The 56,716-nt window shown below is 73.7% G+C and carries 48 protein-coding genes and 5 pseudogenes (1 of these 53 cut by a window edge); 26 read left to right on the forward strand and 27 right to left on the reverse strand.

Annotated features, from left to right (window positions below; genetic code table 11):
- Positions 1–51: 51 nt before the first annotated feature.
- The 5 genes and pseudogenes from argB to L6E17_RS22050 form a co-directional block, all read right to left on the reverse strand.
- A complete protein-coding gene (gene argB, locus L6E17_RS22030; protein ID WP_308315920.1) occupies positions 52–861 on the reverse strand; it encodes an acetylglutamate kinase in 810 nt (269 codons plus the stop codon).
- Between the two features lie 131 nt (positions 862–992).
- Positions 993–1,658, reverse strand: coding sequence for a hypothetical protein (locus tag L6E17_RS22035; protein ID WP_236242492.1), 666 nt, complete (start codon positions 1,656–1,658; stop codon positions 993–995).
- Positions 1,659–1,759: 101 nt separating this feature from the next.
- Positions 1,760–2,146 (reverse strand): annotated as a pseudogene (locus L6E17_RS30685) (isochorismatase family protein); the annotation flags it as partial.
- A gap of 157 nt (positions 2,147–2,303) precedes the next feature.
- A complete protein-coding gene (locus L6E17_RS22045) occupies positions 2,304–3,020 on the reverse strand; it encodes a DUF2470 domain-containing protein (RefSeq protein WP_236242493.1) in 717 nt (238 codons plus the stop codon).
- Between the two features lie 593 nt (positions 3,021–3,613).
- The gene (locus L6E17_RS22050; protein ID WP_236242494.1) at positions 3,614–4,318 is read right to left on the reverse strand and encodes a DUF2470 domain-containing protein; all 705 of its coding nucleotides are present in this window, start codon (positions 4,316–4,318) and stop codon (positions 3,614–3,616) included.
- 78 nt (positions 4,319–4,396) lie between these two features.
- Here L6E17_RS22050 and L6E17_RS22055 point away from each other — a divergent pair, with 78 nt between their 5' ends.
- A complete protein-coding gene (locus tag L6E17_RS22055) occupies positions 4,397–4,588 on the forward strand; it encodes a hypothetical protein (RefSeq protein WP_236242495.1) in 192 nt (63 codons plus the stop codon).
- A 259-nt stretch (positions 4,589–4,847) separates the two neighbouring features.
- Here L6E17_RS22055 and L6E17_RS22060 read toward each other — a convergent pair whose 3' ends face one another.
- On the reverse strand, positions 4,848–5,432 hold the full coding sequence (locus L6E17_RS22060) for a GNAT family N-acetyltransferase (RefSeq protein WP_236242496.1): 585 nt from the start codon (positions 5,430–5,432) through the stop codon (positions 4,848–4,850).
- A 395-nt stretch (positions 5,433–5,827) separates the two neighbouring features.
- Here L6E17_RS22060 and L6E17_RS22065 point away from each other — a divergent pair, with 395 nt between their 5' ends.
- Complete coding sequence (locus L6E17_RS22065) at positions 5,828–7,336, forward strand: DUF4246 domain-containing protein (RefSeq protein ID WP_236242497.1); 1,509 nt, start codon at positions 5,828–5,830, stop codon at positions 7,334–7,336.
- A 575-nt stretch (positions 7,337–7,911) separates the two neighbouring features.
- Here L6E17_RS22065 and L6E17_RS22070 read toward each other — a convergent pair.
- The 7 genes from L6E17_RS22070 to L6E17_RS22100 all read right to left on the reverse strand — a co-directional run bounded on the left by L6E17_RS22070 (position 7,912) and on the right by L6E17_RS22100 (position 11,558).
- Entirely contained in the window at positions 7,912–8,667 is a 756-nt protein-coding gene (locus tag L6E17_RS22070) for a hypothetical protein (RefSeq protein ID WP_236242498.1), read from the reverse strand.
- Between the two features lie 319 nt (positions 8,668–8,986).
- On the reverse strand, positions 8,987–9,541 hold the full coding sequence (gene amaP / locus L6E17_RS22075) for an alkaline shock response membrane anchor protein AmaP (RefSeq protein WP_236242499.1): 555 nt from the start codon (positions 9,539–9,541) through the stop codon (positions 8,987–8,989).
- Positions 9,538–10,074 (reverse strand): DUF6286 domain-containing protein, encoded by a 537-nt coding sequence (locus L6E17_RS22080; protein WP_236242500.1) that lies wholly within the window; start codon positions 10,072–10,074, stop codon positions 9,538–9,540. Before L6E17_RS22080 ends, amaP begins: the two co-directional genes overlap by 4 nt.
- Positions 10,071–10,484 carry an Asp23/Gls24 family envelope stress response protein gene (locus L6E17_RS22085; RefSeq protein ID WP_236242501.1) on the reverse strand — a complete coding sequence of 138 codons (414 nt, stop codon included), beginning with the start codon at positions 10,482–10,484 and terminating at the stop codon, positions 10,071–10,073. The genes L6E17_RS22080 and L6E17_RS22085 overlap by 4 nt, the downstream gene beginning before the upstream one ends.
- Positions 10,481–10,690, reverse strand: a complete 210-nt coding sequence (locus L6E17_RS22090) for a hypothetical protein (protein ID WP_236242502.1) — start codon at positions 10,688–10,690, stop codon at positions 10,481–10,483. Before L6E17_RS22090 ends, L6E17_RS22085 begins: the two co-directional genes overlap by 4 nt.
- Before the next feature lie 47 nt (positions 10,691–10,737).
- Positions 10,738–11,085, reverse strand: coding sequence for a hypothetical protein (locus L6E17_RS22095; protein ID WP_236242503.1), 348 nt, complete (start codon positions 11,083–11,085; stop codon positions 10,738–10,740).
- Positions 11,082–11,558: an Asp23/Gls24 family envelope stress response protein gene (locus tag L6E17_RS22100; RefSeq protein ID WP_236242504.1), complete on the reverse strand. Its 477-nt coding sequence runs from the start codon at positions 11,556–11,558 to the stop codon at positions 11,082–11,084. The genes L6E17_RS22095 and L6E17_RS22100 overlap by 4 nt, the downstream gene beginning before the upstream one ends.
- Positions 11,559–12,004: 446 nt before the next feature.
- On the opposite strand from L6E17_RS22100, the gene L6E17_RS22105 reads away from it, so the two are divergent.
- The 3 genes from L6E17_RS22105 (at position 12,005) to L6E17_RS22115 (ending at position 15,553) form a co-directional block, all read left to right on the forward strand.
- Positions 12,005–13,210: a PLP-dependent aminotransferase family protein gene (locus tag L6E17_RS22105; RefSeq protein ID WP_236242505.1), complete on the forward strand. Its 1,206-nt coding sequence runs from the start codon at positions 12,005–12,007 to the stop codon at positions 13,208–13,210.
- Between the two features lie 241 nt (positions 13,211–13,451).
- Entirely contained in the window at positions 13,452–15,149 is a 1,698-nt protein-coding gene (gene ctaD, locus L6E17_RS22110; RefSeq protein ID WP_236242506.1) for a cytochrome c oxidase subunit I, read from the forward strand.
- Positions 15,146–15,553 carry a cytochrome c oxidase subunit 4 gene (locus L6E17_RS22115; RefSeq protein WP_236242507.1) on the forward strand — a complete coding sequence of 136 codons (408 nt, stop codon included), beginning with the start codon at positions 15,146–15,148 and terminating at the stop codon, positions 15,551–15,553. The genes ctaD and L6E17_RS22115 overlap by 4 nt, the downstream gene beginning before the upstream one ends.
- A gap of 164 nt (positions 15,554–15,717) precedes the next feature.
- Here the strand turns inward: L6E17_RS22115 and L6E17_RS22120 are convergent, their stop codons facing one another.
- The gene (locus L6E17_RS22120; RefSeq protein WP_236242508.1) at positions 15,718–17,388 is read right to left on the reverse strand and encodes a ubiquinol-cytochrome c reductase cytochrome b subunit; all 1,671 of its coding nucleotides are present in this window, start codon (positions 17,386–17,388) and stop codon (positions 15,718–15,720) included.
- Between the two features lie 77 nt (positions 17,389–17,465).
- Here L6E17_RS22120 and L6E17_RS31580 point away from each other — a divergent pair.
- Positions 17,466–17,873 (forward strand): annotated as a pseudogene (locus L6E17_RS31580) (hemerythrin domain-containing protein); the annotation flags it as partial.
- Between the two features lie 239 nt (positions 17,874–18,112).
- Here L6E17_RS31580 and L6E17_RS22125 read toward each other — a convergent pair.
- The 3 genes from L6E17_RS22125 to L6E17_RS22135 form a co-directional block, all read right to left on the reverse strand.
- Complete coding sequence (locus L6E17_RS22125) at positions 18,113–19,147, reverse strand: 2-dehydropantoate 2-reductase (protein WP_236242509.1); 1,035 nt, start codon at positions 19,145–19,147, stop codon at positions 18,113–18,115.
- A gap of 173 nt (positions 19,148–19,320) precedes the next feature.
- A complete protein-coding gene (gene hpnR, locus L6E17_RS22130; RefSeq protein ID WP_236242510.1) occupies positions 19,321–20,862 on the reverse strand; it encodes a hopanoid C-3 methylase HpnR in 1,542 nt (513 codons plus the stop codon).
- A 171-nt stretch (positions 20,863–21,033) separates the two neighbouring features.
- A complete protein-coding gene (locus tag L6E17_RS22135) occupies positions 21,034–21,354 on the reverse strand; it encodes a CU044_2847 family protein (protein ID WP_236242511.1) in 321 nt (106 codons plus the stop codon).
- A 701-nt stretch (positions 21,355–22,055) separates the two neighbouring features.
- Here L6E17_RS22135 and L6E17_RS31140 point away from each other — a divergent pair.
- A complete protein-coding gene (locus tag L6E17_RS31140; protein ID WP_236242512.1) occupies positions 22,056–22,766 on the forward strand; it encodes a CAP domain-containing protein in 711 nt (236 codons plus the stop codon).
- 20 nt (positions 22,767–22,786) lie between these two features.
- On the opposite strand, the gene L6E17_RS22145 is transcribed toward L6E17_RS31140, so the two are convergent.
- The 3 genes from L6E17_RS22145 to L6E17_RS22155 form a co-directional block, all read right to left on the reverse strand.
- A complete protein-coding gene (locus L6E17_RS22145) occupies positions 22,787–23,182 on the reverse strand; it encodes a CAP domain-containing protein (RefSeq protein WP_236242513.1) in 396 nt (131 codons plus the stop codon).
- Complete coding sequence (locus L6E17_RS22150; protein ID WP_236242514.1) at positions 23,101–24,615, reverse strand: RNA polymerase sigma factor; 1,515 nt, start codon at positions 24,613–24,615, stop codon at positions 23,101–23,103. The genes L6E17_RS22145 and L6E17_RS22150 overlap by 82 nt, the downstream gene beginning before the upstream one ends.
- A gap of 451 nt (positions 24,616–25,066) precedes the next feature.
- Positions 25,067–25,834 (reverse strand): peptidoglycan recognition protein, encoded by a 768-nt coding sequence (locus L6E17_RS22155; protein ID WP_236242515.1) that lies wholly within the window; start codon positions 25,832–25,834, stop codon positions 25,067–25,069.
- A gap of 183 nt (positions 25,835–26,017) precedes the next feature.
- On the opposite strand from L6E17_RS22155, the gene L6E17_RS22160 reads away from it, so the two are divergent.
- The 7 genes and pseudogenes from L6E17_RS22160 (at position 26,018) to L6E17_RS22190 (ending at position 30,930) form a co-directional block, all read left to right on the forward strand.
- Entirely contained in the window at positions 26,018–26,506 is a 489-nt protein-coding gene (locus tag L6E17_RS22160) for a hypothetical protein (RefSeq protein WP_236242516.1), read from the forward strand.
- A gap of 129 nt (positions 26,507–26,635) precedes the next feature.
- Positions 26,636–27,216 (forward strand): annotated as a pseudogene (locus tag L6E17_RS22165) (DoxX family protein).
- 303 nt (positions 27,217–27,519) lie between these two features.
- Positions 27,520–28,215: an NADPH-dependent FMN reductase gene (locus tag L6E17_RS22170; protein WP_236242517.1), complete on the forward strand. Its 696-nt coding sequence runs from the start codon at positions 27,520–27,522 to the stop codon at positions 28,213–28,215.
- Positions 28,216–28,382: 167 nt separating this feature from the next.
- Positions 28,383–28,829, forward strand: coding sequence for a DUF6228 family protein (locus tag L6E17_RS22175; protein WP_236242518.1), 447 nt, complete (start codon positions 28,383–28,385; stop codon positions 28,827–28,829).
- 565 nt (positions 28,830–29,394) lie between these two features.
- Positions 29,395–29,910: a winged helix-turn-helix domain-containing protein gene (locus tag L6E17_RS22180; RefSeq protein ID WP_268985527.1), complete on the forward strand. Its 516-nt coding sequence runs from the start codon at positions 29,395–29,397 to the stop codon at positions 29,908–29,910.
- On the forward strand, positions 29,907–30,272 hold the full coding sequence (locus L6E17_RS22185) for a transposase (RefSeq protein ID WP_236242519.1): 366 nt from the start codon (positions 29,907–29,909) through the stop codon (positions 30,270–30,272). Before L6E17_RS22180 ends, L6E17_RS22185 begins: the two co-directional genes overlap by 4 nt.
- 112 nt (positions 30,273–30,384) lie before the next feature.
- Entirely contained in the window at positions 30,385–30,930 is a 546-nt protein-coding gene (locus L6E17_RS22190; RefSeq protein WP_236241953.1) for a hypothetical protein, read from the forward strand.
- On the opposite strand, the gene L6E17_RS22195 is transcribed toward L6E17_RS22190, so the two are convergent.
- Complete coding sequence (locus tag L6E17_RS22195; RefSeq protein WP_236241954.1) at positions 30,887–31,678, reverse strand: IS5 family transposase; 792 nt, start codon at positions 31,676–31,678, stop codon at positions 30,887–30,889. The genes L6E17_RS22190 and L6E17_RS22195 overlap by 44 nt on opposite strands.
- 302 nt (positions 31,679–31,980) lie before the next feature.
- Here L6E17_RS22195 and L6E17_RS22200 point away from each other — a divergent pair, with 302 nt between their 5' ends.
- Positions 31,981–32,577: a hypothetical protein gene (locus L6E17_RS22200; protein WP_236242520.1), complete on the forward strand. Its 597-nt coding sequence runs from the start codon at positions 31,981–31,983 to the stop codon at positions 32,575–32,577.
- A gap of 17 nt (positions 32,578–32,594) precedes the next feature.
- Here the strand turns inward: L6E17_RS22200 and L6E17_RS22205 are convergent.
- From L6E17_RS22205 to L6E17_RS22215, 3 genes and pseudogenes are all read right to left on the reverse strand, one after another.
- Positions 32,595–33,209, reverse strand: a pseudogene (locus tag L6E17_RS22205) (transposase); the annotation flags it as partial.
- An 849-nt stretch (positions 33,210–34,058) separates the two neighbouring features.
- Positions 34,059–35,143, reverse strand: a pseudogene (locus L6E17_RS22210) (IS110 family transposase).
- Between the two features lie 425 nt (positions 35,144–35,568).
- Positions 35,569–36,390 (reverse strand): S1 RNA-binding domain-containing protein, encoded by an 822-nt coding sequence (locus tag L6E17_RS22215; protein WP_236242521.1) that lies wholly within the window; start codon positions 36,388–36,390, stop codon positions 35,569–35,571.
- A gap of 575 nt (positions 36,391–36,965) precedes the next feature.
- Here L6E17_RS22215 and mdlC point away from each other — a divergent pair.
- From mdlC to L6E17_RS22245, 6 genes are all read left to right on the forward strand, one after another.
- Positions 36,966–38,609, forward strand: a complete 1,644-nt coding sequence (mdlC, locus tag L6E17_RS22220) for a benzoylformate decarboxylase (RefSeq protein ID WP_236242522.1) — start codon at positions 36,966–36,968, stop codon at positions 38,607–38,609.
- A 29-nt stretch (positions 38,610–38,638) separates the two neighbouring features.
- On the forward strand, positions 38,639–40,048 hold the full coding sequence (locus L6E17_RS22225; RefSeq protein ID WP_236242523.1) for an FAD-binding oxidoreductase: 1,410 nt from the start codon (positions 38,639–38,641) through the stop codon (positions 40,046–40,048).
- 370 nt (positions 40,049–40,418) lie between these two features.
- The gene (locus L6E17_RS22230; protein ID WP_236242524.1) at positions 40,419–41,450 is read left to right on the forward strand and encodes a cytochrome P450; all 1,032 of its coding nucleotides are present in this window, start codon (positions 40,419–40,421) and stop codon (positions 41,448–41,450) included.
- Positions 41,451–41,590: 140 nt separating this feature from the next.
- The gene (locus L6E17_RS22235) at positions 41,591–42,967 is read left to right on the forward strand and encodes a hypothetical protein (protein ID WP_236242525.1); all 1,377 of its coding nucleotides are present in this window, start codon (positions 41,591–41,593) and stop codon (positions 42,965–42,967) included.
- 12 nt (positions 42,968–42,979) lie between these two features.
- Positions 42,980–44,923: a peroxidase family protein gene (locus L6E17_RS22240; RefSeq protein WP_236242526.1), complete on the forward strand. Its 1,944-nt coding sequence runs from the start codon at positions 42,980–42,982 to the stop codon at positions 44,921–44,923.
- Entirely contained in the window at positions 44,920–45,165 is a 246-nt protein-coding gene (locus L6E17_RS22245) for a hypothetical protein (protein ID WP_236242527.1), read from the forward strand. The genes L6E17_RS22240 and L6E17_RS22245 overlap by 4 nt, the downstream gene beginning before the upstream one ends.
- A 240-nt stretch (positions 45,166–45,405) precedes the next feature.
- Here L6E17_RS22245 and L6E17_RS22250 read toward each other — a convergent pair whose 3' ends face one another.
- Positions 45,406–46,668 carry a cytochrome P450 gene (locus L6E17_RS22250; RefSeq protein ID WP_236242528.1) on the reverse strand — a complete coding sequence of 421 codons (1,263 nt, stop codon included), beginning with the start codon at positions 46,666–46,668 and terminating at the stop codon, positions 45,406–45,408.
- 335 nt (positions 46,669–47,003) lie between these two features.
- Positions 47,004–47,477: a hypothetical protein gene (locus L6E17_RS22255; RefSeq protein ID WP_236242529.1), complete on the reverse strand. Its 474-nt coding sequence runs from the start codon at positions 47,475–47,477 to the stop codon at positions 47,004–47,006.
- 332 nt (positions 47,478–47,809) lie between these two features.
- Here L6E17_RS22255 and gdhA point away from each other — a divergent pair, with 332 nt between their 5' ends.
- A complete protein-coding gene (gene gdhA, locus L6E17_RS22260; RefSeq protein ID WP_236242729.1) occupies positions 47,810–49,156 on the forward strand; it encodes an NADP-specific glutamate dehydrogenase in 1,347 nt (448 codons plus the stop codon).
- Between the two features lie 175 nt (positions 49,157–49,331).
- Here the strand turns inward: gdhA and L6E17_RS22265 are convergent, their stop codons facing one another.
- Complete coding sequence (locus tag L6E17_RS22265; protein ID WP_236242530.1) at positions 49,332–50,507, reverse strand: serine hydrolase; 1,176 nt, start codon at positions 50,505–50,507, stop codon at positions 49,332–49,334.
- A gap of 916 nt (positions 50,508–51,423) precedes the next feature.
- On the opposite strand from L6E17_RS22265, the gene L6E17_RS22270 reads away from it, so the two are divergent.
- The 4 genes from L6E17_RS22270 to L6E17_RS22285 all read left to right on the forward strand — a co-directional run.
- Positions 51,424–51,957 carry a hypothetical protein gene (locus tag L6E17_RS22270; protein ID WP_236242531.1) on the forward strand — a complete coding sequence of 178 codons (534 nt, stop codon included), beginning with the start codon at positions 51,424–51,426 and terminating at the stop codon, positions 51,955–51,957.
- 683 nt (positions 51,958–52,640) lie between these two features.
- On the forward strand, positions 52,641–52,907 hold the full coding sequence (locus tag L6E17_RS22275; RefSeq protein ID WP_236242532.1) for a hypothetical protein: 267 nt from the start codon (positions 52,641–52,643) through the stop codon (positions 52,905–52,907).
- Complete coding sequence (locus tag L6E17_RS22280; protein ID WP_236242533.1) at positions 52,904–56,446, forward strand: NB-ARC domain-containing protein; 3,543 nt, start codon at positions 52,904–52,906, stop codon at positions 56,444–56,446. The genes L6E17_RS22275 and L6E17_RS22280 overlap by 4 nt, the downstream gene beginning before the upstream one ends.
- A gap of 206 nt (positions 56,447–56,652) precedes the next feature.
- Positions 56,653–56,716, forward strand: the 5' portion of a protein-coding gene (locus L6E17_RS22285; RefSeq protein WP_236242730.1) for a hypothetical protein. The gene runs 320 nt beyond the window's last position; only the first 64 of its 384 coding nucleotides appear in the window; it begins with the start codon at positions 56,653–56,655; the stop codon falls past the right edge of the window.

Below are 56,716 nucleotides of genomic sequence, written 5' to 3' on the forward strand. Positions count from 1 at the left end.
GTGCTTCCCACCCGGTGAGGCCCTGCCGGGTCGCGCTTCCCGCCGGCGGCCTCAGGGCCGGGGCACCCGCGTCGGCTCGTCCGGGACGATCGTGGTTCCCGGGCTCCTCGGGGACAGCCCGTGCAGCACCGCGTGCGGCACCCGCCCGTCCAGTACCTGGGCCCGGTCCACGCCCGCCAGGACGGCCCGCAGGCAGCCCTCCATCTTCGGCGCCATGCCGCTCGCGAGCCCCGGCAGCAGCCCGCTCAGCTCGGTGGCCGTCAACCGCCCGACGACCTCGGTGCTGCGCGGCCAGTCCGCGTACAGCCCCTCGACGTCGGTGAGCACCAGCAGCCGGGCCGCGCCGAGCGACGCCGCCAGGGCCGACGCCGCGAGGTCGGCGTTGACGTTGTACACCTGCCCGTCCCTTCCGCGAGCGATGGGGGAGACGACCGGGATCCGGCCCTCGTGCAGCAGCGCCCGCACGGCGTCCGGGGCCACCGCCACGACCTCGCCCACCAGGCCGATGTCCACGCACCGCCCGTCCACGACGGGTCGGCGGCGCACGGCGGTCAGCGTGTGCGCGTCCTCGCCCGACAGACCGACGGCGAAGGGGCCGTGGGCGTTGATCGCGCCGACCAGATCCCGCTGGATGCGGCCGGTGAGCACCATCCGGACGACGTCCATGGTCTCCGCGGTCGTGACCCGCAGGCCGGCCTCGAAACGCGACGCGAGTCCCAGCCGGTCGAGCATGGCACTGATCTGCGGGCCGCCGCCGTGCACCACGACCGGCAGCAGACCGGCGTGCCGCAGCTCCACCACATCGCGGGCGAACGCCTCCAGAAGCGCCTCGTCCACCATCGCGTTGCCGCCGAACTTCACGACGACCGTGCGGCCCCGGAGCCCCTCCTGCCAGGACGGTGCGCCGGCCGGCCGGCCGCCTTCGTCGGACGGTCGCGCTGCGGTACGCGCGGGCGCGCCCGCCCCTCTCGCTCCCCGGGCGGTCGCCGCGTTCACCGAGCCCCTCCGATCACGGGCAGGGCCAGGTGCTCGGGCAGCCCGAGGGCGACGTTCCTGCGCTGCGCCGCGCCACCCGCCGTGCCCTTCGTCACGTCGTCGCGTGCGCTCACCCGGATCAGGCGGCGGGAGCCGGGGGCGACGGCGACCCGCATCCGGACCGAGTCGGAGCGCAGCACCGCGGCCGCGGACGGCCGCATGCCGGGAGGCGGCAGCCTCATGAACGGCTCGTCGGCGTGGGCGGCTGCGAAGACCGCCCGCGCCTCCGCTGCGCCGGGCAGCACGGACGGCCCGTACGGCCGGGCGCCGGGGCGCTCCGCCCCGGAGAACCGCTTCCCGTCGGCAGGGTCGCGCGGGTGGAAGTCGGCCGCGCGGTCCCCGACCGGTGCCCCGGCCTCCCCTGCGCGGCCCGGAGCAGCCGTGTGGCTGTGCGGCAGCGGGAGGATGCCCCGGTTGCGCCCGCGGAGCGCGTCGGCTGCGGCCACGCCCGGTACGCGGTCGGCCGGGCGGGCCGGTTGGGGGCGCACCGCGCCGAGTGTCCGGCCGGCACCGCTGCGGGCAGTGGCGGCGTTGCCCTCCACCTCCGGATGCGAGGCGAGCAGACGCAGGACCTCTTGGCCGGCGCAGCCGCCGGCTCCGTCGACCGTGACCCGTGGGCCCATGTCTTCCTTCTCCTGTCAGGGGGTGTCGTGACCGGTGCTGTCAGGCGCGGAGCGGGAGCCCGCCGAGCAGCAGCCTGCGCAGCACCGTCGGTCGTGACCACCACGCCGCTGCGCGCGGCCCAGCGGAGGGCCATGGCGTGCTCCTCGGCGGTGAGGTCGGGCACGGCGTCGGCGACGACGAACGGCTGGAGGCCGTTCATGCAGGCGTCCGCCGCGGTGAGCAGGACGCCCAGGTGGGTGTGGACACCGCAGACGACCAGCTGGTCGCGGCCCTGCTCGCGCAGCAGCCTGGAGAGGCCGCCGCGGAGGAGGCCGCCGGGGCGCTGACGGGACTTCGCGTACTCACCCTGCCGGGCGTCAGGGCGGCTGCCGCCCCGTACCCCCGCCTGGAACACCAGGGCCCGTCGCGCGGCGGCGCCGGCCGCCACGGGCCTGCCGGTCGCGCATCCGTGCAGCGGGGCGGCCTGCCGCCGCACACCTGCCGGCATCGGACGCGGGACGGTCGTCCCGGCCGGTCGGGGGACCGCTTGCCCTGCCGGACAGCGACGGTGAGGGCCGCGACGCGCGCACCGGGGACGGCGCTCCGCCGGCCGTGTCCCCTGCAGGCTCCCCGAGGTCGCGGGTGGACGAGCGGGGCCTCGGGCGTCAGGTCCGCGGGTGCGGCGGGGTGTGGTGGGGGCAGGAGCACGGCCCGGTGAGGAGCTGCCGGATGCGCCGGCCCGCCTCGGCGGCGTCGCGTGCGGGAGCAGGGAACGGCAGGCGAAGGTCGCGGTGGCCGCTGACGTACAGGCAGCGCACTGTGACCGAGCGGCTGTCCAGCGCGTACGGCACGACCCGGATGACGCCGTCGGGGAGCCGGGGCTCGGCGAGGTGCAGCAGATCCGCCGTCAACTCCGCGTGTGCGTCGACCAGATGGGTCAGCATCGCGGCCTCCTCGGCGGCGAGGGGGTCGGCCTGAGCGCGGGCGAACGCGTGCAGACCCACCACCTGCGCTCCCGCCGCGGTGTCCAGCCGGACATGCGTGACCGCCAGACGCAGCCCGTCGTCGGCCGCCGAGCTGAGCCGTCCAGTGAGCGTCGCCCTCGCTCGCACGCGGTCGCGGACCGCGGTGGGGGCGATGTCGGTGAACTCCAGCACGGCGGTGGGGCCGCGCCCGGGCGCCCCGGCGACCTGCCGGGACAGCGGGCTGTCGGGCTGCGGGTGGAGGGTGATGCCGCCGTCGGTGCCGACGGAGTGCAGGCCGAACAGGTCGTAGTCCTGGCCGGCGGTCGTCAGGGACAGCGAGACCGCACGGGCCAGGACGGTACGGACGAGCTCCGCCGCGGTCGGTCCGGCGTGGGTGCCGATGGGGTGAGTGATCAACGGGACTCCCTGTCGGAGGTGAATCGATGGGGCCCTCGATCCGCCGGAGCGACCGCGCTCCCCAACTGAGGTAAGCCTAACCTTAGTTTGCGTGCGGGGTGGTGCTGAGGCACGCGGGAGAAACATGGCGCACCTCACATGTCCGGCGGTCGGCCGTCCTGCCGCACGTGCCCGGGCCCGCTTCGGCTGCCGCGCAGGTCGCGGTGGTCGTTCGGGCTCGCGGTGCCGAACGGCCCGGCCTGCGGCCCGCGGTCGCGGCGTGCGCGTCGGGTGGAGCCCGGGGTGTGGCGCAGGGTGCCGGTGCGGGGCGCCACCGCCGTCGCGCGGCCGGCGTACGGCGGCAGCGGTGGCGTCGGGAGCGGGCGGCAGATGAGGGCCGGTCACTCCCCGGCAGGGCGACGCCCCGCGGGGTGTCCGGCTCCGGGCCGCCTCCGCGGGGCGGGCCCCTCGGCCGTCGCGGCTCGGGTGTCGAGGTCCCGCCATTCCGTCGGCGCGCAGACTGGGCGGCGGGCGCGGGTGGGAGACCGGGCTGCCGTGGCGGCCGGGCGTCGGGTGGTCCGCGGGGCGGGCGGTCGGACGGCCCTGAGGGGTGGTCAGGAGGCCAGGTGGGAGTGGGAGGCCCGGCGTGCCGCGGTCAGGAGGGCGTGGATGCGGGGGCCGACGTGGTCGACATCCGTCACGGGGGAGGGGAACGGCAGCCGTACGTCCTGCTGGGTGCCGGTGTGTTCGAGACGCAGGGTGATGCCGTACCGGTCGATCGCGAGGGGAAGGGCGCGTACGAGGTCGCGTTTGGCGGCGGGGTCGGCGAGCCGGAGCAGGAGGGTGACCAGATCGGGATGGTCGGCGACCAGGTGGTGCAGCATGGCCGCCTCGCAGCCGGCGAGGGGATCGGTCTCCGCCGCCTCCAGGTGGGCCAGGGGCACGTACGTGCGGCCCTCGGCGTCCTCGATGACCGCCTGGCCCAGGTGCATGCAGGTGCTCTCGGTGGTCTCGGCGCTGTAGGGGGCGGCCACGAGGCCCGTGAGCGTGACGCGGGCGCGCAGGCGGTCGCGTACGGGAGTCGGTGCGATGTCGGTGAGTTCGACGCGGATCGGGATGCGGGGCGTCCCGTCGCCGGAGCCGAAGTCGTCGGTGAGCTCGTGGAGGTGGATGCGGCCCATCGGGCCCGCGCCGTCGAGGCTGTGCACCTCGTGGCGGTGGCCGTCGGCCACGACGGTCATGGAGTGGGCCACCGTGATGATCGACCGCATCCTCTCGGCGGCGGTCGGCCGCGTGGCGCGGGCAGTGCGGAGGCGCATGGGTGCTCCAGGGGGGCGTCATGAAGATCCGATGTAACTTAGGCAAGCCTAACCTTACTCTCGTGGTGGTGGAAGGAGGTGGCGATCAGCGCCAGGGGCTCGCGGGTGGTCGCCTTCATCCGCCGCCCCGAGGGCGGCCGCATCGCCGTCTTCGTCCCGGCGGGCAGGTCGGGTGCGGCCCCGGTGGCCGTTGCGCACCGGAGGTCCGCTCGTCCTGCCTGGAAGGCCGTGTCCTGCGGAGTGCCGGAGGTCTGCGGGCAAGGGCTGTGATCACGAGCAAGGCGGGGGCCGGTCCGCAAACGAGCGGGCCGAGGAGCCCGGCGGCGGCAGGCGGTTCCTGCATGTCGCGACGCCGGTGCTCATGGGAGCGATGACCAGGTACTCTGCGTTGCTCTCCTCGACCAGCCCTACCGGGAAGGCGCTGGGGACCGACTGGGCCGACGCGGCCATCGCCTCCCGGGCACGGGTGGACGCCTGACACGCCAGGACCTCCCTGCGGGACCGGGAGCGGCTGCCATCGGGGGCGGACTCAGCGCCGCGTCTCGCCGCCCGGAGGCGGCGCGGCCGACGGCTGCCACTCTCGTCTGAGCAGCCCGAACACCCACGAGTCGGACACTTCGCCGTTCACCACGCAGTCTTCCCGCAACGTCCCTTCGCGCAAGAATCCGATCTTCTCCAGCACCCGGGCGGATGCCACGTTGCGCGTATCCGTCTCGGCCTGAACCCGGTTCAGGTCCAGCGTGTCGAACGCCCACTGCAGCAGGGCGTGCGCGGCCTCCGTCGCATAGCCGTGGCCCCACATCGGAGCGTCGAGGCAGTAGCCGAGCGACGCGCTGCGGTAGTCGGGGTTCCAACCGGTCAGACCGCACCAGCCGACAAAGGCCCCGTCAGAGGCCCGGTCGATGGCCACCCGTGCCCCAGTGCCTTCGTCGGCGACCCTCCGGCAGACCGCGATGAAGCGATCCGCACGGGCACGGTCGGTCCACGGAGGGGAGTCCCAATAGCGCATCACGTGGGCGCTGCTGTGCAGCGCGTAGAGATGGTCCGCGTCGGCGGTGGCGAAGGGCCGCAGCCGCAGGCGAGCGGTGTGCAGTGCGGGGGTGGCCAAAGTCATGCGCACCATCTTGTGTCCTCATGGGAGCGCTGGAAACCGAATATCCGGTCCCCGTGCGGTGCGGTCCCCACGCGGCCACGCCCCCGGCAGCCGATGCACTTCCATCCTCCTCAGCTCACCGGCGCCAGACGAAGGGTGAGGCCGACGCGTATCACCGTGCGACCCGGTGACAGCGCGGAACCCGGGGTGGGGGAGCGGGCTGGTGGAGGCCTTTCACGGCGCCGGCGGATACGGGGCGACCCGCGCCCCGGTGTCGGGCCGCGGCGCGATGGCCGGTCAGCGCGCGCGAGCCCGGCGCCCACTGCCCGCAGCGCCGCGCACCGGCCACGGCTGCGGTGTCAGTGTGCTCGGTTATCCTTCCCGCCACCGCACACCGACTGTAGGGACCACCAGAGTTGAACGACCTGTCGCCGTTTCCGCTGCCCTTCCACACGTCCCGTTCCCTACGGCTCGCGCCCCCGCGCACGCTGCGGGAACTGGAGATGATGCAGTGCAGCGCGCACATCCGGGCGAAGCCCGGGTGGTTCGGCAAGATGCACGACGCGGGCATCACCGCCCAGTGGACGCGGGAAGCGGCCGCCCAGGGCCTCACCGAGGCGCAGGTCCGCTACGTGCTCGCCGAACTGGAGCACTACGCCGCGCTGCGGGACGCACGGACCGGAGCCGAGGTGTCCGCCGTCGACGGGGTGTGGCAGTCGGACACGCTGGTCGACGAGGAGCTCAGGAACCGGCTGCGTCAGGCTGCCCGGGTCCTGGAAGAGGTCCCCGAAGCGGAGAACGACTGGCATCCGGGATCCGGTGGTCAGGTGCTGGACCTGGTGCATCCTTCCCTGTTCTGCCTGGTGAGGGAGGCGAGCGGAGGGCCCGAGCGGGCGTGGGAGAACCCGACGCACCAGTACACGAAGTACGAGTTCTCCGAGAGGTTCCAGTGGTTGCCGACGGATGTCGACGTCAGTGACGACGGTGATGTCACGTTCCGTTCGTACGTGAACAACGTCCACCCTGAGAAGCATCGGGACCTGGCCTCCGTCCTGCCGGACCTGTTCGCCCGCATACGTCCGCTGCTGGAGAACGTGCTCACCGATCTGCGCCATCCCCGCCCCCTGCGGATCGAGGCCGATCCCTACGGCTGGTACGACTCGGAGCCGACGTATCCGGACGCGTCCGCCCACGAGGACGCCGCGGCCCACGCGGAGGCCGTCCGCGCATGGGCGGTCGCTCAGGACGCGTGGCGGGAGAACCGCCGCCCGACCGCCCCGGACGCCCCGGCCTTCACCGCTCCCGAGGTGCCCGACGCGTCCGCCCGGGTCGACCTGCGCGGGCGCCGCCTCCAGGTCATCGTCAAGCTCGCCACCATTCACCTGACCCCGGAGGCGCCCGAGTACCCGGGCGGGTCCTGGCATGTCGAGGGGATGCTGAACGAGCGGATCGTCTCGACCGGCCTCTACTACTGGGACAGCGAGAACGTCACCGAGAGCCGGCTGGCCTTCCGGGCGGCCCTCGACGACCCGGACTACCAGCAGAACGACGACAACGGCATGCGGGAGGTCTACGGCCTGGAGGACGAGGACGCGCTGAACCAGGTGCTGGGCTCCGCGGCGACGCCGGCGGGTCGCTGCCTGGCGTTCCCGAACATGCTGCAGCACCGCGTCAGCCCGTTCCGGCTCGCTGACCCGACCCGGCCGGGGCACCGCAAGATCCTCGCGTTCTTCCTGGTCGATCCGTCGGTGCGGATCGTCTCGACCTCCGACGTGCCGCCGCAGCAGCCGTGGTCCGACACCTCGACCATGACGCTGGAGCAGGCCAAGGAGTACCGCGAACAACTCATGCTGGAACGCAAGTTCTTCGTCGACGAGCACAACGAGGAGCTCTACGAGCGGGAGTTCTCCCTCTGCGAGCACTGACCTCACCGGCCCTGCGTGCGTGTCCGCGCGCGTGCGGGGCGGGCGGCAGGCCGCCGGCCCCGCGACAGCGCCGGCCCGGCGGCCTGCCTCTGACCGTGGCCGGGGCTCGGGCTGGGTGACCGTGGCCGGGTTGACCTGCTACCAGCCGGGAAGCGGTCGAGGATGTTGTACTCGGTCCGCGAGCACCGGGGCCGCAAGGGGCGAGCCGCAGGGCCTCGGCTGGCGCGACCTGCGCGACCTGCGCGACCTGCCGGTCAGAGCACGTATCCAGCTCGGCGGCCTGATCGTGCTCGTGCGGGACAACCTGCGCATGCCCCTGATCGAACCGATGCGCGAGTCCATCGCCGACCACGCGGACTGGCTCACCGTCTTCCGGCTTCCGAGTCACTCACCGGACCTGAACCCGCACGAGGGCGTCCGGTCGCCGGTCACGTGCGACATCGGCAGCCCCGCCGCAGCCGACCTCGGCCAGATCACCCGGGCCGTCCAGCGCAGGCTCCAGCAGATCCGGTACCGCCCGGCCCCGGTCGACGGGTGCCTGGCCGGCGCCGGCCGTCACAGACGGCTGACCGGCCTCACGCATCCGAGTTCAGCAGCTTCTCCGAGTACGCGCCCAGCAAGTCGTCCTCGTCGTCGGGGAGCCCCAGCATCCGGGCCGCGGCGGGGAAGTCCCAGTCGATGGCCCGCTCCCGGACGTCGACACGGCCGAACGCGTTGTCGCGCTCGAAGTCGACAAGAAGGCCGCCGACGTACGACGCCGCCCGTGCGGAGTAGTCGTTGTGGCCGAAGTAGAAGGTGCCGGGGCACCGGATGCCCTCCAGCGCCAAGACCTCACCTGCGGTGGCACCGTCGGCGCACTCGATCTCCCGCCCGGCGGCCACGGAGTAGCCCGGCCTGCCCACCAGCGCCCCGGTGACCGACAGCTTGCCCAGGACGAACAGCACCCCCTGCTCCTCCAGTACCAGGTCCCCGTCGACGTGCACGTCGGCTGCGACCACATGAACCGCGTTCCCCGGCACCACTATGCGTCCGGCGAGTTCGTGCCGGTCCGCCGACGGATACGCCTCCACCAAGACCCGCAGCGCGGCCCACCGGTACTGGTCGGGACCGTCGAGCCAGTCCCACGAGGCTCCGGTGTCCAACTGGCCGGGCGGCTGCCGCATTCTCCGATCGAGTTCGTCGACCGTGACGCCGTACTCAGCGGCGTCCCGGATGAACAGTGCGTCACCGATCAGTGCTGCCCTGACCCGGGCGTACGCGTCCTTGACCTGCTGTGCTGCGAGAGGGAAGGCGGCCGACGGCCAGGGAAGGGCGTGCGAGGAGCTGACCATCTGCTGATCCTATCGATGCAGAGTGGCGAAACCATCGGGAGAACCACGCAGTCCGCACCATCGCAGTCCAGCGCCGATGATGCCATCCGCTTCTCGGGGCGCTACGGCCCTGCGCCGAGCGAGGTGCGATCACCCCGACCTCACCGGCGTCACCCGATCAATGCCACGCTGAAGACGCTCCATGTCCGAGTCCGACTCCAGCGGCCACCACAACCCGGTCCACCGCGACGGCGCCGCCTGACCGGCAACCGGCAACCGGCAGGCCCCGCCCCACAGGTGGTGTGCGGGGCGGGGCCTGGGCCGTACGCGGGGCGGTGGTTCAGCGCGCGACGTGGAGTCTGACCCGGGCGGGCAGTTCCGGCTGGTCGAGGAAGTCGCGCAGGTGCGGCAGCGCCTCCGACTGGATGCGTTCCAGAGCCGTGCGCACCTCCGCCTCCGCCGCGAGGGTGACACGCAGGACGAGGTGCGGATAGTGGGAACTGCGCGTCAGACGGGCCGTGGCGCGCTGCACTCCGCCGTAGGACTCGATCTCCTCCTCCAGCGCGTCCGTGACGGCGTCGGCGCTGAGCGTCGTTGCGCCCCGGCTGCGGTCCGCCTCCAGGGGCAGGCTGCGCACACCGTCCGGCCGCAGCTGCGCCACCGCGGCCAGCAGGCCGAGGACGGCGGCGAGCGCGCCGGCGAGACCGATCAGCGGCCACACCCACGACGACGACGCGGCGTAGCGGCGTTCCCCGGGGGTGAGCAGGGGCTCCGACGGGCCGCCCTGACCCAGCACCCCCCAGCCGTACAGGAGCGCCAGGACGCCGCCGGCCAGCAGTACCAGGCCGATGAGGGCGAGTGCGATGCGGTTGGCCCGGTCGAGGTGGCGGGTCATGGTCTCCCCCTGGCGGTCCGTACCTTCACGGTCACCTTGTACGCGGCGGCCGTGCGGACCGCCGCCAACTGCTCGCCGGCAGCCTCGGCGACGCGCTCCTGCAGGCCCTGCGGTTCACGCAGGGGGGTGGTCGCCCTGACCTTCACCCGGCGTCCGCGCAGCCGTACGCGGTGCTCGTCCACGCCGTCCACCCGGCCGACGGCCGCGCCGATGGTGCGGCGCAGCCCCCGGCGGGTGAGCACGGTGCGGGTGTGCTCGTCCGCGGTGTCGACCCGCACGGCCCGGCGGCGGCCGCTCGACAGGGCCGCCCACAGCAGGAGCAGGCCGATGAGGGCGATCCCGGCGGCCACCGCCATGATGACGTCGTCGCCCCACTCGCGGGTGCGCAGTTCGCGCGTGAGGGAGCGCTGCGGCCACACGACGGGCGCGTTGCCCGTGCCGACGGCGACCACGTCGACGGCGACCGCCGCGCCCGCGGCCGCCACGACCAGCGACACGAAGGCGACCAGCAACCTGCGGGGGATCGGCCTCATCGCACCCTCCGGGCGGGGCGGGACGGCGACGGCAGCTGGGCGACGTCGATGTCGACGTGGTCCACGCGCAGGCCGGTGAGGGTCTGCACCCGCTCGACGATGTGGTCGCGCAGCCGGCGGGTGGTCGTACGGGCCGAATGCGGCCACACGAGGGACACGGTGACGGCGAGGGACGTGACGTCTCCGCCGACCCACGCGGTCACGGGTGACGCGCGCTGCGTCCCCTCGCGGCCGAGCGGGACGCCGAGCAGGCGCGGGGCGACGCCTCCGACGCGGCCCGCATCCCGTACGGCCCGTGCGGCGATCTTCTCCACCACCCGCTCGGCGATGACCGTGCGGCCGGGGCCGCCGCCCGGGGCGGGCGGCTCGGGCTCCGCGCCGGCGGCGGCACCGGTGTCGCCGCCGCTCATCCGCGGGCCCTCGGACGGTGCGTACCGGCGCGGTAGGCGTCGCGGGACGCCTTCAGGTCGAAACCGCCCTCGGCGACCCAGCCGACGAGCAGCCCGAGCAGGCCGAGGCAGAGGACGACGAAGAAGGCGACGACGCCGCCGAAGGCGCCGGCGAAGCCGAGGGCCACACCGAACGCCAGACCGAGAACAGGGGGGGACGGGGACATCACAACACCTCGCACTGAAGCCTTGGGGGTTCAACGGGCAGATCCGCCTACCGGGAGTCGCCGGTGTCGAGGTCCTCGACGACGACATCGACCACGGCGTCCGGGGCCGCGGCGGCGACGGCCTCCCTCACCTCGGCGCCGATGTCCGCGACCGGGTGGCCGTAGCGGCCGACGACGTGCACGCGGACCGTCCTGCCGGACACCTCGACGCCGGGTACGCGCCGTCCCGGCAGGTAGGACGACGCGCCGTAGCGCCCGGTGGTCAGCCGGCTGACCAGCCGGCAGCCGGCGGCGGCAGCGGCGATCCGCGCCGGGTCGAAGCCGCCGCCGTCCGCCGTGGTTCCGTCGCCGCTGCTTCCCGCGGCGGTCTCGTCGCGGTCGGGCGGGCCGTTCACTGCACCCGGGGGCCCGTGGACGTGTCCTCGTCCTCGTCGGAGTCGGGCAGGTGGACGTCGTCGACGGCGATGTTGACCTCCACCACCTCCAGGCCCGTCATGCCCTCGATGGACTTGATGATGTTGCGCCGGACACCGTCCGCCAGGTCCTTGATGGAGACGCCGTACTCGCAGACGATGACGACGTCCACCGCCGCCTGGCTCTCCCCGACCTCCACGGACACGCCCTGGGTGATGCTCGGGCCGCGCGACCCGGGGATGCGCTCACGGACGGCCCCCACGGCCCGCGACCCGCCGCCCCCGAGGTTGTGGACGCCGTCGACCTCACGTGCGGCTATCCCGGCGATCTTCTGCACCACCGCGTCGGAGATGGTGGTCCTGCCGTGCTCCGTCACCAGGCCCCCGCGTCCGTCTCCGGACCGGTTCCCGGCCGTACCCGCCCTCTGCGTCGACTCTGTCGATGACGTGCTCATCGGCTGCACTCCTAGGTGAAGAGATCTGAAGAGATCTTTATCCCTTTATGTCACGGTATGGCGGGCTTTGCAGCACGGCTTCCCCCACCCGGTCCGACCACGCCGACCGCGGCCCTCCGCACCGCGGCTGAGCTGGGCAGTCGAGCTGGGCAGTCCCGGCGGAGGCACGACCCGGCGTACGGGATCCGCGCGCCCGTCACCTCGTTGCCCGTTCAAGCTCCCGCTGTGGAGAGCCCCTGTGCGGCTCCCTGCGGACGGCGGTCACGGACGGCGGCCAGGTCCCGGAGGCCCGGCCGCCGGAGCGCCGCCCCGGTCCCGGCGGGGCACCGGCCCGTACTCCGGGCGCCGCGCGCGGGTTCCGGACGGCGCGCGCAGTACGGAGAGCGGCGCGAATGCCGAACAGGCCTGCCACCGCGGGGATTTCGCGCGTCCCTATGCTGGGGCGCATGCCTTCAGCCATACCTGGACCCGCGCCCGCGCCCGTGCCCGCGACCGCCTCCCGGCTCGCCGGGGTCGCCTCCTCGCCCGTACGGGAGATCCTGGCGCTCACCGAGCGGCCCGAGGTGATCTCCTTCGCCGGGGGACTGCCCGCGCCCGAGCTCTTCGACACCGCCGGCGTCCGGGCCGCCTACGACCGGGTCCTGGCGGACGGCGCGGCGCAGGCCCTGCAGTACTCCACCACCGAGGGCAACGCCGACCTGCGGACCGCGGTCGCGGACCGGCTCACCGGCCGCGGCCTCGCCACGGACCCCGCGGACCTGCTGGTCACCACCGGCTCCCAGCAGGCCCTCGCCCTGGTGGCCACCGCCCTCCTCGAACCGGGCGACGTCGTCCTCGTCGAGGACCCCTGCTATCTCGCCGCCCTGCAGACCTTCGGCTTCGCGGGCGCCCGCGTGGTGGCCGTGCCGACCGACGAGGACGGCGTCATCCCGGCCGCGCTGGAGGAGATCGCGGCCCGCGAACGGGTGAAGCTGCTCTACCTCGTGCCGACCTTCCAGAACCCCACGGGCCGCACCCTCCCCGCCGCCCGCCGCGCCGCCGTCGCCGAGGTGGCGGCCCGCCGCGGCTTCTGGGTCGTGGAGGACGACCCGTACGGGGAGCTGCGCTACGACGGCGCGCACGTGCCGTGGATCGCCGCCCACCCGGCCGCCGCCGACCGCACGGTCCTGCTGGGGTCCTTCTCCAAGGTCATGGCGCCGGGCATGCGGCTCGGCCACCTGCGCGCCCCCGCCGGGCTGCGCCGCGCCTGCGTCGTCGCCAAGCAGGCCGCCGACCTGCACACCTCCACCGTCGACCAGGCGGCCGCCGCCCGCTACCTGCGGGACAGCGACCTCGACGCCCACATCCGCACCCTGTGCGGCGCCTACAAGGAACGCAGGGACGCCCTGCTGGAGGGCCTGCCGCAGGCGCTCCCCGAGGGCAGCCGCTGGAACCGGCCCGACGGCGGCATGTTCGTCTGGGTGAACCTGCCCGAGGGGTACGACGCCGCGCACCTGCTGAAGGCCGCCGTCGAGCACCAGGTGGCGTATGTGCCCGGCGCCCCCTTCCACGCGGGCGCCCCCGACCCCCGCACGCTGCGGCTGTCCTTCACGACCCACGCGCCGGCCGAGATCCGCGAAGGGCTGCGCCGCCTCGCCCGCGCCTTCGCGTAGCGCTCACCGGGCCGCCCGCCGGCGCCTGCCGCCCCGCGACCTGCCGCGTCTGCCCCACCGAGCCGTCCGCCGCGCTTCCGCCGTGCGTCCGTCGCGCGTCCGCCGTGCTCCGGCGCCGGCCGCGGCGGGCCGGATGGCGGACGTCCGGGTTTGGCCGGGCGCGGCACGGGCTAGAGGAGGGGCCGTGACCCGCCCCGGTCCGGCTGCGGCCGGACCGGCCCCAGCCCTTCCGGAGGCCCCCATGCCCGAAGCCGACGTGCAACGGCCGCCCGGACCGGCGCTCGGCGGCAGGATCCGGACGTACCTGACCACCACCGACCACAAGACGATCGGCAACATGTACCTGGCCACGGCGTTCGGGTTCTTCCTCGCCGCCGGGCTGATGGCGATGCTGATGCGGGCCGAACTGGCCCGCCCCGGGCTGCAGATCATGGACGCCCACCAGTACAACCAGCTCTTCACCATCCACGGCACCGTGATGATGCTGCTCTTCGCCACGCCCACCTTCGCCGGGTTCGCGAACGCCGTCGTGCCGCTGCAGATCGGCGCGCCCGACGTCGCCTTCCCCCGCCTGAACGCCCTGACCTACTGGCTGTTCCTCTTCGGCGGGCTCATCGTCATGGCCGGGTTCGCGATGCCCGGCGGGGCCGCCTCGTTCGGGTGGTTCGCCTACGCCCCGCTGAACACCACCGTCTACAGCCCGGGCCTCGGCGGGGACCTGTGGACCATGGGACTCGTCGTGGCGGGCCTCAGCACGACGCTCGGCGCGGTCAACTTCATCGCCACGATCATCTGCCTGCGCGCCCCGGGCATGACGATGTTCCGGATGCCGATCTTCACCTGGAACGTCCTCTTCACGTCGATCCTGGTGCTCCTGGCCTTTCCGGTGCTCACGGCCGCCCTGCTCGCCCTGGAGGCCGACCGGAAGTTCGGCGCGCACATCTACGACCCGGCGAACGGCGGGGCGCTGCTGTGGCAGCACCTGTTCTGGTTCTTCGGCCACCCCGAGGTGTACATCGTGGCCCTGCCGTTCTTCGGCGTCGTCACCGAGATCATCGCCGTGTTCAGCCGCCGGCCCGTCTTCGGCTACATCGGCATGGTCGGCGCGACCATCGCCATCACCATGCTGTCGGCGGCCGTGTGGGCCCATCACATGTTCGCCACCGGCGCGGTGCTGCTGCCGTTCTTCTCGTTCCTGTCGTTCCTCATCGCCGTGCCGACGGGCGTGAAGTTCTTCAACTGGATCGGCACGATGTGGAAGGGCTCCCTGTCCTTCGAGACGCCCATGCTGTGGGCGGTGGGCTTCCTCGTCACCTTCCTCCTCGGCGGGCTCAGCGGGGTGCTCGTCGCCTCACCGCCGCTCGACTTCCACGTCACCGACACGTACTTCGTCGTCGCTCACCTGCACTACGTGCTCTTCGGCACCATCGTCTTCGCGATGTTCGGCGGCTTCTACTTCTGGTGGCCGAAACTGACCGGCAAGCTCCTCGACGAGCGCCTCGGGCGGATCCACTTCTGGACCCTCTTCATCGGCTTCCAGATCACGTTCCTGGTCCACCACTGGCTCGGCGAGACGGGCATGCCGCGCCGCTACGCCGACTACCTCGCCGCCGACGGGTTCACCACCCTCAACACCGTCTCGTCGGCGGGCTCCTTCCTGCTGGGCCTGTCCACCCTGCCGTTCCTCTACAACGTGTGGCGCACCGCCGTGTACGGACGGCGCGTCGACGCGGACGACCCGTGGGGCTTCGGCCGCTCCCTGGAGTGGGCGACGTCCTGCCCGCCGCCGCGGCACAACTTCCACGCCCTGCCCCGCGTACGCTCCGACTCGCCCGCGTTCGACCTGCACCACCCGGAGGCGGCGGCCCTGCCCCCGGTGGGGCGGCTCACGCCCGACCCCGTGTCGGCGGCGCAGCGCTCCGAAGGGACCGGCCGATGAAGACCGAGACCTACCTGTTCGCGGGCGTCGCCCTGTTCTTCCTGGTCACGGACGCCTTCTACATCGCCTTCGCCCGCGAGCCGGCCGGGGCCGCCGCCCTCACGGTGTCCTTCGCCATGTCGGCGCTCATCGCGTTCTTCTGCGCCGTCACCTACCGGCGCACGGGGCGCAGGCCGGAGGACCGCAAGGAGGCCGAGGTCCGCGAGCGCGGCGGGCCGCTGGGCTTCTTCCCGCCGCACGCCGCCACGCCCGTGCTCACCGCGCTCGGCGTCGCCGTCATGGCCGTCGGCGTCGTCTTCGGGCTGTGGCTGTTCGCCATCGGCGTCGGAGTGACGGCGGTGGCGGTGTTCCACATGGTGTTCCAGTACGCGGAGCGGGACCAGGAACCCGGCGCGGGGCCGTGAGCGCGGCCGCCGCGCGGCGGCGGGGCCGTGGCCCTTGCCCGGACGGCGGCAGGCGGGCCGCCCGACGCCCGACGCCGGAACGACGCCGGAACGGGGCCGGGCAGCCGGGTCCGCGGCGCGGCGCCCGCCGCCGCGCCCGGCACCAGGCCGGCCGCGCCGCCGCCTCAGCGCTCGTCCGCCGGCGCCTCGTGGACCGGCTCCATGAGCCGGCCCGTGACCTGCAGCCGCTCCTCCGTCCCGGCGGGCATCTCCACCCGCGCCCCGCAGTACCACGCGCTGATCCGGGCCCGCAGCCGCCGCCGCAGCGGCGCATCCGCCCCGGGGCGGGGGAGGGGCTCCGGCACGTCCCGCATCAGCACCGTGCGGCGCCGGTCCGCGCCGACCGGCCGGTGGCCCTCGCCCATGCCCCCGTACGGGTCCTGCACGACCGCGCCCGTCTCCTCGCCGTCCTCCAGCCGCTCCCGGTCGCGCTCCTGCAGCGCCAGGCACAGCCGCCGCGTGAGCAGGTACGCCCCCACCGGGCCGACCACGATCAGCACCCGGAACAGCCACGTCAGCCCCTCCAGCGGCAGGTGGAGGACGAGCGCGATCACATCGTTGCCCCCGGCCGCCAGCAGCACCGCGTACGCCACCACCCCCGCGGTGCCGATCGCCGTGCGGGTGGCGTGGTCGCGCGGCCGGTCGCAGAAGTGGTGCTCCCGCAGCGCCTCGTCACCCCCCGACAGCCAGCGCTCCAGGTGCGGGTAGAGGAACAGGCACGTGAAGAGCACACCGGGCAGCACCACCGCCGGGAGGAACACGTTCCACATCACCGTGTGCCCCGCGACCACCGTCTCCCAGGGCGGCATGAGCCGCAGCGCGCCCTCCAGGAACCCCACGTACCAGTCCGGCTGGACGCCGGTGGAGATCTGGTCGGCCACGTACGGCCCGTAGTTCCACACCGGGTTGATCTGCACGAGCGCGCCCAGCACCGCCATGACACCGAACACCAGCAGCGACAGGCCCGCCGACTTCGCGGCGAACTGGGGGAACATCGGCTGCCCCACGGCGTTGCGGTTCGTCCGGCCGCGCGCGGGCCACTGGGTGTGCTTCAGGTACACCACCATCACCAGGTGCGCCCCGATCAGCGCGATCAGCACGCCCGGCACGAACAGCACGTGCATGATGTACAGCCGCGGCAGCAGGTCCTCCCCGGGGAAGCTTCCGCCCCAGATGAAGAACGCGAGATAGGTCCCCACCACCGGGATGGACATCACGATGGTGTGCGCGGTGCGCAGACCCGTCCCCGACAGCAGGTCGTCCGGCAGGGAGTAGCCGGCGAACCCCTCAAGCATGGCGAGGGCGAACAACGTCACCCCGATGGTCCAGTTCAGTTCCCGCGGACGGCGGAACGCCCCGGTGAAGAACACCCGCAGCATGTGCACGGCGAGGGCCGCCACGAAGACCAGCGCCGCCCAGTGGTGCATCTGGCGCATCAGCAGACCGCCCCGCACGTCGAAGCTGAGCTCCAGCGTCGTCGCGTACGCCTTGGACACGGTCAGCCCCTGGAGCGGGACGTACGAGCCCTGGTACTCGACCAGCGCCATGCTGGGGTCGAAGAACAACGTGAGGTAGCTCCCGGTGAGCACCAGCACCACGAAGCTGTACAGGGCGAGTTCGCCCAGCAGGAAGGACCAGTGGTCGGGGAACGCCTTGCGCAGCAGCTCACGGCCCAGTTCGGACACCGGCGCCCGGCGGTCCAGCGCCGCGTACCCGTGGAACGCCGCGGTCCTCGGGCGGCTCGACCCGGCCGGACCGCCCCGCCGGCGCCCGGGCCTCCGGTTCCGCTGCAGCATGCGCCCTGCTCCCTTCGTCCTGCTCGTCGCGCCAGTGTGCGGGTCGCAGCCGCCTCCGGCCGCGCATTGGGCAGAACATGGGCAGGTCCGAAGACCGCCGGGCCGGGGAGGCCGATGTGACCCACGCACCCGAACGCGACCTCGTCCGGGAACTCACCGCCGACCACGCCCGGGTGCACCGGCTCCTGGACCGCGTGCGGCAGGCACCACCGGGCAGCGCCGACCGCCGGTCCCTGGTCGACGAGGCGGCGCGCACCCTGGCGGTGCACCTGGAGAAGGAGCGGAGGGTCCTGCGGCCCGCCGTGCTCGACTGGGTGCCGCGCGGTGCGCGGGCCTGGGCCGACCGGCTCGCCGCCGACCACGGCGCACTGCACGTCACCCTGCGGAAGGCGGCGGACGTGCCGCCGGAGGACGACCGGTACGGCGAGGTCGTCCTGGAACTGGTGGAACGGGCGGCCGCCCACACCCGGTGGGTGGAGCAGCGCCTGCTGCCGCGCCTCCAGCCGGCGTGTCCGCCGGAGGAGCTGCGCCGGCTGGGGGAGGAGGCCCGGGACCTCCGGCTCCCCGCGTCCCTCCGCGGACCCGCACCGGGCCGGGGCCGGCTGCGGCGGATGCTCGGGGGTGAGAGGAGCAGCACCAGGCCGCCGCACCGGGCCCGGCCCGGGGGCCCGGCCCCTCCCGGCCGCCGCGACACCGGACGGGGAGGGCGGAGGGATTCCCTGCGTCAGCGCGCCGCAGTCAGAGCGGCGTACAGCTCGGGCCCCGACCAGCGGCGCGCCCCGCCGGGCCCGGCGGCCTCCGCCTCCCGTACGAGCTCGACCAGGCGGGCGTTGACCGGCGCGGCCAGCCCGTGGCGGGCGGCCAGCGCCACCACCTCCCCCTGGAGGGCGTCGACCTCCGTGGGCCGACCGCGCTCCAGGTCCTCCCACATGGACGAGCGGGCCTGTGCGTCCACCCGCAGCGACGCGGCGGCCGCCCGGCGGAACAGCCCGTCCGGCAACCTCAGCAGCAGCGGTGTCACCGCGGCGGGCACCGGCCCCAACCGCGCCGGTGCGACGCCCTCCGCCCGGTAGGCGGCCAGGGCCTCCGCCTGGCACAGGGCCAGGCACCGCCGGTACGCGCGGGTGCCGAGCTGCTCCCGCAGGGGCAGGCCCGACAGGGCGTTCACGGCGTTGTTCAGGTTCATCAGGAGCTTGGCGTACCGCACGGCCCGCATGTCGGCCCGCGGCTCCACCGGCAGCCCCGCCTCCCGGAGCGCGGCGACCAGCGGCCGGGCGGCGGGCACCTCGTCCACCATCAGCGCGCCGGCCGTCCCCTGGTGGAAGGCCGCGGGGCCGGTCCGCAGCACGTTGTACGGCACCATCCCGGCCACCACGGGCGTCCCGGCGGGCAGCGCCTCCCGCAGGGCCTCCGGGCCGCGCAGCCCGTTCTGGAAGCTCACGACCGCGGTGTGCGGGCCGAGGTGCGGGGCGCACGCCTCCGCCGCCGCACGCGTGTCGCGCGCCTTCACGGTGACGAGCACGACGTCGGAGCCCGCGACCGCCGACGCCTCGGTGGCGGTACGCAGCAGCCGGGGCGGCACGTGCGCGTCAGGCCGGCCCCCGCCGCTCAGCCGCAGGCCGCGCTCCCGTACGTCCGCCATGGCGGGGGCGCGCCCGACGAGGGTGACCGCGCAGTCCGCGCGCGGCGACGCCGCAAGGGCTCCGCCCAGGTGGCAGCCGACGCTGCCCGCGCCGAACACGGTGACCTTCAGTGGCATGCGGCCAGTGTGGCCCGGCACCCGCCCCGCGTCGAGGGCGGTGCCCGCACCCGCCCCCGCCGCCGCACCCCGGTCGGTGGCCGGCGCCCTACGGGCTCCCCGCGGCGCCGGGCGCTGCCGTGGGCCGCGTGCCGTCCGGTGCCGGGTGCGCGTGCCCCGGTCGGCGGCGGGCGCTACGCCCCGTCGGGTTCCGGCGCCGCCGCCGCGTCCGGCTCCGGCGGGTCGGCCGCCTTGCGGCCCACCGCCGACACGGGCCGCGTGTGGATGAACAGCTCCTTGCGGCCGGGCGGCGCCGCCCGGTGCTCCGGGACCGGCAGCTCGTACGTCACCGGGCGCCGGTGGTCGGCGATCTGACGCTCCGGGTTGTAGACCCGGCCGAACTTCCACAGCATCCGGGCGAAGTTCGTCTGCCCCCGCATCAGGTTGCGGCCCAGCACCCCGGCGGCGCGCAGGGCCGTGCGCATCCCCAGGTGCTTGCGGTTGAGGACCGCCTGCGTGCGGACCAGCTCGCGGTAGAACACGTCCAGCGGCAGCTTGGTCGGCACGACCGCGTGCTGGATGTCGAAGAGGCGGTAGTCCCGCGTGGTGAGCTGCCGCGACTCCGTGTGCCAGATCTCCGTGCCCGGGTACGGGGTCATCACCGTCAGGTGCACGATCTCCGGCACGGCCAGGGCGAACTCCCGCACGAGCCGGAAGCGCTCCTCGTCCCACGCCGGGTCGACGATCAGGTTGATCGCCACCATGATCCCCATGCGCCGCGCGGCTTCCAGCGCCTTGAAGTTCTCGTCCGGGCTCACCCGCTTGCGGTACAGGTCGAGGCCCTCCGCGTCGATGGCCTCCATGCCGAGGAACATGTACCGCAGCCCGAGCCGCCTCCACCGCTCGAAGACCTCCTCGTTGCGCAGGAGGACGTCGCTGCGGGTCTCCAGGTAGTAGCTCTTCCGGATGCGGCGCCGTTCCAGGGCCGCCGCGATGCCGTGGCCGTGCTCCGGTTTGATGAACGCGACGTCGTCGACGATGAAGACGTTCGGCTCCGCGATGGAGGCCATCTCCTCCGCCGCGGCCTCCGGCGACGCCCTGCGGTAGCTGCGGCCGTAGAACGTCCACGCCGAGCAGAACGAGCAGTCCCACGGGCAGCCCCGGGTGAACTCGATGGACGCGCACGGATCCAGCTCGCCGATGAAGTAGCGGTGCCGCTTGCGGGTGAGGTCGCGGGCCGGCCGAGGCCGGTCCAGGCTGTCCAGCAGCAGCGGCGCCGGCCCCCGGCCCTCCGCGCACACGACACCGGGCACCGTCGCCAGGCCGCCGTCCCGCGCCGCCTGCAGCAGCGGCGCCACGGCGGGCTCGCCCTCTCCCCGTACGACCGCGTCCACCGCGCCCTCGGCCTGCCGCAGCACGTGGTCGGCGATGAAGGAGACGCTGTGCCCGCCGAAGAACACGAAGCAGCCGGGCGAAGCCGCCTTGGCCCGTCGTGCGATCTCGATGGCCTCCGGGATGTTCGCCAGGTAGTTGAGGGAGACGCCGAGCGCCTCGGGGGCGAACGAGCGCAGTTCCTCGTCCAGCAGCCGGTGCGACAGCACCTGGAGGTCCACGACGCGGACCTCGTGCCCGGCGTCCCGCGCCGCGGCCGCCACCCGTTCCAGGCCCAGGGGTTCGAGCCGCAGGAAGATCTCCGAGTACATCAGGGCACTGGGGTGGACCAGCATCACGCGCATGGGGTTCTCCAGCCGGGCGGGTACGGGTGACCGGACGGGTGCGGGGGCGGGGGTCGGCGGGACGGGCGCCGGACGGCCCGCGCGGAGACGGTCGGGCGGCGGGTGGCGGTGCCCGCGGGCGACGGGGACCGCCCCGCCCGGGACGGTTCCCGGCGGGCTGCGGGGCGGACGTCACTCGCGGCTCCAGACCAAGCGGACCGCGAAGTTCACCTCCGCCGTGCCCCGCGCCACGATGACGCCCGTCTCGCCGCCCATCTTCAGACCGAACTCGATCTCCGTCCGGTCGGGGCCTAGCTGCCGAACCGACCGGGTGACCTCGGACAGCGCCGGTCGGAGCCGCTCCAGGGCTTCCTGGAGCGACGCCTGGACGCGGGCCGCCGGCCCTTCCTCGGGCACCCGTTCCGGCAGCGGCCCCACGAGGCCGTCGTCGACCTCGAAGACGGCCGTCCGCTCACCGTCCTCGTCCACCGCCATCGTGATCAGCTGCGCCACGCCGCCAGCCTGACCCGCTCGACCGGGCAGCGCACCCCGGAACGGTCCGTACGGACCACGGCCCGCTCTCCGTGGCTGCTTTTCGACCTTCGTCCCCGGGGCCCGGTTTCCCGGGCGTGTCGCCACGGAAGGACTTCCCACGGCGGGGGACGACACAGAAACACCGCGCGTGACGCCGGACCGGGCGGGACGCCGGGGGCCCGAGGGGGACAAGGGGGACGCGGGGCCGGGCGGGACGCGGCCGCGGAAGCGGGCGCCCGCGACACGTACAGGACACGGAACGGACCGCGGAGCGGAAGACGGAACGGACACGGGAAAAGTGTTGTCGGCGCGGCTGCGCCCGATCTCCTCTGTACCGGACCCCACGGCGGTCCGGCGGCCTTCGCCATGACGAGAGACGAGAGCAGAGAGCGGAGTACTCGTGCAGCACAGCCAGTTCTACGATCCCCACGACGACGACCGCCCGGAGGACCGGCCGGGCAGACGCGCCGAGGCGGCCCGCACCCGGCGGCACGCCCGCGCGAAGCGGCGGTGGACGTACCAGGGCGCCGGCACGGTCGTCGCCGGAGCGGTGGCGCTGGCGGCCGTGACGGCGGGCACCCTCGTGCTCGGCGGTACGGGCGGCGACGGCACCTCCGCCGCCACCGGTGCGGTGGACCCCGAGCGGACGCCGGGCGGTGGAGCCGGCCTCACCGGGGACCGTGCCCGCGCGTCGGAGGCCGCGGCCGGCGAAGGCCCGCGCGGTACGGCCCCGGCGTCCCCGCCCCCGGCGGCCCCGGAGTCCGCCGCGGGCTCGGCACCGCCCCGCACGGGCATATCCGCGGCGGCGAGCCCCGCACCCTCCGCCCCGGCGTCGCCCCGCGGCCCCGGCTCCGACCCGCAGCGGGCCGCGGAGCCGGATACGGCCGCCCCGACGCCCCGCACCTTCCACGCCGGCGGCACCACGGGCACCGGAGCCGGGCCCTCACCGGCCGCCACCCCGCGAGCCGGTCAGCCGCCGCAGGCGGCGCCGCCCCGGCGGGGCCGCCGCCGGACACGCCCGCCGCGTCGCGGACCTGGTCAACGCGGAGCGCGCCAGGGCCGGCTGCCCCGCCCTGCGCGTCAACACCCGGCTGCAGCGGGCCGCGCAGGCCCACGCGGAGGACATGGCCAGGCGCAACTACTACCGGCACGACAGCCCGGAAGGGCGGGACGCCGGGGACCGGATGCGGCAGGCGGGCTACCGGTGGAGCACCTGGGGAGAGAACATCCACCGGGGCCCGAAGGACCCGGTCACCGCGATGCGCGACTGGATGAAGAGCCCGGGCCACCGCGAGAACATCCTCAACTGCGCCTTCCGCGACATCGGCGTCGGGGTCGACCTGCGCTCCAACGGCCCCTGGTGGGTGCAGAACTTCGGCGTCGCGGGCTGACGCGCGGGCGGCCGCGGCCGCTACCCTCCCGCCGTGCCGGCCGGGGGCCCGGCGAGGGTCTGCACCCACACCGTGCCCTCCGGCCCCGGCACCGCCGCCACACCGGTGTCCCGGTACGCGCAGCCGAGCATGTTCTCCTCGTGGACGGACCCGTCCATCCAGTCCTCCACCACCGTCGCCGCGTCCCGGGGCCCGCGGTGCAGGTTCTCCGCCCACGCGCTCGCGGGGTAGCCGGCGTCGGCGATCCGCGCGTCGGCGTGCCGCCCCTCCGGACTGGCGTGGTCGAAGTAGCCGCGCGCCACCATGTCCCGGGCGTGCGCCCGTGCGGCGGCCGTCAGCCGCGGATCGAGCCGCAGCGGACCGCAGCCGGCCCGCGCCCGGCGGGCGTTGACCAGGTCCGTGAGGCGCTGCTCCACGGCGGGCGCGGCGGACCGCGTCGCGGAGGGCGAGGGCGACGGCGGCGGAGCGGTGCGCGAGGCCCGCACCGACGGCCGGGGGGACGGCACCGCCGTCTGCTGCCGCACCCGCGGCGCGGACGGCGCGGGCGGCTGCGACAGGACCGCGGCGTGCGGCGCGGACACCGGTACGTCCCCGGTGCCCGCGCCCGGCCACAGCAGCCCCAGCAGCAGCACCCCCGCGACAACGCCTCCCACCCCGGCGTACGGCGGCCACCGCCCCGCACCGGTACCCGCGGCGGCCCCACCCTGCGCGGGAGCCCCACCTTGTGCGGGAGCCCCGGCCCCGGCCTCGGCACCCGGACCCGCTGCCGCGGAGCCCCCTCACCTGGCAGACCACCCCCAGCCCCTTCCTCATCGGGTCCCACCTGCGCCGCTGCTTCCACGGCGGGTCCCGCCTGCGCCGCTGATCCCGCGTCGGGTCCCGCCTGCGCCGCTGATCCCGCGTCGGGTCCCGCCTGCGCCGCTGTCTCCACGGAGTGGCCCGCCTGCGCCGCGGGCACGGCGTGGGGGCCCGCCGGTATCGGGACTGCCGGGAAGCCCGCGTCCGCCGGCGGGGCCAGGCCCGCGGCGGGGGCCGCCTCCGACGCCGCCGCGAGGGCGGACGCGCCGACCGGCACCGACGGGTAGCCGGTCAGCGGCACGACCAGGGCGAGACCCGCCAGGAGCCCTTCCGCAGGCACCAGGTCCGACCAGTGCCCGCCGCAGGCCCGGCAGCCGCGCGCGTGCCGCGCGACACGCTTGCGCCACACCCCGGCCGGCCGGCCGTCCCAGTCGTCCGTCAACCGCTCCAGCTCCCGGCAGCGCGGCCGCGCCCCCAGCGCGCGCACCACCACCCGGCCCGTCTCCAGCCGCTCCTTCAACCGCTGCACCCGCACCGCCGCGTGCCGCGCGGGCACGCCCAGCGCCTCGGCCAGCTCCGCACGCGTCAGCTCGCCCGCCGCCTCCTGCCACCACAGGGCCAGCAGCTCCCGGTCGTCCTCGTCCAGCCAGCGGGTCGCCTCCGCCACCTCCCGCCGCTGCCCCGACAGCCCCAGCCGCAGGATCGTCAGGTCTACGAAGTCGCCCGCCGGGTGGGGGCGCTCCACCGCCCGGTCGAGGGAGGCGACCGGCGCCTGCTGGCGGTCCCTCCAGCGGCGCCGCACCTGGTTCATCGCGATGGCCACCAGCCACGGCCGGAACCGGGACGGCTCCCGCAGCCCGCCGAGTCCGTCCAGCGCGCGGAACATGGTGTCCTGCACGACGTCGTCCACGTCCGCGTGACCGTCCAGCGCGCGTCCCACGATGTTGTAGACGAGCGGCAGATAGTCCGCGACGAGCCGTTCCCGGGCAGGCCCGTCACCCGCCCGTGCCGCACGGACCAGTTCGGGGCCGTGCTCGCTCTCCCAGTGCATGCCGTCCGTCCCGCCTTGTCTTCCTTCTGCGCCCACGACCGCGGTGTCACCCCCGGCTCCCGCAGGTCCTTCCTCCCCGGAGACCCGGCACCGCCCCGCCGACAACACAAAAGCCGCCGGAACCCGCGGAACCCCGGTCGGCCGCCCCGGACATCCGGGGGCGGGGCCGCCTCCGCCGCACCCGCCGTCCGAGCCGTCCCCGGGCACCCGCCGCCGCGCGCACGCCCGGGAGGGCGCGGCCGTCCGCCCGAGGACCCGGCCGCACCGGACCCCCGCGAGAGGCCACTCGCAGCGCGCCCCCGTACGACCGGGTGCCGCGAGCGCAGCAAGCCGCGGACACGTGGTGCCGCGCGCGCTGCCCCCGGCCGCGCACCGCCATGTGTACCCGATGGGCGCCCGCCGCCCGCGCCGGGGCGGTCGGCGCGGTCCCGCCCCGGCCCGTACGCCCGGGTCAGCGCCGCTGCAGACGGGCCACCCGCGCGCTGATGTCGGGCAACCGGGCGTAGAGGGCGGCCCCCGGGCACCGCGTCTGGTAGCCGTCGGTGTGCCCCCCGACCACGGGGAGCCGGGCCGTCGTGCCCCGCGGATAGCGGGACTCGTCGTTCGTCGACACCAGCGCGACGGTGCCCCGCGGATCGGGCCCCCACGGGTCGAGCTTCCACGCGACGAGCCGTGCGATCGCGTCGAGCATGGGCTCCGGGACGGTCGCGCCCTCCGTGAACGTCCCGATCGCCGCGATGCCGACCGTGCCCTCGTTGAAGCCCTTGGTGTGCGCGCCGACGACCGGGCGGTCCACGCCTCCGGCGCGTCCCTCGTAGATCGTGCCGCAGGCGTCGACGAGGAAGTTGTAGCCGATGTCGTCCCAGTGCCGCCCGAAGGCGTGCCCCGCGTACAGGCCGCGCAGCAGCCGCGGCACGGACGCGCAGTCGTAGCCGTTCGGCGTACTCGTGTGGTGGATGACCGCGGCCTTCACCGCAGGCGCGTACCGGGCGGCGGGAGCGGTGGTGACGGTCTCCGCCCGCCACGCCGCGCGCGCCACGATGACCGGCCGCGGACCCTGGTGCCGTACGGGGCGGGGCGCCGCCGAAGAGACCGACGGGGCGGCCGACTCGGGGGGCCGCGGCGCCGACGAGGGGTTGACGACCAGGCAGGTCGCCACGAGCAGCAGCAGCACGGCGAGCGCGGCGGCATGGGAACGGCGCGTGTACGGCAGCCTCATGCTCGACGCCTCCTCACGCTGCTCCGCGCCTCCTCGCCCGCCCCGGCGTTCCGCCCACCATCGTCGCCAACGGCGGCGGTGCCCGCCCCTCGGAGTGCTCCGTACGGAAACGGGCCCGGCCGGGTGTCAGTGCCGCCCCCTACGGTGGGACCGGGTCGAGGGGGAAGGGATGTGAGCGGGCACATGGCGAACGGGCAGGCGTTCGAGGCGGCCACGGGGGACGGGCCGGGCCCGCCGCACCCGGCGACGGACCCCGAAGCGGCGCAGCGGCGCGCCGCCGAGGTGCGGGTGGCGTACGAAGGGCTGCTGCAGATCCGCCGGCTCAGCCGCGACACCGGCGGCGATCCGCGGGCGGTGCCCGCATCCTGGGAGCGCCACCGGCCCGTGCGGGCGGTCGCGCTGGCCCTGGAGGCGGGCGGCTTCCCGCCGTCGGCCACGGCCCCGGACGGCACACGTGTGGCGACCGGCTACCGCGTGGCACCCGGGGACCGCCCCGGCACGGTACGGGTGGAGTGGCTCGGCCCGCCCGGCGGCGGGGCCGCGCAGGACGAGGAGCGCGCCCTGACCGCATGCGCCCGCACGCTGGGCGGTCTCGGCTGGGAGGCCCTTCTTTACCGGGGGCCGCGCAGACGCCGCTTCCTGGAGGTGGAGCCCGCCGAGGCCGCGGCGTGACCCGGCAGCGGGACGGCGAGCCGCCCGGCCGGTCACCCGGATGCCCCGCCCGGCCGGGCGCGGGGCGCCTGCTGCCGCGCACAGTGGAACGGCGACGCACCGCCGCCACCGCACCGGGAGGCCCGCCTCATGAGATGGTCCCGACTCTGCCGCTGTCCACGCTCCGGCCACCAAGGCCGCCGCATGAGCCTCGGCCTGCTGGCGCTGCGCGCCGGGGCGGGCACCGTGCTGGTCGCGCACGGGACGCAGAAGCTGTTCGGCTGGTTCGGCGGAGGCGGCGTCGACGGCACGTCGAAGGCCATGGAAGCCATGGGTTTCCGCCCCGGCCGGCACAGCGCCGTCGCCGCTGGGCTCGGCGAGGCGGGCGGCGGCACCCTGCTCGCCGTGGGACTGGCCACCCCGGCTGCGGGGCGGTCGTCGCCGGCACCATGGCGGGCGCGGTCGCGGTGCACGTGCCCGCCGGGTTCTTCAACCAGTCCGGCGGCTTCGAGTACCCGGCCTTCCTCGGTTTCACGGCCGCCGCCCTCGGCCTGGCCGGGGCGGGCCGCTACTCCCTGGACCACCTCACCGGCCACCGGCTGGACCGGCCGTGGACCCTGGCCGCCGCGTTCGTCGCCAGCGCCGCGGGGGCCGCGGTCGTCATCGGCAGGCGGGCGCTGGCGCAGGACGGCACCGAGGAGGCCGACCAGCCGGACGGTTCCGCCACCTGACCCCTGCGGGCCGCCGCCCTCGTGCCCGGCCGGGTCCCGACCGCCGCGCATCGACGGCCTTCGACCGGCCTTCGACCGCCCCCGCCCGCCCGCCGGCCGTCCGCCCGCCGCCCAACCGGCTGCGCCCTGACCGCCTCCGGCCATTCCTCCCGACCCGCCGTTGCCCGGCCCGCCGTCCCACGCAGCTCCCGGCTCGCCGGCGCCCTGACCGCTCCGACCCGCCACCGCCGCACACCCAGCGTTCGGACCCCACCGCCGACCCCGACCCCCCGCAGGCAGCCCCGAGGAAAGAGGCGCACCCCCATGAACACCGCAGTGCACGCACCGCTGACGTTCCTCGTGCTGTCCGGATCCCGGCGGTCGGGCTCCCTCAACACCCGTCTCGCCTCGCTGGCCAGGGCCGCGATCGAGGCGGCGGGCGCCTCCGCGGACCTCGTCTCCGTCAAGGACTTCGCGGTGCCGGACTACGACGGCGACCGCGAGCGGAGCGATGGCGTCCCGGAAGGCGCCGAGCGCTTCCGTGAGCGGCTGGAGCAGGCGCACGCCCTGGTCGTCGCCTCACCGGAGTACAACGCGTCCGTGCCCGGGGTGCTGAAGAACCTCATCGACTGGACGTCCCGCTTCCGGCCGCAGCCGTTCAACGAGCTGCAGACCCTCCTCATGTCCGCCTCGCCGTCCATGGTCGGCGGCAACCGCGGGCTGTGGGCGCTGCGCGTCCCGCTCGAACACCTCGGCTCGCGCGTCTACCCTGACATGTTCTCCCTGGCCTCCGCCCACACCGCCCTCGACGGCGACGGGCGGATCGCCGACCCCACCCTGTGGGGGCGGTTCGAGGCCAACGTCCGCAACTTCATGAGCCTGGTCGAAGCCACCACGCACTACCCCTGCGTCAAACAGGCGTGGGTGGAGTACCTCGGCGAGCAGCCCGACCCCGCCACCGACCGCACCCAGTCCGCCACCCACCCCGTGACCGCGGACCAGGCACCCGGCCCGGCGTGACAGCGGGCCCCGGTCCGTCTCCGCGTCCGGCGCGACAGCGGGCACCGGCTCGTCACCCCGCCCGGCGTGGCAGCGGAACCCGTGTCCCGCGACAACGAACCTGGACCGATTGCCAACGAAGACGGACCACTGCATGGTTGATCGTGCGGGCCTTCTAACCTGTCTGAATGATCGCCGATGATGCTTCTGAGGGCCCGGTCGTCCGTGTGGGCGATCCCGGGGGTCAAGCGGTGCACCTGCTGTTCTGCGAACCCACTCGGCCCTACCGAGACGAGCCGACCCTCGACTTCATCGTGCGGGCCCGTGGCTGTCGGGTGAGCGTCGAGACCTTGGTGCGGACCTGGGACGGCGACGGCCTCGACGCCTTCCTCTCCGGCCTGGTGGAAGACTTCCGTGGCTGGGAGGGAGTAAGAACCTGGCACTCCCTCGAGTACGACCTGACTCTCTCGGCAGAGCACCGGTCCGGTGGCCATGTTCATCTGACGTGGGGCATCCACGACCGGGCGCCGGCCGAGGCGTGGCACTTCGAGATTACAACGGTGCACGCAGCCGGGGAGGACATGCAGCACCTCGCCGACGAGATCCGTGCCCTTGTCGCCGGCGAGGCTGAGTAGCCCACGGGACGGGCTGCTCCGCGAGCGGTCCAACTTCACTGTCAGACGGCCCAGGTTCAGCGTCGGAGGACACATCGGACTGTCACGCTGGGGTGTCACGGTGCCCTTCGGCCCGTGATCACAGGGCCACCCCCCCGTTTTCGCGCACACCGAGCAGCGTGACGCCCCCGCCGGGATCGATCCCGGGTGGGTCGGCAGGTGCGGAAGAAAAGTATGCGCAGCCTCAAGCCTCTTGCCGTGGCTGTATCGACTTCCCTCTGGCCGCTGCGGGCATCATTGCGGGCGCCGGAAGCGCGAGCGCTACCTACCGCGCCTGCATCGATACCGTGACCGCGAACGGAGGACGTGCTTTCTCGGGCATCGTCATGAATGCCTGCCAAGACGGAGTCAGAAAAGTTCGACAGGTGCACGAGTGCGCTTCAGGCCACCTCTGATTCTGCAGGCAGGGGCTCCGGCCCCGGCCTCTCGGAAGCCAAGGCCAACCTGGCCTGCAAGAGGGCAGCTGTACTGCCCGCACCGTAGGAGCACCTCGCTCCCCTGCCCTCGCCCCGCGCAGGGCGGAGGGTTGACCGACGCCGGGAGGGCCGCGCGGGAGCGGATCCGGCTGCTGGCCGTGGAACGCTTCGAGGGCGGGGAGAAGGACAGGGAGATCGCTGCCGCGTTGCGGGTCAGCGAGCGGTCGGTGGAGCGGTGGCGTCGGCAGTGGCGTGCGTGCGGTGAGGCTGGGGTCCTGTCCAAGGGATCGCCGGGGCGGACGAGACTCAGCGAGATGCAGATCGCCCGGTTGGAGCGGGAGTTGGAACGCGGGCCGCTGGTCCATGGCTGGGCGGACCAGCGGTGGACGCTGGCGCGGGTGAAGACGCTGATCGGCCGGCTGTTCCACGTGCCGTACACGGTCGAAGGCACGTGGCGGCTGCTGAAGCGGCACGGCTGGTCGTGGCGGCAGCCGGCCCGCCGCGCCATCGAGCGGGACGACGATGCGGTGGAGCTGTGGAAGAAGGAGGTCTGGCCGCAGGTAAAAGCGCCGCGGCGTCTCGCGGGTCCTGGATCGTCTTCGAGGACGAGGCCGGGCAGTCGATGACGCCGCCGCGCGCCAGGACCTGGGGCCGCATCGGGAACACGCCCGTCGTCCGTGTGCGCGGCCGGGGATCGGGCCGAGTTTCGATGGCAGGCATGGCCTGCTACAAGGCAGGCGAGCGTTCTCGGCTGATCTACTCGATCCGCGAGTACCGGGGCCGCAAGGGCGAGCCGAAGGGCTTCGCCTGGCACGACTTCCGCGACCTGATCGTCCGCGCCCGTATCCAGGTCGGCGGACCGATCGTGCTCGTCTGGGACAACGCTCGCATCCACCTGGTGCCCCCGCTGAAAGAGTTTTTCGAGGCCAACGCCCACTGGCTGACATGCTGGCCCGGGAGGGCTTGCCGACCGGAGGTGGAGCTTTAAGTAGCTGTTGTCGTACCGAACCTGAGGGCGGTGTTTTCGCTGGTCAGGCATAGGTTCGGTGCTCCCGTGGGAGGGGTGGCCTGTCGTGTCATCGTTCCTGGGGAGGCCGTGGATGCCGTCGGTCGTGGGGTTGCTCGAACAGCGTGAGCTGGGTGCTCGCCGTCGCGTGGACGAGTTGCGGGAGGAGGCCGACCGCGTCCAGGCCGAGCTGGTCGTGGCCGAGCGGGAATGGAAGGAGTGGGTCATCGCCCGCTCGCGGGTCGGCGAGGTGCTGGGTCCGGTGGACGAGACCGAGGACTACGCCCGGACCGAACGGGCAGTGCCGGCCCAGGGGCAGGCAGGGGAGGCATCATCGGTGTCGATGGCGGCGAAGCCGAAGTCGCAGGTGCCGGTGTGGCGTGAGGGGCTGGAGGTGTCCGTTCTGTCGATGGACTACCAGCGCATCCTGCAGGCCCTCGCGGACCGGCATCGCCTCCACCAAGGGCCTGTGACCTGCCAGGAGATGGCTGTCTTGTTCGGCCTGGACGCGGTGCCGGCCAAGGTGGAGGCGCTGCGGTCGAAGGCGAAGCGGCTGGTCGCGCGCGGCTGGCTGGCCGAGTCCGCGCCGGGCCGGTTCACCCTCGCACGGAGTGTGGCCGGGCCAGACGGCGGGTCATGATCATGGTCATCGACCAGTAGACCATCGCCTCGGCGCTGGTGGTGCGGCGTTCGAAGTCGCGCACCAGGCGGCGGCTTCGCATCAGGTGCGCGAAGAGCCGCTCGACGATCCACCGCTTGGGCAGCACCACGAACCCCTTGACGTCATCGCTGCGTCTGACGATCGCCAGAACCAGTGCGAACGCGGCCAGGCAGTGCCCGACGAGGCTGCCGGTGTAGCCGCCGTCGGCCCAGACGAGTTCCAGCCGGTGGCGGGCGTCGGCGACCTGGGCGAGCAGAACCTTCGCGGCGGCACGGTCTCCGATGTCCGCGCTTGTGACCATGACGCCCAGCAGTAGGCCGAGGGTGTCGACCACGACGTGCCGCTTGCGGCCGTTGACCAGTTTGCCGCCGTCGAAGCCACGGCTGTCGGCACCGACGACGGCGTCTGCCTTGACGGACTGCGAGTCGATCACACCGGCCGTCGGCTCCACATCCCGGCCCGCCTTCCGGCGGACCCGGTCGCGCAGCCGGTCGTGGAACTCCCTGACCAGTACGTGGTCGCGCCAGCGGCGGAAGAAGGCGTAGACCCGGTCCCACGGCGGGAAGTCGGCTGGCATAGCACGCCACTTGACGCCGTTGTCCACGAGATAGCGGATCGCGTCCAGTATCGCCCGGTGGCAGTACGCCTCCGGCTGCCCGCCCCGGCCCCGCAGCCAGCCCGGCACCGGCAGGAGTGGCCGGACCACGGCCCACTCCGCGTCCGTCATGTCCGAGGGATACCTCCGAACACGTTCCGGGTGATCGGCGGCATTCCCGAACCGGTGAGCGACGCAATCACACGACGGAGCAGCCGAGTTGAACTCCACCGGCGCGAGCACGTACAACTGCGGCAACAGGGTCTCCTGGATCTCGGTCGGCTTCGCAACCCCGAGCTACCAAGAGGCCCTGCCTTCATGCCCACGGCCGGCCGCGATCACCCGATCGAGACTCCCGTTCGACGCCCACCCCTCAAGATCGGAACGACAACAGCTACTAAGGCGCCGACGGCGGTGTCTCATATGCTCAGCCTATGAGAGAGCCTCATCCGATCGAGCTGTCAGGAACGTTTGTCACCAGGGGTGATGATCGTTGGCGCGATGATCGGTGGTATGGGCGGTACCGGTTGTGGTTTCCTCAGGTGTCGCCGTGGCCCGACCCGCACTGGACGTTTGTTCGCGTGCGTCCGGGATGGCGGTCTTTGGTCGAGGAGACGCTCTCGGTGGTGGCCACCGAGGTACCCAGGCAGAAGACCTGGCCGGTCCGTTTGCTCAACCAGAAGGTCCATGGGCGAGGCTGGGGCTTCGACCTGGGCTCACCTGATGCTGACTACCTCTGCCTGGAGCAGCTGTCTGACATCTGCTACATCGACATGCGCAACCTTCACAAGCTCATCGATCTCCTGGCACCGGCTATGGAGGACGCGCACTTCTTCGTCTACTCGGCGGGCGACGGCCTCGACCGGTGGGTCGACGAAGTGCACATCCGTGACGGGCGTAGCATCGTTGCCAGGTGGACCGTCGAGGGCGAGGCCTGGGCTGATTTCCCTGCGTTGTGCGCGGAGCTCGCCGGTAATCGCGCTGGGGACGAGGCCTTCGGTCGCTTCGTCACCTGTCTGAGCGATCAGTGAGCCCAGCCGCGAAGCGATCACGCGGCACTGTTCTCCAGGCGTTCGATGAGGACACCGTTCTCGAACCTGGCGCCGGAGCGGACGAGCGCGACGAGGTGGGCTCCGGTGATCGCGCGCCAGCGGTCCTGTGCGGACTCGACGAGCTTGAACACCATCGCCAGCGCCGCGGCCGGGCTGCCGGCCCCGCGGGTGACCTTGGTCCTCAACTTCACGGTGCTGAAAGTGCTCTCGATGGGATTCGTCGTGCGCAGGTGCACCCAGTGCTCGGCGGAGAAGTCGAAGAACGCGAGGAGCTCGTCGGCCTCGTCGGTGACCTTCTTGGTCGCTTTCGGCCACTTCGCTGCGTAGGGGCGCTCGAAGTCCTTGATTGCCTTCTCGGCGTGGCCGCGGTCCTCGGTGTTGTAGATCTCCTGCAGGGCCTTCTTCGCGCCGGGCTGAGCCGACTTCGGTAGCGCGTTCATGACATTGCGAACCTTGTGAACACCGCACCTCTGATGCCTGGCCTGCGGAAACACTTCTGCGAGGGCCCTCCACAGGCCCATCGCGCCGTCACCGACTACAAGTTCGGGATCGCGCAGGCGGATCGACTCTGTCTCTCGAATTCGGCGAGGGCGGCGTCGGCGGCAAGGCCGGAAGCGGCAAGTACAACAACGGTGGCTCGGGATGGGACGGGAGCTCCACCGGTGTGGCAGTTGACAGATTCACCGTCCTGGTGTCTGCAAAGCACGGCTGGCACGGCTGGGGCGGAGAAGGATCCGGGACATCCAGAGCGGCTACGGCGGTGCTGACTCAGGGTAGGGCACCGCCGAGGAGAGCTGGTGCGTGGGCGATGACGTCGAACGACTGTCGGGTCACCGTGGCATGCGTGGCGGGGACGGAATCCGCAACACTCGCGGCGTGGGCGGCTCGGCCGGCAAGCCCGCTCAATACCCCGACACCTGCCGAGACGCCGGCCGCGGTGGTTACGGAGGGCACGGCGCCGGCAATTCCGGAGGAAGCGTTCCTCGGCAGGAGCCCGCAGGAAAGGGCACCAGTGGAAACGACGGATGTGTGGTGCTGACCTACACCGCAACGCCGCTTCCTCCTACTGAGGTTGTATTCGTGGTGACGTAGGGGCTGACGGCAGGCGGCGACCACGAGCGGGCTGGTCCTCTCCACCCGCGCCCGCTTCGGGTTCAAGGTCGCCAAAGACACCAGCGACGATGGCCGCATCCGTGAGCTGCCGCCGCTGGCCCTGCCTCCGCAGTACGCGGACCGGCTCTTCGCCGCCCGTGAAGCCGGCGCCACCGAGGATGAGCCGCGAGAGATCGCCGCCGAAGGACTGGCCGAGGCGTACTTCCGCGCCCACAACACCCGCGCGCACGGCCTGGGCGTGGAGTTCACCGACGTGGAGCGGCTCGACATCGAGCTGTAGGCCGGCCTCCCGCACGAGCACCTCGTCCCAGCTGACTGAGCACTCCAGTTGGATGCTCCTATGGCTGTCAAGCCGCAGGAGCCAGGTCGGTTTGAGTGATTCGTTCGGTTGGTGTGCTGGTCAGGGCCCGGTAGACCTCGCGGGCGACGAACCGTTTGAGGCAGCGCATGATGTCCTTCTTGTTCAGCCCTTCCTTGGTGCGGTGTGTGACGTAGGCGCGGGTGCGTTCGTCGAAGCGCATGCGGGTGAGCACGATGGTGTGCAGGGCGTTGTTCGCGGCCCGGTCACCACCGCGGTTGAGGCGGTGGCGGTGGGTACGTCCGGACGAGGCCGGGATGGGTGCAACCCCCGCCAGGTGCGCGAACGCGCCCTCGGACCGCATCCGCTCCGGGTTGTCCCCGGCCGAGGCCAGCAGCTGGCCGGCGGTCTCCGGGCCGACACCGAACAGCTCCAGCAGCTGCGGGGCGGCCCGCTGGACCAGCGGGCCGATCTCCGCGTCCAGCTCGGCGATCTCGGCGTCCAGCGCCTGGTGGCGTCGGGCGAGTCGCCGCAGCGATGCCCTCGTCGCCGCCAACGGGCGGGACAGATCGCCCCCGGGCCGCACCCGGGCCAGGGTCCGTATCAGCACGGCACGGTCCAGGCCCGCGACCTGCTCACGCAGTATCGCGGGGGCTGAGACCAGCAGGCCACGGATCTGGTTCATCGCCTGAGTGCGGGCCTTGACCGCGCTGCGGCGGGCGATCCGCAGCACCCTCACCGCCTCGACCACGCCGTCCCGGCTCTTCGGCGTGCCGGTGGCCCGCCCCGCGAGCACGGCCGTCGCGGCGGCGTAGGCGTCGATCGGATCGGACTTGCCCTTCATCCGTCGCGTCTTGCGGTCGGGCCGGTCCACGTCGACAACGGCGACCCCGGCGGCGGTCAGCACCCGGGCGAGTTCGGCCCGTAGGCGCCGGTGCCCTCGACCCCGACCGCAACGAGCTCACCGTGTGCGCGCATCCACTCCAGCAGGTCGCGGTAGCCGCGAATGGTAGCGGGGAACTCCCGGTCAACCAGATGCCGGCCCACCGAATCGAACACGGCAGCGTGGTGGGTCAGGCCGTGGGTGTCGACTCCGCCGGTGACCCGCGGGCCGTCGTGCGTCATGCTGGTCATGTCCGTCCTTGTGACGTGTCCGTTCCGAGGGCGGCACGCGCCGGTCGGGCGGGTGGACAAGACAGTGACGGGGCTTCTGGACCAAGCTCCTATAAGGTCACAAACGCCCGTCCGGCCGCGTGCGTGGTGACGCCCGGCGAGCCGACAAATCCCAAACAGGACAGTCGAGACGTCAGTCAGTCGGAGGGTCAGACCCACCCGCAGCGTCACCACGTCACATCCTCACTGTCAGTCGTTATCGCTCCTCCGCGTCAGCAGTCCGTTGACTGCCCGGTCTGCGGAATCCCGCTTCCCGAACGGAGGTCCCAGAGTCGCCTGACGTGCTCGGCCTCCTGCCGGATGAAACGCCACCGAGCACGGAGAAAGGCACGGCTCGTGATGTGGGGCAACCACCCGCGAGTTGACGGTCCTCTTGGCACAGTTCGCTAGGTTCCGTCCGCTTCACCAGCGGCGCCTAGCCGCACCCGGTGGCGCTGAAGGTCGACCTCGGCGACCTTCACCGTGATCAGCTCGCCTTCATCGACAAGCTGCTCCGGGGTCTCGACCGCCTGGTCAGTCAGGTCCGAGAGGTGCAGGGACCCCACGACATCGCGAGCAAGCTGCACAAACACACCAAATGGAACGATCTTGATGATCGGCCCGGTGAGAACGTGGCCGACCTGGTCCGCAAACCGGATGAGTGGGTCCTCGTGCAGCGCCTTCAACGAGAGCGTGACCTGTCCGGAGCGCGTCTCTGCGATGATCACCTCAGCGGTGATCCGCTGGCCGGCTTCGACTGCCTCGGAGGGGTGGCTGATCCAGCCCCACGTCAGGTCCGGCTCCCGGATGAAGCCTGTGCAGAGTCCGTTCGGTTCGCCATCGATGTGAACGAAGACGCCGAAGTTGTGAACCTCGGCGACCGTCCCAGTCACGACCTGCCCTCGTTCGAGCGAGAGGAGGAAGGACCGCAGGACCGGAATCTCGCACGCCCTGGCGGAGAGGTGGAGCTCACCTTCGCGCCGGCGGCCGATCTCTTCGGCCTTGATCTCCTGGCCGACCTCGAACAGCTCGGAGGGAGACTCCACCCGACGCATCGACGCCTCATGCCCAGGAACCCTGCCGATCTCGGCTTCCTCCCCTCCGGCACCTATGAGCTGCACCAGAACATCCGCCCCATCGAACCCGGTGACCTTCACGATTCTCACCGCCCCCGGCCGGAGCTGGTTGATCAAGGATTGCAGGCGGGGGTCAGGGGCTGGCTCGGACATGGAGGTGAGCCTAGTCGGCGCCGGTCGGACTGCTTCCAGCTCTCGTGACCAGGTGCGTGTCATCGCTCGGGATGGCCGCCTGGCCGGTCCCACTTCGCTGGCAAGCCGTCCAACTTTGTTGTCAGAGGACAACCGGCTCGTCACCCCGCCCGGCGTGGCAGCGGAACCCCCCGGCTCGTCACCCCGCCCGGGGCGACAGCGGACCCCGGTCCGTCACCCGCCCGGTGGGACCGCGGATCCGACACCGCGCACGGCGGGACCGGGCCCCGGCCCACTCCGTCGGCGTGACCCGCGCCCTTTCCCGGCGTGCGCCGCAGGCAAACCCGCAGTACCGCCGCGGGGCGTCAGCACCGATGGCCCGGGGGCGTACGCCTCCTCCCGCCCGCGCTCACTCACGCGAGCGAGACCGGTCCCGCCGATGTGACCGGTCTCCGCCCCAGGGCAAACCGCCCATCAGTTCACGAAATTGATGCAATCGGCGTCCCTGGGCCCCCGAAGTGTCCGTTTCGGTCAGTCGCACCGGTCGTCACCGAGCCACCCCCCGAGGCTTGCCCGCCGCCACTCACCGTGCCGCAATGATCACCGACAGCCCCGGCCGTAGGAGGATCGCCATGCGCACAGTGCGGGACGCCACCCTGGACGTGCTGAGGGCACGCGGCCTCACCACGGTGTTCGGCAACCCCGGATCGACGGAACTGCCCATGCTCAAGGAGTTCCCCGAGGACTTCCGCTATGTGCTGGGCCTCCAGGAGGCCGTCGTCGTCGGCATGGCCGACGGATACGCCCTCGCGTCCGGCCGGACCTCCCTCGTCAACCTGCACACCGCCCCGGGCACCGGAAACGCCATGGGCGCCCTCCTCAACGCCCGCGCCAACCGCACCCCCATGGTGGTCACGGCCGGGCAGCAGGTCCGCGGCATGCTCGGCATCGAGGCCCTCCTCACCCATCCGCAGCCCACCCTCCTCCCGCAGCCCGCCGTCAAGTGGGCCTGGGAGCCGCCCCGCCCCGCTGACGTGCCGCACGCCCTGGCCCGCGCTGTCCAGGTGGCCGAGACCCCGCCGCACGGACCGGTGTTCCTCTCCCTGCCCATGGACGACTGGGACACCCCCCTCGACGACACCGACGCGGACAGGGCCCGGCAGGCCGCCGCCCGGCGCATCACCCACGCCGCCGCGCCCGACACCGCGGCGCTGCGGTCTCTCGCCGACCGGATCACCACTGCGTCCTCGCCCGTCCTCGTCGTGGGCGACGACGTCGACGCCGGCGGCGCCTGGGAACCGGTCCTCGCCCTCGCCGAACGCACCGGCATGCCCGTCTGGTCCGCACCGGTCTCCGCACGGGTCGCGTTCCCCCGCGACCACCCCCAGTACCGGGGCGAACTCGCACCCGCCATCGCACCGCTCGCCCGGCAACTCGACGGCCACGACCTGGTGCTGGTCGTCGGCGCCCCCGTCTTCCGCTACTACCCGTACGTCCCCGGCCCCTACCTGCCGGACGGCGCGGAACTGGTCCTGCTCACCAGGGACGCGGAGGAGGCCGCCAGGGCACCCGTCGGCGACGCCCTGGTCGCCGACCCGCGGCTGACCGTCAGCGCCCTGCTGGAGCACCTGCCGGCCGGCCCGCCCCCACCCCCCGCCCGTACCGCACCCGCCGAAGCCCCCCACGTGGAGGACGGCGACCTCCCGCCCCTCGCGGCCCTCACCGCCATCGCGCGCGGCGCCCCCGCCGACACCCTGTGGATCAACGAATCACCGTCCAACGTGCCGCAGTTCCACGACGCCACCCGCATCAGCGCCCCGGGCTCGTACCTGTTCAGCGCCGGCGGAGGACTGGGTTTCGGCGCGGCCGCCGCCGTCGGGGCGCAGCTCGCCGCGCCCGGCCGGCCCGTGGTCGCCGTCCTCGGAGACGGCTCCCTGCACTACGCCGTCCAGGCGCTGTGGACCGCCGCCACCCACCGGATCCCCGTCACGTTCGTCGTGCTCAGCAACCGCCGCTACGCCATCCTCCACTGGTTCGCCCAGGTCGAGCAGGCCCCCGGCGCCCCCGGCCTCGACATCCCCGGCCTCGACGTCTGCGCGATCGCCGCCGGGTACGGCGTACGCGCCCACCGCGTCTCCGGCACCGGCGAACTCGCCAAACTCGTCCGCGAGTCGGCACACCAGCAGGACGGGCCGGTGCTCATCGACGTCCCGATCACCACCGAACTGCCCTCGCTGTGACCCGCTCCGCCCACGCCAGGAAGGCCGCCATGCCTGCCACGCCCCACGACGCCCGCGTCCTCGACGCCCTGGCGGCCGCCCTGCCCGACGCCGCACTGCGCACGGACGGCGCCACGCTGGAGCGCCACGCCTCGGACGCCGCCCCGTTCTCCGACCGCGGCACGCCCCTCGCCGTCGCCTTCCCCGAGACGCCCGAACAGGTCCAGCACGTGCTGCGCACCACCTACGCCCACGACGTGCCGGTGGTGCCGCAGGGCGCCAGGACCGGACTCGCCGGCGCGGCCGACGCGGTGGACGGCTGCGTCGTCCTCTCCACCGAGCGCATGGACCGGATCCTGTCCGTGGACCCGGCCAACCGCCTGGTCCGCTGCGAACCCGGCGTCACGACCAAGGCCCTCAACGACGCCGTCGCCGCCCACGGCCTGACCTACCCGCCCGATCCGGCCTCCTGGGAGCGCTGCACCATCGGCGGCAACATCGCCACCGGCGCCGGCGGGATCTGCTGCGTCAAGTACGGAGTCACCGCCGACTACGTGCGCGGCCTCGACCTCGTCCTCCCCGACGGGCGCCGCACCCGCACCGGCCGCGACACCGCCAAGGGCGTCGCCGGCTACGACCTGACACGGCTCGTCGTCGGCTCCGAAGGCACCCTCGCCGTCGTCGTCGGCGCCACCCTGGCCCTGCGGCCCGCGAGAACGCCCGCCCTGTCGCTGCTCGCCCAGTTCCGGCACCTCACCGAGGCGGGCGAGGCGGTCGCCGCGATCATCGCCGCCGGGCACGAGCCCTCCGCCCTGGAGCTGCTGGACCGGGCCACCACGGAGGCGGTCGCCGCCTACGGGCACCCGCTGCTGCGCCCCGGCCACGCGGCCACGCTCATCGCCGAGTCGGACGGCGCGGACCCGGCGCCCGCGCTGGAGGCGATGGCCGAGCTGTGCCGCAAGGCCGGCGCCGGCAACGTCGTCTGCTCGACGGAGCCCCGGCAGGCGGCCGCCGTCGTCGAGGCCCGCCGCCTGGTGAGCCCCGCCCTCGCCGCGTACGCGGGCCGCCTCGGCGGTGAGGTGACCGCGTTCATCGAGGACGTGGCCGTGCCCCGCTCCGCGCTGCCCCGGCTCGTCGGCACCATCGAGGACATCGCCCGCCGCCACGACCTGCGGATCTTCACCCTCGGCCACGCGGGCGACGGCAACCTGCACCCCACGGTCGTCTTCGACCGGTCGGACCCCGCGCAACTGCGGCGGGCCAGGGAGGCGTACGACGCCATCATGGCGGCCGGTCTCGACCTGGGCGGCACGATCAGCGGCGAACACGGCGTCGGCACGCTCAAGCGGGACTGGCTCGTCAGGGAGCTCGACCCGGTCGCTCTGGAACTGCACCGCGCACTCAAACGGCTCTTCGACCCGAAGAACCTCCTCAACCCGGGAAAGGTGGTCGAAGCATGAGCGGCTCCCCGCCCACCGGCGAGCGCCCCGGCCCCGCCGTCCCCCGGCCCGCCGGCGAGCCGGGCAGCACCCCGCCGCCCGGCTCGGCGCCCCGCGCCGCCCCGCGGCGGGCCGAGCCCTCTCCGCCAGGTTCGCCGCCACCCACACCCTGCCCGCCTTCGCCCGGGGCATCGTCAGCCCGCGCCCCGCGGTCGCCGCCACCTGGGCGCGGTGGGGCCAGCCGCGCTGGTCCGCCGCGACCCTGCGGGCCCTGCGCCGCCGGCACGGCGGGGCACCCGTCCTGGTCCGCGGGCTCTCCGGGCCCGTCCTGGTCGTCCTGGACCCGGCCGACCTGCCTGCCTTCTACGCCGAGCCGGTCCGCGGCCTCGCCATGGACGCCCCAGAGAAGCTCCGGGGCCTCGACATCGTGGAACCCACCGGCGTGATCTGCAGCCACGGCGACCTCCGCGAGCGGCGCCGCGCCGTCAACGACGCCGTCCTCGCCGCCGACCGGCCCGTCCACCCCTGCGCCGCGGCCTACCGGCGGATCCTCGCCGAGGAGGCCCCCGCCCTCACGGCCCTCCCCGTGCTGGACCCCGCCCGCGTCCAGGCCGCCATGGGCCGCATCGGACGGCGCGTCGTGCTCGGCGACCCCGCCGCCGGCGACGAGCAGCTCGCCGCCTGGCTGCGCGCACTGCGGGAGGAGGGCAACTGGATGGGCCTGCGCAAGGGCCGCACCAGAGCCGCCCGGCGGCTCTACGCCCACGCGGCCGCACGGATCGAGGAGTACGCAGCGAAGGCCCCGGCGCACGCCCTCGCCGCCCGCGCCCTCGCACACCCCGACGACCGCGGCCTCGACCCCGTCGGCCAGGCCCACCACTGGCTGCTCGCCCTCGATGTCGCCGGCGCCCTGCTCACCCGCACCCTCCTCCTGCTCGCGGCCCACCCGCCCGAGCAGGACGCCGCCCACCAGGAGGCGGCCCGGCCCGGCGAGCCGGACACGCCCCGGCTGCGGGCCTGCGTCCAGGAGTCCCTGCGGCTGTACCCGATCGTCCCCGACCTCGTGCGGGTCACCCGGCGCGCGACGGTCCTGCGGGGCGTCCGCGTCCCGGCGGGCACCACCGTGCTCGTCCCGGCGGGCTTCCACCAGCGCGACCCGGAGCACGTCCCGGCCGCCCACCACTTCGTGCCGGCCCGGTGGCTCCGCCCCGGAGCGGCGGACGACGTGCGGTTCGCGCCGTTCAGCCACGGCGGCGGCCGCTGCCCCGGCGACCACCTGGCCCTCCTGCTCGTCCCGGCCCTCTGCGCCGAGGTGCTGCGCGGCCACCGCATCACCGGCGCCCGCCCGGCACTCGACCCGCACCGCCCGCTGCCCGCCGCCGTCGACACCGCGGCCGTCCGGCTGGCACTCACCCCGCGGTGACCGGCCCCCGGCGCCCCCTCCGTCCTCGACCGCCCGCCGCCCCCGACCGCCTGCCGTCCTCGCCCCCGCCACCCCCGACCGCCTGCCGACCGCACCGCCGCCGGCCCCCGCCGACCGCCCGCCGTGGAGGTAACCGCACCATGACCGACGCCCTCACCGGCGCCGCCGACGTCGCCCCGCGCCCGCCGGGCGGTGCCGGGAGCGGCGAACCGGACACCGCGGAGCTGCACCTGCTGTGCCGGGAACTCGCCGAAGCCGCCCGGGTGGTGGGGGAGGCCGCCCGCCACACCTCCGGACTGGCCCTCGGCGCGCGCGCACCGCTGCGCGGGCGCCGCGCCCTGCTCGGCGCCCTCACCGCCCGCGACGGCTTCGGGTGGGGGCCGCGCGGCCGGGGCCTCGCAGGCGCACTCTGGCTGACCGGCGTCCTCACCGGCAGGGAGAGCCTCGCGGTCAGCCTCGCGGTGGCCGGCCTGAGGACCCGCATCAGGGCGGCCGCCGTCCGCCACCCCGAGCTGCTCACCGACCCCGGCACCGTGCGCGTGCTGCAGGCCGTCGCGCAGGACCGGCAGGTCGAGGCCGTCCGCGCGTTCCGCGACATCATCGGGGGGCGCGGCGCCGAACGCGCCTTCGCCCTGCTGGCACCGGTGTTCGCGGACATCCTCGCGTGGAACGCCCTCACCGACGAGAACCCGCTCAACGACGGCGCCGGCTGGCAGATCGCCACCGGCACCACCCTCACCGGAGCCGAACCGCTCCTCGGCATCGGCGCCCGCGTGTGGGCGCTCCTCGACGGGGGGCCCGGCCGCGCCGAGCCCGCGCCGCCCGACCCGGAACTGCTGGCGAGGCTCGACGACTCCGGCACCATCACCGGCTGCCTGCACAACATCCACGCCCTCGGCACCGGCGGCACCCTGCTCGTGCAGCAGGTACGCGGCCCCGACGGAGCCGACCGGCACGTGGTGCACCTCGCCGGGATGGGCCGCGGCATCCGCCACGAGAGCCCCCAGGACCTGCTGGGCGCCGTGCACGCCGTGGCCCGGCCCTCCACGCCGTACTCCAGGGCCGTCACCCGGGCGCTGCGCTCGTGCACCCCGACCGGCGCCGAACTGGCCCTCGTCGGGCACAGCCTGGGCGGCATCACCGCCATGAACCTCGCGGCCGACCCCGACTTCTGCACGCTCTTCCGGGTCCGGCACGTCGTCGCGGTCGGCTCGCCCGTCGACGGTAAACGGCCCGCCGACCCGCGCACCCGGGTGTTCTCCCTGGTGAACGAGCACGACGTGGTGCCCAGCCTGGAAGGCAGGTCCGCCGTCTCCGCCTATGCCCTGCCGGAGCAGTTCACCGAGTTCACCTGGACCGACGACACGCACTCCTTCCCCCTGTGCCACGCCGCCGAACGCTACGCCCACAACCTGCGCCACGAGGCGGCGGACGCCGGTGCCCGCGTCGACGCAGAACTCGCCCCTTTCCGGGGCCGGGTGACCGGCACCCGGCTCTTCACGCTGTACGACCGCTGAGGACGGCCGCCCATGAACCGACCCCCCGCCACCGGCACCGCGGACGGCACCCCCGCCGCCGCACCTCCCGCCTCCTGCGAACCCCCCGGCACCCCCGCCGCCCCCGCCCCGGCGGTGCCCGCCCAGGCCGGACCCCCTTCCGCCCCGCCCTACGACCCGCCGGGGCCGCTGGAACGCCTGGGCTCCGCCGCCTTCGCACGGATCAACCGGTCCCGCGAGTGGTGGGAGCTGCCCGCCCCGCTGGCCCTGCTGAACATCAAGGTCCTCCGCGACGACCTGCGGCGCCACAACCTGCACGACACGTACGGCGCCGGAGGCGAGCGCCCCCGCCGGGCCCCGGCGCGCCTCGCCCCGTACCGCTCGTACGACGGCTCCGGCTACGACCCGTACGACGACGACATGGGGCGCGTCGGGACCCGGCTGGACCGCAACGCGCCGCTGCACCTGGCCTTTCCGGAGCCGGAAGGGCAGCTGATGTCCCCGAGCCCCCGCGAGATCAGCCGCCGGCTGCTGGCGCGCCGCGCCTTCGTGCCCGCGACCGGGCTGAACCTGCTCGCCGCCGCCTGGATCCAGTTCCAGAACCACGGCTGGGCGAACCACGGCGACAACGACACCGCCGAGCCGTTCACCGTACCGCTCGCCGCCGACGACGACTGGGCGAGGACGGGCGGCACCTGCCCGATGCGCGTCAACCGCACCCGCCCCGACCCCGTCGCGCACACCACACCCGACGCCCCGCCCACGTACGAGAACACCGTCACCCACTGGTGGGACGGTTCGCAGATCTACGGCTCCGACGAGGCGCGCTGCCGTTCCCTGCGCACCGGCGAAGGAGGCCGTCTCGCCCTCGGCGGGGGCCGCCTGCCCGCCGACCCCCGGCCCGGCCTGGACTGCCTGGACGCCACCGGCATGAACAGCGACTACTGGGCCGGGCTGTCGCTGCTGCACACGCTGTTCGCCAAGGAGCACAACGCGATCTGCGACCTGCTGCGCGCGCACCACCCCCGCTGGGACGACGAGCGCCTCTTCCACACCGCCCGCCTCGTCAACACCGCCGTGATGGCGAAGATCCACACCGTCGAGTGGACCCCCGGCATCCTCGACACCCCGGTCCTGAAGAAGGCCATGGACGCCAACTGGTACGGGATGCTGCCCCGCTGGGTGACCCGCACCTTCGGCCGGGTCGGCCGGGGCGAGGCGCTCAGCGGCATCCTCGGCTCGCCGACCGACCACCACGCGGCGCCGTACTCCATGACGGAGGAGTTCGTCTCCGCGTACCGGCTGCACCCCCTCATCCCCGACGAGCTCACCGTGCGCTGCCACCGCACCGGCTCCGTCCGCAAGGACCTCGGCTTCGACGACATGCAGGGCCGCACCACCCGCGCCGCGTACGACGAGTACGGCGCGAGCGACCTGCTGTACTCCTTCGGCACCGCCCACCCCGGCGCCCTCGTGCTGCACAACCACCCCGACGCGCTGCGCCGGCTGTCCCGGCTGTCCGGCGAGCGCGTCGACCTCGGCACCGTCGACATCCTGCGCGACCGGGAGCGCGGCATCCCCCGCTACAACGCCTACCGGCAGATGCTCCGCAAGCGGCCCGTGACGTCGTTCGAGGAGCTGACCGGCGGCCACCCGGCGGACACCGCCCTGCTCCGCGAGGTGTACGAAGGCCGCCTCGACCGCGTCGACACCCTCGTCGGGAACCTCGCGGAGCCCCGCCCCGCCGGGTTCGGGTTCAGCGACACCCTGTTCCGCATCTTCGTGCTCATGGCCAGCCGGCGGCTGAAGAGCGACCGCTTCTTCACCACCGACTACCGCCCCGAGGTCTACACCCCGGAGGGGCTGGAGTGGATCGACCGCACCACCATGGCGACGGTGCTGCTGCGCCACCACCCGGAGCTCGCGCCCGCCCTGGAAGGCGTCACCAACGCCTTCGCCCCCTGGCGGATCCGGTGACGCGGGCCGCGCCCGAAGGGCTGCTCACCCGCGCGGAGGCGCTGCGCGCCCACGCCGGGCGGCTGCGCGCCGTGGCCGAGGGGCTGACCTGGTCGGGACCGGAGGCGGACGCCCTGCGGGCGGACGTGACCCGGCTGGCCCTCCGCTGCGCCGCCGCCGCGGACGCCCTGGCCGCCGCGGCCCGCAGCCCGCGGCCCCCCGCGCGCCGCCGGGGCCTCCTGCGCGGGCTGCGCTGCCGGTAGCCGGCGTCGCGCCGGCGCCCCGCCCGCGCCCGCGCCTGCGCCACGCCCGAGCCCGCCCGGCCACGGCCGCGCCCCGCCCGGTGCGGTCCGGCGGGCCGCACCCCGCCGCCCCGCGCCGGTGCGGACCGCGCCGGCTGCTGCCGCGGCCGTCCGTAGGGCGCGGTGCGGCCGTAGTGACCAGCGTGCCCCGGCTGCCGCCGCAGGGGCCCGCGCACCGGGGTGGACCGCCTGCCCGGGCCGTCAGCCCCGCGTGACGAGGACCCGCAGCGGAGCGCGGAACGACAGCAGCGACAGCATCGGTGGCGGCGACGTGTCGGCCGACCGCAGATCCGGCAGCCGGTCGGCCGCCATCCGCAGGACCGTCCCGGCCTCCAGCCGCGCCAGCTCCGCCCCCGAGCAGCGGTGCGCGCCGAGCCCGAACGCCAGGTGCCTGCGCACGTTCCCCCGGTACGGGCAGAGCTGCTCGGGCTCGTCGAACACCGCCGGGTCGGACCCGGCGGACGCCAGCATCAGCAGGATCTGCGCGCCCGCGGGCACCTCCGTACCGGCGATCGTGACGGGGCGCGCGGTGACCCGCCGCCAGGTGGTGATCGGCGGCTCCCGCCGCAGCACCTCCTCCGCCCAGGGGGCGGCGCTCTCCGGCTCCCGCGCGAACCGCCGCCACTGCCCGTCCTGTTCGAGGGCGCGCCGGAACATCGTGCTGAGCATCTGGCTCGTCGTCATCTGCCCCGCGATGACGATGAAGTAGAGGACGGCCGCCCGTTGCGCGGCGCTCGGGGGGCTGCCGTCCGGGAGGCGGTGCGCGGCGAGCGCGCCGAGCAGGGTGGCGGGATCGTCGTCGGGCCCCCGCCGCACGAGCCGGGTGAGCCACGCGTAGAAGTCCGCGGCCTCCTGGGCGAGCTCCGCCTCGCGGTCCTCGTCCAGCCGCCCCCAGAACAGCTCCAGGGAGGTCGCGCTCCAGCGGGTGAGGGTCTCGATGTCCACGTCCCCGTCCGCGGCGACGGCCTCCTCCAGCCCCAGCACCCCCAGCATCACGCGGAACGGCACGTCGCGGGCCAGCGTGGCGGCGAGGTCGCACACGCCCTCGGCGTCCAGACGCGCCTCGACGGCGTCCAGGCACTCGGCCGTGATGCGCTCCACCAGGGGGGCCGCGCGGTTCACGGCGTGGGTGTTGAGCAGTCTCGTCAGGATGCGCCGGTAGCCGGAGTGGCTGTCGCCGCCGTTGTTCGCGAGGGTCCGCGGCAGGGAGAACCTCACCTTGGCCAGGGTCCGCAGCGTCCGCACGGAGAAGGGGCTGACCGCGTCGAGCGCGTTGTCGGGCAGGAAGTTCTCCGTGTCGAGGAGGATCGCCCGCACGTCGTCGTACCGGCTGACCAGCCACAGCCCCGTACGCTCGTCGTACATCACGGGCGCGTGCTCGCGGAGGGCCGCCGCCACCGGGAACGGATCCCGCACATACCCCTGGTCGAACAGGTCCACCCTCTCCAAGGGCATGCTTGCCATGACGCCGAACGCACCTCCGCGGCGACGGTATCAATCCCGCACCCCGCCGACGCCGGCATGTGAGCCGTATCTCGTACGAGGCGACCGGCCGCACCCGGACGAAACGGCGGCCCGCGGGCGCCGGGCCCGCTGACGGCTCGCGTCCCCGCCCTGTACTCCTCCGGCAGGCCCGCCGCCCAGCCTTCCGTCCCGGGGGTTCGCCGCCCGTGCCGTGCGGACGCGCGGGTCGCGGGGCGCCGGCGCGGGAGGCCGGGCCGCCACCCGCCGCAGCCCCCGTACGAACCGCCCCGCCGGACGGGCACGACCGGCGGGGCGGCAGCGCGGCGACGGCCGTCCTAGCGGTCCGTGCCCCAGCGCCAGACGAGCTCCCCGCCCTCCGGGACCGCGGCCCAGCGGGCGGCGGCGGCGTCCAGCCGCGGCCCCGTCCGGGCCAGAGCCTGCGCGTCGAGCGGCGCCGGGCCGACCCCGCGGCCCTCCACGGGCAGCCCGCGCCACACCCGGTACGCCCAGTTCACGGACAGCTCGGCGGCCATCACGGCGTCGCCGCCGCGCCGCAGCACCTTCATGCCGGAGCGGCGGTGACGCCCCGGTGTGACGGGCGCGAACCCCTGGAAGGTGGCACCGCGCGCCATCGCACCCCAGAAGCCGTCGTCGACACCGAGGGCGGTCTCCACGACGGCGTGGACCAGGTCGTGCGGCATGCTCGGGCCGACGGGCTGGGCGGGCAGCCTGACGTCAGGCCCCTTGCGGGCGCGGACCAGGATCTCGTGCTGGTTGTCCGGCAGCTTCCGGAAGGACATCTCCATCAAGGGGCGACCCTAGGCGCACGCCCGGCCGCCGCCCACCGGATTTTCCCCGCAGGACAGGACAGGACAGGGCAGGACAGGACAGGGCAGGGCGGGGCAGGGCGGGGCGGAGCGGCGGGCGCGGCGCTCCCGAACCGCGTGGCGCGGGCCCCTGCCCGGCCGAGGGCCGCAGCGCCGCGTCGACGCGGTGAACAGCAGGAAGACGCGAGCCGTTTTCGACAGGGAAGCGGCACCGTGTACCGCCGCGGAAGCGGAAGGGGGTCGTGAGGGCGGCGGCCGCCCAGGCAGGATACGGGCAACGCACCTTCCGGATGACAGGGAAGCGAGACACAGCCATGAACGTCGACGCGCACATCGAAGCCGTCTACCAGGACATCTGCCGGCGCAACCCGGGGGAGGCGGAGTTCCACCAGGCGGCTGTCGAGGTGCTGGAGTCCCTCAAGCCGGCACTCGACCGGCACCCCGAGTACGCGGAAGCCGGCATCCTGGAGCGGCTGTGCGAGCCGGAGCGGCAGCTGATCTTCCGCGTCCCCTGGGTCGACGACGAGGGGGCGGTGCGCGTCAACCGGGGCTTCCGGGTCGAGTTCAACAGCGCCCTCGGCCCGTACAAGGGGGGCCTGCGGTTCCACCCGAGCGTCAACCTCGGCATCGTGAAGTTCCTCGGCTTCGAGCAGATCTTCAAGAACGCGCTGACCGGGATGGCCATCGGCGGCGGCAAGGGCGGCGCGGACTTCGACCCCAAGGGCCGCTCGGACGGCGAGGTGATGCGCTTCTGCCAGTCCTTCATGACGGAGCTGTACCGCCACCTCGGCGAGCACACCGACGTGCCCGCCGGGGACATCGGCGTGGGCGCACGCGAGATCGGCTACCTGTTCGGGCAGTACAGGCGGATCACCAACCGCTACGAGTCGGGCGTCCTGACCGGCAAGCCGGTGGGCTGGGGCGGCTCCCACGCCCGTACCGAGGCGACGGGCTACGGGGCGGTGTACTTCGCGCAGGAGATGCTCGCCACGCGCGGCACCGGCTTCGACGGCCGCCGCGTCGTAGTGTCCGGTTCCGGCAACGTGGCGGTGTACGCGGTGGAGAAGGTCCACGCCCTCGGCGGCCGCGTGGTGGCGTGCAGCGACTCCTCCGGGTACGTCGTCGACGAGGACGGCATCGACCTGGACCTGCTCAAGGACGTCAAGGAGGTGCGCCGGGCCCGCCTCTCCGCCTACGCGGAGGCTCGGCCGGCGGCGCGCTTCTCGGCGCGGGGCACCGTGTACGACGTCCCCTGCGCCATCGCCCTGCCGTGTGCGACGCAGAACGAGCTGCGGCGCGAGGACGCGGTGGCCCTGGTCAAGAACGGGGTCGTCGCGGTGGCGGAGGGGGCGAACATGCCCTGCACGCCCGAGGCGGTGGCGGTGCTCCGTGAGGCGGGGGTCCTCTTCGGGCCCGGCAAGGCCGCCAACGCGGGCGGCGTGGCCACCTCGGCACTGGAGATGCAGCAGAACGCCGCGCGGGACACCTGGTCGTTCGAGCACACCGAGTCCCGGCTCGCCGCGGTCATGCACGAGGTCCACGCCCAGTGCCGGGCCACCGCCGAGGAGTACGGCGCCGACCCGGACGACTACGTGCTGGGCGCCAACGTCGCGGGCTTCCTGCGCGTGGCGCAGGCGATGACCGCCCAGGGCGTCATCTGACCACGCCCTGAGCGCCGCCGGGACCGCCCGCCCCGCACCGCCGCGAGGCGGCCGGGGCGGGCCCGGCGGCCCGCCCCCGTCGCACGCCTGCCGGCGGCCCCGAAGCCGGAACCCGCGCAGACCGCGACGGCGCCCCCTGCACCAAAGGGGCTGCCGGGCGGGGGGAACGGCCGGCTCAGCGGTCCTTCAGAAGGGCGCAGGCGAAGTCCTCCTGCACGGTACGGAGCCGGGCGAGCAGGGCGGGCTTGATGCTCTTGCTGGTCTGGGTGTTGATGGAGAACGTGAGGGAGCGCGTGCCGTCGGGCGTGGTCGCGGCCAGCTGCGTGTAGCCGGGGGTGTTTCCGGTGTGGCCGTAGAGCACGCCGCAGCGCGTGGTGTACTGGAAGATCGCCAGTCCGGCGGCGTTGGTCCCCGGACCGGCGGGCTCGGAGGAGTCGCCGGGCCGGAAGCTGAGCTGCTCCTTGCGGGTCTCCGCCGACAGCAGGGCGGGGCCGCCGTACCCGCGGATGAAGGCGCCCAGCTCCCTCGGGGTGGAGACGATGCCACCGGAGGCCCACGCCCCCGAGGCGCTGATGGCCTCGCTGATGTCCTCCGGCGCGTCCGGCGGGGTGACGTCGTAGCCGTGCAGGAACGGGCGCGGCAGGCGGTGGCCCGCGGGGAGGCTCGTGCGGTGCAGGTCCAGCGGGCGGTACACGAGGTCCCGCAGGAGGTCCTCGTAGCGCCGGCCGGTGACGGCCTCGGCCATCAGGGCGACGGCGATGTTGTCGGAGTTGGAGTACTCGTAGAGGGTGCCGGGGCGGAAGAGCAGCGGCTCGTCCGCGACGAAGTCGAGGAGGGTGCGGGAGTCGAAGACGTGGCGGGGGTCGGCCTGGATGATCCTCTGGAACTCGGGCGAGCCCGAGAAGTCGGGCAGACCGCTGGTGTGCTGCAGGAGCTGGCGCAGGGTCACCGCGTGCCAGGCCGCCGGCTGGGAGGGCAGGCGGGAGCCGATGGTGTCGTCGAGGGAGAGCAGCCCCCGGTCGACCAGCCGGAGCGCGACGGCCCCGCTGAACGCCTTCGCGATGCTGGCGATGCGCATGTGGTCGTCGAGGTGCGGCGGCCGGCCGGTGGCGAGATTCCCGACCCCGGCGGTGTAGACCCGCGTACGGCCTTCCCGGGTGAGGACGGCGATCGCCCCGGGCGGCCCGTCGTCCTGGGCGACCAGCCGGTCGAGCTGCCGCTGCAGGCGCTGGTCGGCGTCGGAGCCGCCCGCCGCCTGAGCGGTCGGGAGGAGCGCGCCGAGCGCGACGGCGGCCAGGGCGGTGGCGGACAGTCCGGCGCGGAAGCGGCGTACGCGGGTGCGGCTGGGCACGTGTGTCTCCTTCTGTACGGAGGATGCGGCCGGCCCACCGTGGACGTTCCGGCCGGCGCGCCCTGCCTAGCACCCGGCGCGCCGACCCGGGCGCACGGCGCGTGCGAGGGCGGCCGGTCGGCGGACAGGCGGTCCTCCTTCACGGGGCGTGTCGCCGCACACGGGAGCCGCCCCGTGCACCGCGATCACCCGGGCCCGCCGCAAGAGCGGCAGGCCCACCGGCTCCCCTCACCGGCTCCCCCCAGCGGCTCGTCCAGGGACAAGGACAAGCGCCGCGGCGAAATCGAGAGCGGACGAGCAACCGACTCGGGAACTCCGGGCCCTGGCGCCGGGATACGACCAGCGGGCCGCGCCTTCCACGGCACCGCCGCCGCCATCCGGCCACGGCTCCGCACACGGCTCCGCACACGGCCCGCCGGACGGGCCCTGGTCAGCGGGCCGGCGCGTGCTTGCTCCTCGCGGGTGCAGCAGCACCACCGCGTACCGGCCGTCGCGGATGTCCTCGAACGCCGCCCGGAATGCAGGGGGCAGACCGGGCATGATCCTCACAGCCACCTCGCCGGATACGGCCACCATCGCACGGCGGGCGCGTATCCGCGCCGGTCCGTTCTCGTCGGCGTAGTCCACGACGACGGCGTCCTCGGCCCACTGCACCGACCTCATCACCGGTGAGTTCGTCCGCGGCCGGTCGCCGAGGCCGGCGGCCAGGACGTCGGTGGGTCTGGTCTGCCCCTCCGGCAGGGAGAAGTTCGGCATCTTCGCCGGGTCCGTCAGGAGGATTCCCTCGAAGCCCTGCCCAACCCCGGATGGCCGGCGGATCGCCCGTTCCAACGTGGAGGTGAGGAGACCTGGTGGAGAACTGGGGCGCGATCGGGTCGTTAGCCAGTCGAAGATCACCTTCTGTGAGGAGTTGTCGATGCGATCTCGAACCATCATCGGTGTCGTGCTGCTGGCCGGTGGCCTGATGGGCGTGAGTATGAGCGCGGCCCATGCCGAGACCGACGTCCCGTCCGATGCTGCGGGCTGGGGACAGACCGCCCCGTCGCAGCCTTTCAGCGAAACCACGCACACATACGACAACGAGGTCCACAGCGGCACCGCAAGCAGTTTCGGCCAGGAGGTCACGCACTACGGTTCCCTCGACGCCCACTACGCCAACCAGGCGTCTGCCTCCAGCACTGTCGGCGGCTCGACGACCCAGTACAGCCCGACCCTCCGCACGCCCGCGTACGACGGACCCGGCAGCTCCGGCCGGCCCGCAAGTGCCGAAGGAAGCGCGAACGGTGCCATCGACAGCCCCGCCGGCGGCTCGACTGCCGTGGACGGCTTCGTGGTGCAAGGGGTCGCGGGCTCGTCGTACAACAATCAGCAGATGAGCAGCGGTGGTTCTTCGACGAGCACGCAGGGCTCCTCCGGCCAGGGCTGGTACAGCCCCGGTACAACGCTGTAGCCGCGCTCACCGAGGTCCGGGCCGGGCAGGGCAAGGCCGGGCAGGGCGCGAGCGGGAAGCCGCGGCGCCCACTGGACGGGCTCGTCAAGGCCATGCTCGTCGCGGAGGGCCCGCGCGGTGCGGTGGAGGAGTTCGGCCTCGGCGGGCAGGATCCGCCGGCGAAAGGGCTGGTCCTGCTGACGTTGCGCGCTGGTGGTCGGCGCGATGCCCGGATGTGCCAGGTGCGCGGGGGTGCCGGTCCGGGTGTGGAAGATCGATTGTCAAGGCGACCTGCCGCTGCCCGAATGCCGAGCCTGTGGCCGAGTGGGGGGGATGGCAAGGATGACCGCTGACTCGGTTCGGCGGTGGGCCTGCCAACCGTCTCGGCGCATCGACGGCAGGACCGGTGCCAGAACAGGAACCTCCGGTTTCCCTGGAGTGCCTTGCGCTACACGGAGGTTGAGCGCTGAGCGCGTCGGCAGCCGGCGGCGTACGATCTGCGCGACGAAGTGCGACGGGAGGTGTCGGCGTTGTTGGACGAGGCGATAACGGCTCTGGCGGCGGCGGGTGGAACCGCTGTCGTGCAGGCGGCGGGCACAGAGGCGTGGACTGGTTTCCGGCAGGCGGTAGCCCGGTTGTTCGGTCGCGGTGACGACCAGCGTGCGAGCGCTGCACTGGAGCGCCTCGACGGGACGGCCGCTGCTGTGAGTACGGCCGACGGCGGGGGTGCCGAACAGGTGCGGTCCCATCAAAGGGCCCTGTGGCAAGCCCGGTTCGAGGGCCTGTTGGAGAGTGTCGACGCGCCGGAGCGCGACTCGGTCGTCGCCGCACTGCGCGCCTTGGTCGCCGAGCACAGTCCATCCGGGCAGTCCGGCGGGGGTGAGGTGTCGGACAACTCGTTCAACGGTCCCACCATCATGCAGGTCGGCAACGGCAACCGGCAGGACAACCGCTTCGGGAACGGTGCGTGACCACGAGGCCGGGTGACGGCGGCGTCTTCGGCAACACCTTCAACGGCCCTGCCGCCCTGCAGATCGGCAACCACAACCAGCAGACCAACACCTTCCACTTCCACGCCACCCAGCCACCGCCTCCGCAGCCGGCCGCCCCGGAGGTGCCCGGGTGGTGGGTGGTCGATCGCGATGAGGCCGATCACGTCATCTCCACCGTGTGTTCACCCGTCGGCGGGCCGGTGGGGATCACGACGGCGCTGGAGGGCGCGGGCGGGTTCGGGAAGACGACGCTGGCCCAGATCGTGCGCGCCAGTCCCCGGGTGCGGCAGCACTTCCGGGGAGGCGTGTACTTCTTCGTCGTCGGCCGTGACGTGGACAGCCCGCAAGCCGTCAGCAGGCTGGTGCACGATGTCACCCTCGCCATCACCGGCAGGGACGTGTCCTTCGACAGCCCGGATCGGGCGGGCGAGTACCTGGGCCAGCTCCTGGAGCAGCGCCCCGACCAGCCCACCCTGCTGATCTTTGACGACGTGTGGACGCAGGAGCAGCTCGACCCTCTTCTCACGGGTGGCGACGGCTGCGTGCGACTGGTCACCACGCGCGTCCCCGCGATCCTTCCGCCCGACGCGAAGACAGTGCGGGTCGACGCGATGTCCCAGGACCAGGCTCTGCAGGTGCTGACCTGGGAACTGCCCGATCTGCCTCAAGCGGTGACCAAGGACCTGGTGCAGGTCACCGGCGGGTGGCCCCTGCTGCTGCGCCTGGCCAACCGGCTGATCAACCGGAGAGTGAGGACGGGAGCCGACGCCGCCTCCGCCGCCGCGGATCTGCTGCGGAGCTTGCGGGAGCGAGGACCGGCCGCGGTGGACAAGCCCACCGCCGTACCCGACCTCGGCGACCCCAAGCAGCGCGCAACGACAGTACGGGCGACTGTCGAAGCCTCGATCGCGGACCTGTGCGCCGACAGCCGGGCGCGGTTCGCCGAACTGGGGATCTTCGCTCACGGCGAGGCCGCGCCCATCCCCCTCGTAGCCACGCTGTGGCGCGCCACAGCGAATCTCGACGAGTGGCAGACGCGGGATCTGTGCGCGGACCTGCACGACCTGTCCCTGCTCGCGGTGGACGACGCGGACGGAGGGCACCTGAGCCTGCACGACGTCATCCGCGACTACCTGCGCGCCGAGCTCGGCCCCGATCGCCTCACCGAACACCATGCCGCGCTGGTGGACGCAGTCCAGGCCGGCCTGCCCCCGGCCGCCCCCCTCACCCGGACCGGGCCGCGCCCCCCTGCCGCATGGTGGGAACTGACCGACCCCTATCTGCTCGACCACGCCATCACCCATCTCCTGGCCGCACACCGCACCGAGCAGGCCGAAGCCCTCGCCTGCGACCTGCGCTGGATCGAGACCCGCCTGCACCACCGGGGCCCGACCGCTCCCTGGACGGACTGCGCCCGGATCCCCACGCCCACGGCCGCACAGCGGGCGCGCGACCTCTCCAGCGCCGCGCACCTCCTCGGAGCGACCGAGCCGGCCCCTGCACTGACCACGGTCCTGCACAGTCGACTCCGGCCGCTCCCCGCTTGGCGCGACCAGGTCGCCGCCCGTGAGCGCCGATGGCCCCACCTCGCTCTCCGCAACCGCCGGACACCACCCGACTTGCCTCATCCGGCTCTCCTCCGCACCCTCACCGGCCACACCGGTACGGTGCACCGCACGGCTGTCGCGCCGGACGGCACATGGCTCGCCACCGCCAGCGAGGACAGGACGGTGCGGATCTGGGACTCGGCCACCGGGCGGGAGACCGCCTGCCTCACCGGCCACACCGGCAAGGTGAGGTGGGTCGCCATCGCGCCGGACGGCACGTGGCTCGCGAGCGCCGGCGACGACAGGACGGTGCGGATCTGGGAGCGGGCCACCGGCCAGGAGATCAGCCGCTTCACCGGTCACACCCGGCCGGTGCACAACGTGGAGGTAGCGCCGAACGGCTTGTGGCTCGCCAGCGCCTGCGACGACGGCACGGTACGCATCTGGGACCCGGTCACCGGCAGGGAGACCGCCCGTGTCACCGGGCACAGCGGCCTGGTCCACCGAGTGGCCATCACCCCCGATTCCACTCGGCTCGCCACAACCTGCGCCGACGGGAACGTGCGGATCTGGGATCCCTTTACCGGCCAGGTCACCGCCTGCCTCTCCGGTCACGAAGGCCCGGTGAGAGGGCTGGCGGTCGCTCCGGACGGCACGTGGCTCGCCACCGCCGGAGACGACAAGACAGTGCGGGTCTGGGACTTGGCGTCCGGTCAGGAGGCCGCCTGTCTGACCGGCCACACCTACGTGGGGCTCGGGACTGCGGTCGCGTCGGACGGGACCTGGTTCGCCACCACCGGCGGCAACACACTGAAGATCTGGGATCGGGCCACTGGGCGGGAGACCGCCTCCCTCGCCGGCCCGTCCTTCTCGGTGAACTCGGTGGCGATCGCCCCGGACGGCACCTGGCTCGTCACCACCGGCGGCAATACAGGGCAGATCTGGGACTCGGGCGCCGTTCAGGGCACCGCACCCCGCACCGGACGCTCCCTTCCGGTGGAAACAGTGATGGTGGCGCCCAAGGGCACCTGGCTCGCCTGCGTCGGCCACGACGGCAAGGTGCGGATCTGGGACTGGGACGCCGACCGTGAGACCGCCTGCCTCACTGAACCGTGGGTGAAGGTGGGGGCGATCGCCCCGGTCGGTACCCGGCTCGCCACCATCCGCGGCAACACGGTGCAGATCTGGGACTCAGCTACGGGCGAGGAGACCAACCGTCTCACCGGGCACGACAGACTGGTGAACGGGGCGGCGATCTCACCCGACGGCACCTGGCTCGTCACCACCGGATCGGACGGGACGGTGCAGATCTGGGACTCGGCCACCGGCGGGGAGATCATCCGTCTCACCGTCCACACCGATCAGGCGGCCGAGGTGACGATCGCGCCGGACGGCACCTGGCTCGCCACCACGGGCATGGACGGGACGGTGCGGATCTGGGACCGGGCCACCGGCCAGGAGACCGCCCGGTTCCCTGGCGCCACCCGCTACCCGGGCCGGGTGACGATCGCGCCGGACGGCACGTGGTTCGCCACCATCAGTGACAGCGGTACGGTGCGGGTGTGGGACCGGGCCACCGGCCGGGAGACCGTTCGCGTCACCGGACACGCCGGCTGGGTGAACGTCGTGGCGGTTTCACCGGACGGCACGTGGTTCGCCACCACAGGCGGCTACCAGGCGACGGTATGGATCTGGGACCGGGGCACCGGCCAGGAGATCGCCCGCCTCACCGGACACACCGGCCGGGTCACCAGGGTGGCGGTCTCACCGGACGGAGCCCGGCTCGCCACCGCAAGCGACGACGGCACGGTGCGGGTCTGGGACCCGGGGTCGGGACGGGCTGTCACCATGATGCGCACCGACGGGATCTTGTACTCCTGCGCCTGGACTCCCGACGGTCGCGGCGTCGTCGTCGGCGGTACACGGGGCGTGTACGTCTACGAGTTCCACTGCGGTACTCCTGACGGGTGAGCATGCCTTCGAGGCCGCGCCACGCAATGGATCGCGGCCCGCACGCAGGACTCGGGCCGGCCAGGCAGGTGCTACGCAGCACGCTGCAGCGGGATGCCGTCAATCTCAGCGTCGTGCGACGCTCCGCAGCGCGCTGCTCTCCGGGCGTGATCCCAGGCCGTCTCGCCGAACGGGACGCCGACGCGGTGCAGGTGCCGCCAGAACACATGGACACGGCGATCACCGCCGCCCGCGCCGAGGTGCTGCGGGACCGCTACCGCAGCCGGCTGC

The organism is Streptomyces sp. CC228A, assembly GCF_021390935.1.
In the GTDB taxonomy this organism is placed as follows: domain Bacteria; phylum Actinomycetota; class Actinomycetes; order Streptomycetales; family Streptomycetaceae; genus Streptomyces.

Excerpts from the sequence above, each read along its gene's own strand:
- L6E17_RS22035 (WP_236242492.1), bottom strand. The coding sequence starts at position 1,658 with ATGGGCCCACGGGTCACGGTCGACGGAGCCGGCGGCTGCGCCGGCCAA.
- L6E17_RS22050 (WP_236242494.1), bottom strand. The coding sequence starts at position 4,318 with ATGCGCCTCCGCACTGCCCGCGCCACGCGGCCGACCGCCGCCGAGAGG.
- L6E17_RS22060 (WP_236242496.1), bottom strand. The coding sequence starts at position 5,432 with ATGACTTTGGCCACCCCCGCACTGCACACCGCTCGCCTGCGGCTGCGG.
- L6E17_RS22070 (WP_236242498.1), bottom strand. The coding sequence starts at position 8,667 with ATGGTCAGCTCCTCGCACGCCCTTCCCTGGCCGTCGGCCGCCTTCCCT.
- amaP (WP_236242499.1), bottom strand. The coding sequence starts at position 9,541 with ATGACCCGCCACCTCGACCGGGCCAACCGCATCGCACTCGCCCTCATC.
- L6E17_RS22080 (WP_236242500.1), bottom strand. The coding sequence starts at position 10,074 with ATGAGGCCGATCCCCCGCAGGTTGCTGGTCGCCTTCGTGTCGCTGGTC.
- L6E17_RS22085 (WP_236242501.1), bottom strand. The coding sequence starts at position 10,484 with ATGAGCGGCGGCGACACCGGTGCCGCCGCCGGCGCGGAGCCCGAGCCG.
- L6E17_RS22090 (WP_236242502.1), bottom strand. The coding sequence starts at position 10,690 with ATGTCCCCGTCCCCCCCTGTTCTCGGTCTGGCGTTCGGTGTGGCCCTC.
- L6E17_RS22100 (WP_236242504.1), bottom strand. The coding sequence starts at position 11,558 with ATGAGCACGTCATCGACAGAGTCGACGCAGAGGGCGGGTACGGCCGGG.
- L6E17_RS22105 (WP_236242505.1), top strand. The coding sequence starts at position 12,005 with ATGCCTTCAGCCATACCTGGACCCGCGCCCGCGCCCGTGCCCGCGACC.
- ctaD (WP_236242506.1), top strand. The coding sequence starts at position 13,452 with ATGCCCGAAGCCGACGTGCAACGGCCGCCCGGACCGGCGCTCGGCGGC.
- L6E17_RS22115 (WP_236242507.1), top strand. The coding sequence starts at position 15,146 with ATGAAGACCGAGACCTACCTGTTCGCGGGCGTCGCCCTGTTCTTCCTG.
- L6E17_RS22120 (WP_236242508.1), bottom strand. The coding sequence starts at position 17,388 with ATGCTGCAGCGGAACCGGAGGCCCGGGCGCCGGCGGGGCGGTCCGGCC.
- L6E17_RS22125 (WP_236242509.1), bottom strand. The coding sequence starts at position 19,147 with ATGCCACTGAAGGTCACCGTGTTCGGCGCGGGCAGCGTCGGCTGCCAC.
- hpnR (WP_236242510.1), bottom strand. The coding sequence starts at position 20,862 with ATGCGCGTGATGCTGGTCCACCCCAGTGCCCTGATGTACTCGGAGATC.
- L6E17_RS22150 (WP_236242514.1), bottom strand. The coding sequence starts at position 24,615 with ATGCACTGGGAGAGCGAGCACGGCCCCGAACTGGTCCGTGCGGCACGG.
- L6E17_RS22155 (WP_236242515.1), bottom strand. The coding sequence starts at position 25,834 with ATGAGGCTGCCGTACACGCGCCGTTCCCATGCCGCCGCGCTCGCCGTG.
- L6E17_RS22160 (WP_236242516.1), top strand. The coding sequence starts at position 26,018 with ATGGCGAACGGGCAGGCGTTCGAGGCGGCCACGGGGGACGGGCCGGGC.
- L6E17_RS22170 (WP_236242517.1), top strand. The coding sequence starts at position 27,520 with ATGAACACCGCAGTGCACGCACCGCTGACGTTCCTCGTGCTGTCCGGA.
- L6E17_RS22175 (WP_236242518.1), top strand. The coding sequence starts at position 28,383 with ATGATCGCCGATGATGCTTCTGAGGGCCCGGTCGTCCGTGTGGGCGAT.
- L6E17_RS22185 (WP_236242519.1), top strand. The coding sequence starts at position 29,907 with ATGACGCCGCCGCGCGCCAGGACCTGGGGCCGCATCGGGAACACGCCC.
- L6E17_RS22190 (WP_236241953.1), top strand. The coding sequence starts at position 30,385 with ATGCCGTCGGTCGTGGGGTTGCTCGAACAGCGTGAGCTGGGTGCTCGC.
- L6E17_RS22195 (WP_236241954.1), bottom strand. The coding sequence starts at position 31,678 with ATGACGGACGCGGAGTGGGCCGTGGTCCGGCCACTCCTGCCGGTGCCG.
- L6E17_RS22200 (WP_236242520.1), top strand. The coding sequence starts at position 31,981 with ATGAGAGAGCCTCATCCGATCGAGCTGTCAGGAACGTTTGTCACCAGG.
- L6E17_RS22215 (WP_236242521.1), bottom strand. The coding sequence starts at position 36,390 with ATGTCCGAGCCAGCCCCTGACCCCCGCCTGCAATCCTTGATCAACCAG.
- mdlC (WP_236242522.1), top strand. The coding sequence starts at position 36,966 with ATGATCACCGACAGCCCCGGCCGTAGGAGGATCGCCATGCGCACAGTG.
- L6E17_RS22225 (WP_236242523.1), top strand. The coding sequence starts at position 38,639 with ATGCCTGCCACGCCCCACGACGCCCGCGTCCTCGACGCCCTGGCGGCC.
- L6E17_RS22230 (WP_236242524.1), top strand. The coding sequence starts at position 40,419 with ATGGACGCCCCAGAGAAGCTCCGGGGCCTCGACATCGTGGAACCCACC.
- L6E17_RS22235 (WP_236242525.1), top strand. The coding sequence starts at position 41,591 with ATGACCGACGCCCTCACCGGCGCCGCCGACGTCGCCCCGCGCCCGCCG.
- L6E17_RS22240 (WP_236242526.1), top strand. The coding sequence starts at position 42,980 with ATGAACCGACCCCCCGCCACCGGCACCGCGGACGGCACCCCCGCCGCC.
- L6E17_RS22250 (WP_236242528.1), bottom strand. The coding sequence starts at position 46,668 with ATGGCAAGCATGCCCTTGGAGAGGGTGGACCTGTTCGACCAGGGGTAT.
- gdhA (WP_236242729.1), top strand. The coding sequence starts at position 47,810 with ATGAACGTCGACGCGCACATCGAAGCCGTCTACCAGGACATCTGCCGG.
- L6E17_RS22270 (WP_236242531.1), top strand. The coding sequence starts at position 51,424 with ATGCGATCTCGAACCATCATCGGTGTCGTGCTGCTGGCCGGTGGCCTG.